The sequence below is a fragment of the Caballeronia sp. EK genome, from assembly GCF_014384845.1.
In the GTDB taxonomy this organism is placed as follows: domain Bacteria; phylum Pseudomonadota; class Gammaproteobacteria; order Burkholderiales; family Burkholderiaceae; genus Caballeronia; species Caballeronia jiangsuensis.
This window is the reverse complement of the sequence record NZ_JACSUE010000025.1, coordinates 1-57,671: the sequence shown is the minus strand read 5'-3', so window position 1 is coordinate 57,671 and position 57,671 is coordinate 1. Positions and strand designations below refer to the sequence as shown.

Here is a 57,671-nt window from a genome sequence, read left to right as displayed (position 1 = left end):
AGCCACCGCAAAGCGGGGGCGCCCCCCAGTTGCGCTCGCGCGTCCTTGAAACCGTCCTCGACAAGAAGCTGCAAGACGGCACCGTTGCCGCAATCGACTGAGTGGCCCGCTCCGATTCGTTCAAGAAGACCGATAACAAATCGTGGCATGAAAAAGGCGTCGGTTAAAATTCCCGCCCGATCACCACGCGAGACCTTCGCTAACGACATCTTGCGTGCAAGGTCGTATTGCGCATCACCGCTACCCTCGTCACCCCAAAGGATACCGAGTGGCAAGGCGTAGTAATGGTTCGTTCCATCCATTTCAACCCGAATCTGGGTCAGCAGTCCGGCACCGTCAATGGATGCGGCCGATGGTAGCAGCCGCACCTGCCCGATCTCGTGATCCTTTGCGGCAAACCATCGTCGCGATTTCAAGTAGGCGGGCAGGATTGTAGTTTCGATGACCGCGGCGTTCTCGGGGCTCAGCAGATCCGAAAGATTGTTGGACCCTGACAAGGTGACCGTCAACGCGGTCGTCGACGGTTCATCGGTATTCTGCCTCGCTCTCTCCCAATGCGCGTGCGCGCGCCCCGTGGGCCTGCCTTCCTGCTCCCATAGGTAATAAGCCGCCAGTTGCAGGCGCTCCGTGTCGTCCATGCTTCACCTCGCCTTTTGCTTAGCCCTTTTTGATGCATCTCGAAGCGCAATATGCACGCCACCGCTCGGCGCGACCCTGCGCACGCAGGGTACGCGAGTTGCTTGCAATGGCGGACCCCCAAACCGCATCGGCTTCAGTTGTCCAGCGTGATCGACGAGCGATTGGATTGACGTTGCATACAGACCAAGGCTATTGATCACATGAACACCGACCCTTCCGCGTTTTCCCAGCTTTCCGGCTGCGCGTCCGACGCTCCGTTGCACGCAAAGACTCTCAGCAAGTCGCCGCACGCGTCGTGCAGACGCTGGTGGACGTTTGTCGGCGCAGGTTCGCTGATCGCAGTCGGCTATATGGACCCGGGCAATTGGGCGACTGCGCTCGCAGGCGGCGCCCGCTATGGCTATGACTTGCTCTTCGTCGTACTGAGTGCCAGTCTCATGGGCATGCTGCTGCAATGGGTTGCATCCCGTGTGGGGGTCGTCACGGGCCGCGATTTGGCGCAGCTTTGCCGTGACCGCTTCAGTCGGCGCACAACGCTCTGGCTCTGGGTTGCGTGCGAAATCGCGATCATTGCGTGTGACGTCGCAGAGGTCGTGGGCAGTGCGGTCGCCTTGCAGATGTTGTTCGGCATTTCTCTCACTGCCGGCGTTCTGTGCTCTGCAGTGGCTACCTTTGTCATGCTCGCGCTGCAAAGCCGTGGCAGGCGCCCTTTGCAATGCGCAATCACGGCGATAATCCTCTTTGTCGGTGTGTGCTTCGTCGTGGAACTGGCGCTCGCCCATCCCGTTTGGGGCGCCGCGCTTCGGGGCTTTGCCCCGCCGCGGGCGTTGCTGCGAGATGCCGGCATGCTTTGGCTCGCGGCGGGGATCCTGGGGGCCACTGTAATGCCGCACAACCTCTATCTGCATTCAGCGCTCGTCAAAGACCACGCCCCCAATCGCGATGACGTCACCATCGGCCGCGCGCTTAAGGGCGTGAACATCGATACCTTTGCGTCGCTGGGGCTAGCGTTTGTGGTCAATGCCTCACTTCTCGTCATCTCCGCAGCAGTCTTCCACGCGAACGGCCATTTCGACGTTGATGATCTCGGCGACGCGCATCGGCTGATCGCGCCACTCGTGGGCAGTCATTGGGCAGGCATTGCTTTCGCCACCGCGCTGCTAGCCTGCGGCCTGAACGCGACGGTCACTGGCACGCTCGCCGGGCAGGCGGTGATGGAAGGTTTCCTGAATCTGCGAATCGCGCAGTGGGCGCGGGCGCTCCTGACGAGGTCGCTCGCGATTGGCCCTGCGCTCTTGGCGGTGGGGTTCTACGGTCAACATGGGTCGAACGTCCTGCTCGTTTCGACGCAGGTCGTGCTGAGTTTGCAGCTGCCGCTCGCGATCATCCCGCTAGTCCGCTTTGCTTCAGATGGCAACCTCATGGGCCGATGGAGAGTATCCCGTGCGCCACTGGTAGCGGCTTGGGCTTGCGCGGGCGTCATTCTCGGTTTGAACGCGGCGCTTCTATGGCAGGCCATGCCCTGACAGAAGGCCGGCTACATGGACCGACCTATCGCCTCTCGCGATTTGCTCAAATGCACATCCAAACCGGCGATTGGCTGCCTTCCCGCCCGCGGGCCGGCAGCCAATCTCGAGCAGCTGCTGCGACGCCGCGGAACGCCGTTTGCTTAGCCGAAGTCACCGGCCTGTTGTCGAACTTTCGTCGTGACAGGATTGGTCTGCCGTCGAACGATCGAACCCGCACAGTGAATCATGCAAACCGCCTTAGTCCCAGCAGGCGTTCAGGCCAGCCGGATCCTCGAACTGTGGCACCTAACGCTTGCGGTCTGTTGCGGGGTTTTTGCCGCGATCTTGCTGGCGTGCCTCATCGCGGTGGTGCGCGCGCCACGCGCCAACCGCGCCACGCCTGTGGATCTGTCGAGCATTGACCGCCCGCAGTCGCGTACGCGCTTCTGGGTTGTCGCCGCGACGTGCGTTTCGACGTTGCTACTGTTCGGACTCTTGCTCGCGGACGTTCTGACCGACCGGGCGCTGTCGCGCCTGCCTATCGACCACGCGTTGCGCATCGAGATGACCGGCTATCAGTGGTGGTGGCAAGCGAAATACTTGAGCGATGCGGGCGCGCCCGACTTCACGCTTGCCAACGAACTGCATGTACCCGTCGGTCGGCCAGTAATCATCTCACTTAAGGCCGCCGACGTGATCCACACCTTTTGGGTGCCCAATCTGCACGGCAAGAAAGACATGATTCCCGGTCGCGATGCGACGATCAAGTTCCGCGCGGATGTGGCGGGCGTCTATCGCGGGCAGTGCGCGGAATTCTGCGGCTACGAGCACGCGCTCATGGCGTTCTCCATCTCCGCCGATCCGCCCGCCCAATACGAGGTTTGGGCTGCGCAGCAGCGGCAGCCGGCGAACGCGCCTGCCGAGGAGGTTGCGTTGCACGGACGCGACGTCTTCCTGAGCCAGGACTGCGCGCGCTGCCATACCGTGCGTGGCACCGCTGCGAATGGCACCATCGGCCCGGACCTCACCCATCTGGCCAGCCGGCAGTTTATTGCCGCCGGCACGCTTTCCAATAATCGCGGCAATCTCGCCGGCTGGATCGTCGATCCGCGCACGCTCAAGCCCGGCACGGTCATGCCGGGCACTCGCCTGCCACCCGCGGAACTGCAGGCGCTGCTCCTCTGGCTGGAGACTCTCAAATGAGCGATCAGCACACCGACACCCGGCTCGTTGACGGCCCGCTGGCTGGGCCTCACGTGCGCGATGCGCTCGCACGGACCTGGAGCGACCCGCCCGGTCTCATAGGCGCGTTGAGCGCAATTAACCACAAGACGGTAGCCCGGCGTTTTATCGTGACGACCTTCGCTTTTTTCCTACTCGCGGGACTACTCGCACTCGCGATGCGCACACAGCTCGCGCGTGCGGACCAACGCCTCATCGGACCGAACCTTTACAACGAGCTTTTCACAATGCACGGCACGACGATGATGTTCCTGTTCGCCGTCCCGGTCATGCAGGCGGTTGCTGCGTTCCTCGTGCCCTTAATGATCGGTGCCAGAAGCATTGCGTTTCCACGCATGAATGCATACGCCTACTGGGTATTCCTGTTCGGTGGACTATTGCTGTTCGCGTCGCTGGTTGTCAATACCGCGCCGAACGCGGGTTGGTTCAGCTACGTGCCGCTCGCCGGCCCGGATTACTCGCCTAACAAGGGCGCCGACATCTGGGCGCAGATGATCACCTTCACCGAGCTCGCTGGCCTCATCGAAGCAGTGGTCCTCATCACGACGATTTTCAAAATGCGCGCACCCGGCATGTCACTCAACCGCATGCCGCTATTTGTGTGGGCCACGCTCGTCACACAATTCATGGTGATCTTCGCGATGCCATCCATCATGCTGTGCAGCACCGCCCTCATCCTGGATCGATTAGTCGGCACTCACTTCTACAATCCGGCGAAAGGCGGCGATGTGCTGCTGTGGCAACACCTATTTTGGTTTTTTGGGCATCCCGAGGTCTACCTGGTCTTCATCCCGCCGTTGGGGTTTATCTCGTCGATCATCCCGACCTTCGCGCGCCGACCCGTGTTCGGCTATTCGGCAATGGTGCTCTCGCTCATCGCGACGGCGTTTCTCGCCTTCGGACTGTGGGTGCATCACATGTTCGCGACCAACGTGCCGGAGCTGGGTAAAAGCTTCTTCACGGCCGCAAGCCTGATGATCGCGATTCCCTCGGCCATTCAGATCTTTTGCTGGATCAGCACGCTCTGGACGGGGCGCCTCAATCTGCGTACACCGCTTCTGTATGTCCTTGCGTTCTTCTTCATCCTGGTGATCGGCGGAATGACAGGCATCATGGTCGCCTCGGTGCCAATCGACCTGCAGGTTCACGACACATACTTTGTGGTCGCCCATCTGCATTACGTGTTGCTCGGCGGCGCCGTATTTCCGCTGTTCGGCGCGTTCTTCTACTGGTTTCCGAAATTCACGGGTCACACGTTGGACGAACGGCTCGGCAAATGGCAGTTTTGGCTGTTCTTTATCGGCTTTAACGTCACTTTCTTTCCCATGCACTTGCTCGGTCTTGAAGGCATGCCCCGGCGTGTGTGGACTTATCCGCACGGTATGGGCTGGGACGGCATGAATTTGGTGGCGACCATCGGCGCCTACATGATCGCGGCGAGCGTGCTGCTGTTCATCGTCAATGTCGCCAGGACGCTGCGTAGGAACGACCCCGCGCCCGCCGATCCGTGGGGCGCGGGCACGCTCGAATGGAGCGTGCCGTCGCCGCCGCCGCCGCAAAACTTCGATGCGATCCCCGTCGTCCACGGCCGCGACCCGCTGTGGGAGCCGTCCGCACAGCCGGCCTTCGTCGCGGGCCTCGCGGCCGATGCGCGCGAGGTGCTCGTTACGACCGTGCTTGATGCAAAGCCTGATCTTCGACCGCTATTTCCACAGCCGTCGATCTGGCCGTTTGTGAGCGCCGTGGCGACGACCGTTCTGTTCATCGGCTCGATCTACACGCCGTGGGCGATCGCGTGGGGATCCGTACCTGTGGCAGTAGCGATGATTGCGTGGTTCTGGCCGAGGCGCACGGATAATCGGCTGGCCGTCGCACGGGAGCGTCACCCATGACTATGGATACGCGCGAGGCACGCGCGCGCCCCGACGATCGTGACCGCACCCGGGTCGTGCTGGACGTCAGCGCGCTGCCGACCTTCGGCTTCAGCCATCGGAGCCTGATGTGGTGGAGCACCATGGGGCTAATGCTGATTGAAGGAACGGTGTTCGCCATTGCAGTGATGATGTACTTCTATCTGCGCAGCCGCGCTCCGAGTTGGCCGATGGCGGCCGACGCGCCGCGCCTGTTGTGGGGCACCCTCAACACGGCCGTGCTGGTAGCGAGCCTGTGGCCGAATCAGCTCGCCAAGAGCGCTGCCGAGCGCGGGGACCGGCGGCGAGCGTGTCTGTGGCTATGGGCGTGCCTGCTCGCATCCGCCGCGTTCCTCGTGATACGCGGTTTCGAATTCGCCTCGCTGAATGTAAGCTGGTACACCAATGCCTACGGCTCGGTCGTGTGGCTGCTGCTTGGCCTGCACACGACGCACCTGATCACCGACACGGTGGACACCGCCGTGCTCGCCGTGCTGCTCATCACGGGACCGTTCGAGGGCAAGCGTCTTGTCGATGTCAGCGAAAACGCAGTGTACTGGTACTTCGTCGTGTTGAGCTGGCTGCCGATCTATGCGGTCATTTACTGGGCGGCCCGACTCTGAGACAGATCATGAAAACCTGCCTCGCGCTTCTGGGCGCTCCGTCGATCGTGTTGGCCTGTCTCAGCATCAACTACGCGCTGCTAGCGCCAGCCTGTCGCCTGTCGAGCCACGCACTGCTTGACGGCGTGAGCGGCGCAAGTCTCGTCACGTGCGTACTGGCGACGCTGCTTGCCTGGCAGCGCTGGCGCGACGCCCGACATACCCATTCCAACCCGACGGACGATGCGTCCGCCCTGCCCGCACGGCCCGGCTTCGTCGCCGCGGTGGCGGCGGGCGTAGGTGCGTTGTCTGGATTGGCCGTCATCGCTCTTTCGATACCGCAATGGATACTTCCCGCCTGCTGAGAAGGGCCTTTGCGGCCGCCCTTGCCTGCATGGTCGTTTGGAGCAAGGCAGCGCGGGCGCATGCGCTATCGCCAGACGCATCACATACGGATGCATCGCCGCTCGCGTGGACCTTTGAGTGGTGGGTGGTGATCGCGCTGCTGGTAAGCCTTGCGCTGTATATCGCCGGATATACGCGGTTACGTCGACGCGGCACGCAGGGTCGCGCCAGCCGCTCGATGCGGCTCGGTGCTTTCAGCGCCGGATGGCTCGCGCTGGTACTCGCGCTGGTGTCGCCCCTGCACGCGTTGAGCGAGTGGCTGTTCTCGGCCCACATGCTCCAGCACGAGTTGCTGATGTTGTTGGCGGCGCCACTGCTTGTGATCGGGCGGCCATTCGGCATGTGGATGTGGGCGTTTCCAAGCGGCGCAAGAGCAGCCATTGGCGCGGCGGTGCGCTCGCCCTGGATCAAGGCGCCCTGGCAATGGCTGACCGCGCCCGCCGTCGCTTGGACGTTGCACGCGGCGGCGCTCTGGTGCTGGCATGCGCCGCGTTTCTTCGAGTCAGCGCTCGCGCGCCCCGGCATCCATACGTTGCAACATGCGAGTTTTCTGGGCAGCGCGTTGCTGTTCTGGTGGACGGTGTTCGGGCGGCCATCCAGTACGCAAGCCACTGGCAGCGCGCACGCGATGCTTTCGCTGTTCACGACGATGGTTCATACCGGCGCGCTCGGAGCGTTGCTGACGCTAGCGCCGGGCGTCTGGTATCCGTCGTGCATCGAGACGACGCTCGCCCTCGGCTTCGATCCGCTGCAGGACCAGCAGCTCGGGGGGCTCGTCATGTGGGTGCCGGGCGGCTTGGCTTATCTGATTGGCGGTCTCTGGGTGGGCGCCCGTTTGCTGATGCGGCGCGCGCAGCCTCACGTCGCAGCGAACATGTCGCATGAAGGCTAACGATATGCGCCGCCTCTCAACCGCCCTTCTGATATGCCTCGCGCTCGCCGCATGCGAAGGCCGACCGCCCGCGTCTGATGCCATCACCGGCGGCAATCCGCAAAGCGGCCTCAAAGCAATCCAGCGCTATGGCTGCGGCGCGTGCCATCGGATCGACGGGGTGCCCGGCGCATATGGCAGTGTCGGTCCCACGCTGGAGAAAATTGGCGAGCGCGCCTACGTAGCTGGCAAGCTGCCCAACTCGCCCGACAATCTGCAAACATGGATCCGCTTTCCGCAACGCGTCGTGCCGGGCAACGCGATGCCCGATCTCGATGTGAATGAAACCGATGCGCGCGACATCGCCGCCTATCTATACCACCAGTGAGCGCAATGCGTACCGCCCTTCCCGCCCTCCTTCTGCTCACTGCGTTGTTGCCCTGCCGGGTCGGTTTTGCGCAGGACGCACTTTCGCCGGAGTTGCTCGCGCGTGGCGAGTATGTCTCCAAGGCGGGGGACTGCGCAGGCTGTCATACCGCGCCGCTCAACGGCGCACCGTTTGCAGGCGGCCTTGGCCTCACTTCGCCATTTGGCACAATCGTCAGCAGCAACATTACGCCGGACAAGGAGACCGGGATCGGCAATTACAGCTACGAGGATTTCGCCCGGGCCCTGCGCGAGGGCGTAGCGCCGGGCGGCAAGGGATTGTATCCCGCGATGCCTTATCCGTCTTTCGTGAAGATGAATGACGAGGATATGCATGCGCTTTACGCCTACATGATGCACGGCGTACCGCCCGTGAAATACCACCCGCCGCCGACGAAGGTGCCGTTTCCGTTCAACCAACGCTGGGCGCTGCGGCTGTGGCGCGTGGCCTTCGCGCCGAAAAAGCAGTTCGAACCGCATGCGAGCCGCGATGCCACCTGGAACCGCGGTGCGTATCTGGTGCAGTCGCTGGGACATTGCGGCTCGTGCCATTCCCCGCGCGGAATGGTCTATCAGGAACAGGGGTACGACGATTCGTCGGCAAAATTTCTGGCCGGCAACATCAATGACAACTGGTTTGCACTCAGTCTTCGCGGTGACGCCGGCTCGGGGCTCGGACGCATCGCGCCCAACGACGTCGCGGCATTCCTCAGGACGGGTCACGGCGCGGGCATGGTTGCCTTTGGCAGCATGGTACAGACGGTTGAAGACAGCCTCCAGTACCTGAGCGACGACGACGTACGAGCGATCGCCGTGTATCTCAAGAGCCTGCCCGCTACCGGCGCGGCCGACGGCGTCTTCGATCCCGTGCTCGCACAGCGTGGGCAACTCAAGACGCGTGCGCCCGATGTCCCGCCTGCGCAAGGTGCGGCAGTGTACGCGGGATTCTGTACACAATGTCATCGTGACGACGGACGCGGCGTCGCGAAGGTGTTTCCGGCCCTCACAGGAAATCCATCAGTGATCAGTGAAGACACGACCTCGTTGATACGACTCGTCGTCGAAGGCGGTAACAGCCCGGCAACCGTGCACGGTCCCACGCGTCAGTCGATGCCCGCGTTCGCGGATCGGCTTAGCGACGTACAAATCGCGCAGGTGCTCACCTATGTCCGTGCATCCTGGGGCAACGACGCACGTCCGGTGACGGCGAACGACGTCGCGTCACTACGAAGTTCGCTGCACAAGTGACGTACACCCTTTATTGAGTGACGGGACTGTCTTTGAAGCACACAGCCGCGGCTTACTCCTCCCGCCGTGCGTCGTCGATCTCCGGCGCGATGGCCGCATGGTTTATGATTGCCACCATTGCGATTCCACCGAGCATGTTGCCGATGAGAGTCGGCAGCAAAAAGACGCTGAAGTAATCCCGAACCGTAACCGCACCGATCATCACCGCATAGGCGGCCTCGGCCGAACTTGCGATTACGTGCGCGAGTTTGCTCACGCCCACCGTGTAAGTGACGAGAAGAATCGTCGCGAGACGGGCCGAACGCGCACTCGGCAACAGCCAAACCATCAGCGCGATTAACCAACCTGCAAACACAGCCCGTATTAGCGTGACACCGAAGGGCGCACTGAACGGCGCACGTGCAACCTCCGCGAGCGCAGTTGTAACATCAGGCCCGAACACGTCTTTGAACTGCAGCAGCGCGGCGAAAACCGTAGTCCCTACCAGATTGAAGCAAAGAACGATCGCCCACAACCGAAGCGTCTTAACAAGCGTATGAAGGTTGCGACGCGTGAGGACGGGAAGTACTGCCGTCAAGGTGCTTTCCGTAAAGAGTTGTTGACGGCCAAGAATCACAAACACAAACCCGATGGTGTAGCCAAGGCTTGCAATCAAATGGCGCCAGCCAGTATTGGGCAACGCACCTTCGAGGATCGCCTGGACAAGAAATGAGAATCCCATCGAGAGACCCGCCGCAAGTGCCGACCACACGAGCGAGGCGCCGCTGCGCTCCATTGCAGCCTCGCCCTCTTCTCGGACAACTTCGTGGATAACGAGTGGATGCGGTGTCGAGTGGTCGGCCGCCTGTTCTCGCTCGCTGCGGTCAAGGTGTGGGGACCCAGCACCTGCGGTTTGATCGGACATGCCACTCCCCCGAAAGAACACGTTGCGCACGATCACATACCGAACAGCCGTCTTTTGGCGGTTGTTCGCACCGAGTCAGCCCGTGTCGCCCTGCTCAATGCGTGTCCTGAAGCGCATGACGCGTTCCTGGCTTGACCATCACCGCTCGGCGCCGCCAGTTCGCAGCAGCGCGGCTGACGTGCAACGGCGGTGGGACGACGAAGGTATAGCAACGGGGATGCGAACGACGGGGACGCGTGCTCTTTCAATCGAGGAATCGTGACCACCTTCATGGTGCGATGCCGATCTTACGGGGCCTCTTTATCGGCGAAGCGGTTGAATTTAGTCTATCGACCGGCCGAGCAGGGCCACGCAACACATGGCGGCCGTCGCGAACGATGTGAAAGCCTGTCCACTGCGCGCCCACTCATGACCCGACAACGCCGATCCACTTACAAACTGGCCCCTGTGCGCTCTATCTTGTTGATAGCGCGGGAACTATTGATCGAGCGCTTTTTCTGGCCGCAAGCCGTCAAGCGCTTCCTCTTGGCGCGCCCCGTCCCGCTTGCAGAACCACCCGCGCGAACAAGCCCAGTCCAAACGTGCTACGGGAATACCGTCTCCTGCTTTGCGCCCGGATCCTCGCAGGTTCATTCTTTATGCGACTGCCGGCTATGGCGCATGACCCGCAGCCAATTCGTCAACACGAAGGCACCGGTCGACACCATTGCGAGCGAGGCGGCCGGAAACGTCGCGATCGTGTTAGCGGCAACCGCTGAGAGGCAGCTCTGCGCGACAAGTTGCAGCCTGCGCGTGGTCATGCGCTGCCGAGCAGCGAGAGCCGGGACGCGAGCGCGCGCTCGGCAGTCGGTAACAACACTGTCTCCTCGTCGGCGACATGGTCGATTACTTCCTGCATCAGGTGCATGAAGCGTGCGTCGCAAGCGGCATCGTTAGGGCCGTTGCGCGCAATTGGGCGATGTCTTCGCGCATCTTGTCATGTCCGTGCTTGCTCTCAACGAGGGGCGTCGTCCGTTGGCATCGCGGCGCTCAGCGCCGGATAGAAGATCTCTTCTTCAAGTCGCGCATGAATCTCAGGAGCCGTACACGTGAATTCGACGTCGTGGTACAAGGGTTGCTCACCGTTGCTACCCGTGCGTCGACCACGGCGTAGCGTTTGGGCGATGCATTGCGTTACCGGAGCGAAGACGATGGACGCATACAGCAAGGATGATCGGATTCGCCGGCGGGCCTACGAGATTTGGGAGCATCAGGGTAGTCCAGAAGGCCTCGCGGAGGCCTTTTAGGAATAGGCAAAGGCATCGCTGCAAACAGAAGCGTCACGGGAAAAATCCACCCAAACGTCGGCGAACGGCAAATCACAAAAAATGTGCGAAGTGAGCGGGGAATGCGAGGCTCTGGGCGTGAAGCTGCGCGGTGTCACCGCTGTAACCGACGTGTAGAGGGATGCCTTGCATAGCTCGCCTGCACGCGACTCGGACGAATAAATTGAAAGCAACAATAATTGCCCACGAGTGCCCTCCTACGCAAGCGTCGGTGGAGGTTCACCGATTCAAATTTCTGTTGGACGACGGTGCTGCTCCTCCACTTGCGGAGACGATATCTCTGCGCACAGCTAGGGTGATTGTGGAAAACCTGGAGGACGGCAACGCTTTCATCAAGATGCTCCGAGCTATCGTGAAAGCACAGCCGACCGAGTATGACGATCTGGTCGGTCGGATCTTTCCCGACCACTACGATCATTCGTCCAACTGCCAAAATCCGACGCAGCGATGAAGGCGCGTCTCCACGCGGACCGCCGCAAGGCGTATACTTGATTGCGTTGCCCACCAAATTTGTCACGATTTGCTCGAGGCGCATCGCATCGCCCTCGACTATCACGTCCTGAGGAATCAGCGCGAGCGTCAACTCGTGCCGGCGAGCGTCGTTATCGGCGCGCAGCACGGCAACGCCTTGTTGCACGACCTGTGCGAAATCGATCGGTGCCAAAGTAAGCCTAATAATGCCGCGTGTAATTCGTGACACGTCCAGCAGATCATCAACCAATCCGACCTCATGATCCAGTTGGCGCTTGGCTGCCGTTCTCGCCAGTGCTTGGGTTTGCTCGTCGACATTTTCGCGTCCCCAAATTTCTAGTCCTGTGCGAATCGCCGCGAGCGGGTTGCGCAGTTCATGCGCGAGCATCGCGAGGAACTCGTCTTTCTGCCGATCGGCCAGTTCCATTCTCTCGACCGCGCGTTGATGCAGGGTAATGTCTTCGACGGTAAGCACGATCAAATCGAGCTCGCGGCCGATTACCCGGGCAGCGCTCAGCCGCATCGTACGCGGACCGATGGTGGGGAAACTGTGCGTAATTTCGAAATCGCGGACGACCGTCTGCTGCGGCAAAATCGTCTCGAGCAACTCACGTAGCCGCGGAATATTCCATTGCCCATTGCCCAACGCGTACAACAGGGTGCCGATCGTAACTTCCGGAGCGGTATGAAAAGTTTGATAAAAGGCGCGATTGGCGCGCGTCACGCGCAAGTCCGGCTTGAGCACAAGGAGCGGCTCGGACATCGTATCGATGATCCCGTCCGCATAATCGCGCGCGCGAACCATATCGTCGTGGAGCGTCTTAAGTTCCTGATTGCGGTAGCGCAGCTCGTCGTTGGTGGTCAACAGCTCCTCGTTCAGCGACTGGAGCTCTTCCTTGGCGGTCTCTAGCTCTTCATTGGTGCTTTGGAATTCCTCGTTACTCGAAAGCAGTTCTTCTTCGCTTGATTTGAGCTCCTCGCGAGCGCTTTCATGCTCTTCGAGCATGGTCCGAAGTTGCGTGCGCATGGCCCCTATCTCGGCATTCAGGCGGATAATCTCCTCGTCTCTGGGATCGGCGCCTTGGGCGGCAGCAATCCTGCGTCCCAGTCGTTGTCGTAAGGTCTGCGCGATCAAATCTTTAAATGTGTCCTGCCGTGGCGCTCCGAGCCCGTCCGATGGTCCCGCGCTTTCAAAGAAGATCAGCAGCCAGCGTCCGTCGATGCCGGCGGGCCGGAGCGGATGCACTTCCACACTGGTGGCCTGCAGCCCCCCTAGGCCGCCTGTGCGCAACCCGGTCTTGCGCACCGCCACGCCGTCCTGCCGAGCCTGCCTGATGGCTTCGTTTAAGGGCAAAAACACTTCGGGTCGTGCAAGTCGCTGAAGGTTGGTAATCGGCGGTCCGCTAGGATTGACCGTATAGGCTGAGGTATCGCCGCGATACTCGATGACGTTGAGGTCGTCGTCACATAGCACGGCAGGGGGGCGTACCGCAAAAGCGTTACGCGATCAACCTCGGCGCGCAGCGTTGAAGCGGCGCGAGGTTCGGATAGGCTCTCGGTTACTGTTGCGGACCCAACGGGCGATAACGCGACCTGTGACGACGCGCGGACGAATTCAGTCGGCGGCCCGAGACGGGGCTTCTTACTGAACAGCTTGCTACGGCGGTTTTCGATGACGCCGAAGAGTTCCGAGAAAGCGCCCACCGTCTCAGAGGGACCCAGCATCAGGACCCCGTCGGGCTTCAGCGCGTAGTGAAAGAGTGGCATCACAGTTCGCTGCGCGGGCGCACTCAGGTAGATCAGCAAATTACGGCAACTTACCAGGTCCATCCGCGAAAATGGTGGATCGCTCAGGACATCGTGACGGGAAAAGGTGCAGAGATCTCTTATCGACTTGTCGACGCAATAATAGTCGCCGTCGCGCGCGAAAAAGCGCTCCAGACGCTCGGGCGACACGTCTCGCGCGATATTCTCAATGTATCGGCCGGCCCGCGCGGCCTCGAGCGCGTCCGCGCTGATATCGGTGCCGAATATCTGCACCTGAACCGTCCCCGCCCGTTCACCTAGAAACTCGATTAGGCAGATTGCAATCGAATACACTTCCTCGCCTGTCGCGCAGCCGGGCACCCAGATTCTAAGTGGCAACTTGGACTCGATTTTCTCGACAAAACGGGGAAAGGCTGTCTGATTCAACGCGTCGAATGACTCCGGGTCGCGAAAGAAACTGGTCACCTGAATCAGTAGATCGCGCCCCAACGCCAGGACTTCCACGGGATCGGATTCCAGCACGGCGACGTACTCGGGCAGCGACAGCATTTGTCGCAATGCCATCCGACGGGACAGTCGGCGTTGGATCGTGCCGTGTTTGTAGCGGCTGAAATCGATGTTGCAGGCATTTCGAAGCAGGCGGAAGACGGAGCGCAGATTCGTCTCGGCGGCTTCCGGAGTGTTCGCGTCCTCGATCGGCACTCGCCGCAGATGGGGGTGTCTTCCCACCCCCATCATTTCCTTGGCGATCTCGCGGGGCGGCAGCACGCGATCGACGCAGCCCAGGCTAATCGCTGCATGCGGCATGCAGTTGAAATGCGCCGACGCCTCATCCTGCGCGAAGGTAATGCCACCTGCGCGTTGGATCGCCTGTAGCCCTAGCGCGCCATCGGAGCCACTGCCGGAAAGCACGATGCCGATGGCGTTGACACCTTGATCTCTTGCGAGTGAATCCAGCAGGTCGTCGATTGGCATTGGCGGCCCAAGGGTCTCGCCACGCGGGCGTAACCAGATACGGCGCTGGTCAACCAACATGCTCCGATTGGAAGGACGCATTGAGATTTCGCTTGTCCGCGAAGGCGACGAGGCGGTGCTGACGGTCACCGATAACGGTATCGGCATGACCGCAGAGTTCCTGCCAACCATCTTTACCATTTTTGTGCAGGCTGAGCGCTCGCTCGACCGCAAGTCTGCAGGGCTTGGACTCGGGCTTGCCCTTGTCCACCAGTTGGTTGAACTGCATCACGGGACTGTCCGGGCTGTGAGCGATGGTCCGGGCCAAGGGAGCACGTTTGTGGTTCGGCTTCCTGCACTGTCGCAGGCGTGCCCCCTCGCAGCGCCCGTGGATGACGCAGTCGGTGGCGACAGTGTGGTCGCGCAGCGCAGAATTCTTGTTGTGGATGACAATACGGATGCGGCCGAAAGCTTGGCGATGCTTTTGACCCTCGACGGCTACGTTGTAGAGACCGCATGCGATGGTCCATCCGCCCTGCAGCTCGCAACGGATTTCCATCCGGAAGTCGTCCTTCTCGACATTGGGCTGCCGGGCATGGACGGCTTCGAGATTGGCCGCCGGCTTCGTGCAATGCCAAGGTTAGCCAATGCCCTGCTAATTGCGCTCAGTGGCTACGCGGGAGAGATGCATCGCGACCGAGCCAGACAGGCGGGTTTCGATCATTATCTTGTTAAGCCAGCCGGCGTCACCCTTTTGAAGCAGCTCATCACGTCCTTTCAGTTCCCTCGGAGGCCTTAGGAGTCGACAAGTCCTCTCTCTCAAAGATTTGGAGGAAGGAGCGCGGGTGGAACCGGCGAGACCCCCGATCGCGCCGCGTACCACGACTAAGTGAGAAACCGGCCCGATGGCTACTCGGCTTTATGCACGTAGCAGCGCGCCGCGGCGGCACCGAGCTTGCGCCGGCACCCCGCTCGCACATGAATCGATGTCGCCTCGATAGACGTACCTAGAATGCCGCAAAGCGTAGGCCAAGGGGTTTGCCCAGCGGTACGCGATCTGCCACGCCGAACACATTGAGTGCTGCTGCGGCCTGCGCCCGCGCAGCACTGCTAGGGGTGCTCGACTCGTCAGTCACAAGTACGCTCGCCGGACGGACGGTACGGCTTCCTCATTCGCAAGCCGCACAATCAGCGCATGTCGCTCTCGGCTGCGCCGCTTCCCTCGGTGCAGTCGGTTGCATGGCCCGGGGCAGGCCGGAAACCGCGCTGGCGGCCGGCTTACGCACGATCGCGCCTTTAGGCGGGTTCCGTAAATGTCTGCCCTCGTTAGTCCTAACCCCTCTACCGCCTCGACCGCGCTCGATGCGTCGAATGTCGTTGGCGAAAGTGGCACACGAATTGCGGGATGTCAGCGTATACAGCCAAATAGACTTGGGAGACATCATGAGACTGCTAACGACCAAAGACGGCCTGCCGCGGCTGTCGTGGGGTTCCGTCATCGCTGGGGTGATTCTTTCCATGATTGTCTACCTGATTATGAGTGTGCTTGGTACAGCGATTGGTGCGTCGTTGCTCTCTCCGCTTTCCAAACCAGACACTCTGCACGGGTTCGGTTTCGGCTCGGGCGTTTGGGTAATTGTGACGACAGTGCTCGCCGTGTTTGTCGGCTCGTACTTCGCGGGACGCTGTGCGCCTGTTCTGGGATGGCTACATGGCTTGTTGTCATGGGCCGTCATGACGCTTCTGATCGTCTACGGGATGACGTCGCTGATCACGGGTGCGGTGACCACGGCGGGTAGCATCGCGGCAACAAGTGCGCAGGTTGGCGCGACCGCAGCAAATCAAACCGGCGGCGGCAACCAACTGGTTGACTCGGCCAAGCAGCAGGTCCAAGCCGCTGTGGCGTCAGCTGCGTCGGCCGCATCCGGGCCGGACGCCGAACAGAACGCTCGTGAGGCCGCGGATACGGCCGCGCGCGGCATCGCGCGTGCGAGTTGGTTCTCGTTTGCTGCGCTGATCGTTGGAGCGATCATTGCAATCGTTTCGGGCGGCACAGGCTTTCGGCATCAGCCGCCTTTCGAGGAAAGCGGCGGCGCATCGATAGACCGGGATGAAGCGTTGGCTCGCACCCGTTCAGGCGATCGCGGTGCCCGGCCTTAAGTGGCATCGCGGAATTCCGCGCGCTCAAGGTCGACCCACGGAGGCGCATCGCTCCCGATTCCAAGGTGCTTGACGTGGGCCGCGTTGTCTGCCCGCTCGCGAGCCCGCATCCAAAGCAGCAGTCCAAGCATCTTGAATCCGCGCGATGGTGAGGTGCCGACGCGCACCGGTGACCGTCGTCATATCGCAGACACCGTGCGTGGAGACCAAGGAGGACGCATTTCCCTCAGATATCACAGAATCAGTCCGACGATGGATAGCTCGGTTTTTCACATTGACGTTGCCCCAATAGATCAAGTATTTGGCCGCTTACAACTTCGCTTAATACCTCGCGCAACTTGTGGTAGGCGCCCGACATTGCAACTGCGTTATCCCGACGGACCTAGTTCTCACTTTTACTTAGGCCTCTGCATCATTGACTGACGCGATGCAGCTCTTTGCGCCGATCGATCACCTGGGATCGCAGCACGGAGATGGCAAGTCAAGGCGTTTTTTTCGATCGCCACCGATGTCCAGGGATATTTCTGCGATCCTCGCAGCCCTTGGCAAAGAGGAAGCAATGAGAACACGATCGAACTGCTGCGTCAGTACTTTCCCAATGGAGTCCCGATTGACGGCTACTCGCAAGCCGAATTGAACAAGATTGCTAAACGTTTGAACGTTCAACGACGGCTTTCGCTGTCGTTTCATCGCCTTTTTCCTCTGATCCTTATTGGAACAGAGGTGTGGCATCGACTGGTTAAACCCGCACGGGCACGGTCGCTATACTTATCGCGGGCAGAGGCAGATTGATGCAACGGCGTCAGGACGGGCCAAGCAGATGATGGCAACGCCCGGTGGCCGGCGCCATCTCCAGCACGCGATGCAACATCTGCTCGATGGGCGTGATGACTTGCGCTGAGGACGCGTAACCGCAAATCCACGTACACAGTGCCCTCGTGCACGACGAAAAGCGCGATCATTGCACTGTTGGGCAAGTCCGCCCATCGGTGTCAGAGGGCATTGGCGATGCTAGCGGCGAGCCAAGTGGCAGGACGCAAAAATGAGGAACTGTCGTGTGACTTCCTGGTTTTGTCGTGCCATTTCTTGATTTATCTGAGTTCCCCAGCCGTCCTCTTTCTCAGAGTAGCAAGAACCGGGCTTCGATAAAAGATGTCGAACAGGCGAAGTGTCGCCAATTTGAGTTGATTTGGCGAAGCCGAACTCACCCATTTTCGAAATTTAGTCCGCGCTTTTTCGCCGGGTAACTCCTTTTTGACGTGCGTCGCCCGATGAACTTATCGGTTCAGCAGGCTGAACTGGATTCGTTGTGTTCATTCTAAAGCTCAGGCTGCGCGAGATCGCCATCGACAATCGCAAGGCCGCGCTGCTGCGCCGCGGCTAGGGCGCCCGTACTCGTACTGAACGGGCCGATGTCTGAGGCGCCATCAAACGGATACAGCAGTCGGCCGTCAGTCTTGCGCACCACCTTCAAGGTTCCGTAGAACCCAGCCGAAGGCGATCCACGATAAGAGGCATATATTTGGAAGTCGCCTTGAGAGTGACCAGGCATCGCAGGCACAGATTTCGACGGGAACAAAACGAGTCTAGGACGTCTACCGATTCCACTCATCATGACACCTCGCGCTTCAGACTGTTCAACCATGTCCAGCAAATGCCGGTCCCCATAAGCTATCAGCGGGCCGGCTGGGAAGACTGACCCAACGAATTCCGTCCCGGAAGGCATCGATCCGGTGCGATATGGCACACCGGTCTCCGCCTATCTACGGCTGCGTCTACGCAACCACGCTTCCAATCGGCGACCTCATTGAGTCCGTCATGCAGGTTGCTGTGGTTAGGGACGTCGAACTGAAAGCCCACATCGAGCCCTACTGTCCGTTACACGCGCTTTTGAACTGCCCTAACAACATCGACCGGGGCAACCTCTGCCGCGAGCGCTGTAGCCGGCGCATGACCCCCCTTTGTGGGTGGCGTGCGAACTAGCAATTATTGCGTGCGATGTGGCGGGGGTAGTCGGCAGCGCCGTCGCCCTGCAAATGCTGTTCGGCGTCTCGCCTACGACAGGCGTGCTCTAGTCGGCGTCTGGCACTTTTGCCATGCCCGCGCTCCAGGGCCGTGGCAGACGGCCTCCGCAATGCACGGTCGCGGCGCTCATCGCATTCGTGGGTTTCTGCTTGGTCGTGGAGTTGGCGCCCTGCGCATCTCGTCTGGGCCGATGCGTTGCGCGGCCTCGCTCCGTAGCCGGCCTTGCTTCGAGATGCAGGCATGCTGTGGCTTGCCGCCGGCATCCTTGGCGCGACGGTAATGCTGCACCACCTTTGTCTGCACTCAGCGCCGGTCAAGGAGCACGCGCCCAGTCTTGATGACACCATGATCGGCCGCGCGCTCAGGGGCGAGAATATCGATACCTTCGCGCCGATGGGGCTCGCGTTTATTGTCAACGCGTCGCTGCTTGTGATCGCGGCGGCGCTATTTCACGTGAGCCGCCATCACGACATCGACGATCTCGCCGAAGCGCATTGTAGGCTCAGCACAACCTGTGTCGCGACGAGCAGCTTGGTCGATCCATGCTGACCGTAGAAGCTAACCGTCACGAGCTCCGGTTCAATTGCGAGCCCACGACTGAGCAGCGCGCGCCCATTGCGCTATTTTGAAGTTCAAAAGCCTTCCATCACCGCTTGTCCGCAAGCGTGCCGGTGCCGGTCGCGTTCAGGCTACGGGCACAGGGCTGATGCTACGCTTCGCCTCAGACGTACGTCTCATGGGCCGCTGGCGCCTTTCCCGCGCGCCGTGGTGGACTGCTTGCTTTGCACGAGCATGATCGTTGGCTTGAGCGGTGCGCGCTTGTGCAGGCAAGAGTGACGGAGCCATTTTGAGCCGATTCGAGAATCGATTCTTTGGTCGTCTCTCCACGGCAAGTACTTGATGCGCGCTATCGAATCGCTTTTCGACGCAGCTTGCGAGAACTACGCACGGGCTAACGCCCGGCATGGAGATACCGGAAAGCGCGGCATCGGCAATGCCTCGATACGGGTTTCGGCGACCGCGATGGCGATCTTCTCCCCTCTTCAATAGATCTGCGCGACGATGAACGCATTGATGTCGAGCTCATGCATCTTCATTCGTCTTTCCGGTTGTCGTTAGCTCGCGCTCCCATCGCGCCCACAGACTACTGCTCTCGCCGTTCGTGTCGTTAAGATAAACGGCGAGTGCCGCGCCAAGGAGCAACAGAACTACCGTCGTCGTTATCATTTGCGCCGCCTTCTAGAAATGGTTCACACAACATGGCACCGCCACCATGCGCGCAGCGACGTGCGCGCGGTCGTAGGGCAGGACGAGCCGCTTCCGGGTCTCTCCTGACCGCCGCGGTCATCGTTTCTTAGTATGGCGACGTGACTTCCTCGCGTCGATGCGATTCTCACGTAGTAATAGCAAATGTCAGTACATTGGCATCCTTGCCAGGTGTGCGTCCAGCACCGCAAAAGCAATCGAATAGCGACCTTTGATGGGCACAACGCTTGCGCTTCGTGGAAAGGTACGACTGAAGCGCTTTGCGCGTTCGATTACTACCTCGATGATCCTATGAAACTTCTCCGTACCGAGCGCTCATGGTGCGGTAGCCGATCATCGAAAGGATGACGCCAGCGATGATCGGGGCCCCATGACAAACGGGGCAGCCCATCTGAGTGGTTTTCTCCTTTGCCGCGACTGTGGTAGGCGCGATCATCGACGTCTTCTCGACTCGGCGCCGGCTTGCGCCTTCAGCCGCTGTTTGAAGGAAGCCCAAGCACCGCAACTGGCGTTGATACGTCACCGGTGCAACCGTTCAGTGCCGGAGATGGTCGTGTATGAGGGAACGGTTTTGCGGCAGCCCGCCCCAGAGCCAGGAGAGGTGCCGATGAGGAGGAGTTATGCGTGAAGAGGAGCCATCCGGCGCGATACCAGGGCCTGATTCTTCCGAACCAGTGCGCGTGTCGGCAGTGAGGGAAGAGATAGCGGTCGGTGTTGCAACGGTGGAAACGGGCGCGGTGCGAGTGCGCAAAGACGTGCGTGAAAACATGCACCCTGTCTCGTTGCAACTGCGTCGTCAGCAGGTCGACGTTCGGCGGGTGCCGATAAACCGTCCCGTCGAACAGCGAGATGAGCCCCGGCGCGACGGCGACACGCTCATCATCCCGGTTTCCGAATACGTCCCGATTGTCCGGATGCAACTTACTTTGAAGGAGGAGGTGCACGTCAGGACTACCGACACGCAAGAAAATGTGACGCGGCGCGCGCTGACGAACAAAGAAGAACTTGTCGTCGAACGCCGAGACTGCGAGGCGGGTCCATGGAAAAAGAGAGCACGGTCGACTGAAAGCGGCGGGAAAAGCAGTGCGTGTAATGCAAGATACTGCGCGCACAGACCTGTTGGTCCTTTATTTTGGAGAACTCGAAATGACACAGAGGATAATCGGTGTTTTTGCTTCGTTCGAAGACGTCAAGCATTCTCCGTCGGCGCGTGCCGAGGACAGATCTTCTGTCCCACCGGTGCAGAAGCCGCCCCGCTGATTGAGCGGCTGGGGCGAGCGCTGAGCTTCGGCGCAGTCCCCTTTTTTCCGTTTTCTTCTGCCTCACACTGTCCACTGCCCCGCCCCGTTGCCGCAACTACGGCCCTCGCGTGGGCCGATGAAACCAGCCATATCCGCGGGGTTAGTTTCCCCGCCATGCCATTAGGAGGCACTTATGCCGAACACCAATCACGATCCGGTCGACTCCCTCAATACGGAGAAGGCCGACAGTTCCTTTAAATTTCCGACCAGCGCAAACGACGACCCGCCGGAAGGTCCTACTCAGCCGTCCGCGACCGCTAGGAACGGCGATTTTCGTGAGGCTTCCCAGTCGTGGGACACAAAGTCATCAGGTAACGACGCACGTGCAGGAGTGAAAGACAAGCTGTCCGACATGCAAGATGCGCTGGTTAGAAACTACAGGGTGGCGACGGATACAACTGACGATTTTGTGCATGACAATCCGTGGAAGGCGATCATCATGGCCGCGCTAGGGGGCGTGATTGTTGGGATGCTGGTTTCGCGTTAGGCCGATCCGAAGTAATACGCGGGCCCCGACGGAACGTTGAGAAAACCCCCGGGGGGGCCTGCGTACCGTGTAGCCGTATCGTCTAGTTCGTCCACATGTCGACCTCAAAGTCCGCCAAGGCCGCCGCGACGGTCGTCAAGCGACATTAGCTCGTTCTTTTAAGGCTTCGCCGGTGACCGCGCGCTTCCACGACTTTCACACGGCGAAGCGAGACGACGTTGCGAGGTGACGCGCTATTGTCCCCCGCAGTTGATCGCCCCTCTAGCCGCTGACGTCACTGGCAATCACTGTCCGCGCGAAGTCTACTGTTTTATTTTTCCGGTTGCCTTCCCGCTTGACTTGGTCCCCGAAGCACCATCCGGCGACATCCCTTTTTCGCGTTGCTGCATGAGCGTCGCGCCGCTCGAACTACTTGACCCGCTGGAGGCGCTATTTGCCGCCTGGCCTGCGGTGGCACCGCGCTGAGTTCCTGAAGAAGGTGCGATCTGCGTATTTTGCGCGAATGCGCCGGCGCTCGTAGCCATAAGCAAGACGACTAGCAGAGTAGGGGTACGATCCATGGCGGTCTCCGGAGTTGGTAGCAGCATTTTCAGCATCGATCGTGCCTCATATGACAGCATTTTGCCGTGGCTGCCGCTCATCGTTAGACGCAGCAGCTGAGTGACAAGGTGAAGGCAACGTGCGCACGTTGGCACGGCGCTGAGCTCTGCGCCCTCCGACGCTCGGCGAGGAAAAAGGAGCCAACTTTTGACGGCCGTTTGATCCCGCTAAGTTCAGTTTGCTGCGCTGTCCCTCGCAGCACCGCGCGGGACCGTCTAGCATCTCGTCGACACCCTCCTTGAAGTCTGCCCCCGCATCGCCCTACTTTACGGCTCCTGACCTGTAGAAATTAGAATCGTCTGTAGCGCGAACGAGGGCCGAGAAAACGCCACGCCTTTCATGGCTAAGCAGTCTTCGACAGCGTTCCCCAAAAAAGACGGCACGTCTCGACGCAGAGCGTTGACGTCAAAACCTACGACGGATCAATTGCGGACGGGCGACATGACTGGGAGCATATGCCTTGCTGGGTTCCGCGTCTCGACCATTGAAGAGCGCATTACGGATGTCAACGTTGCCACTATAAAGTCGTTATCCGGGAACAACCCGATACGCAAGGATTGCGGATGGTGGACGGAAGCCCGGATTCGTCCAGGAACATAGCGATCTCCGCGGGGGTGGGCGTCGGGTGAAAGTGGAACTAGATCATGTAGAAAGGGGTCACCGGCAGTGGTCGATGGCGGGTCCTGTTAAATCGAACGCTGTTAAGAGCACAAGCGAACGAGAAGAGCGTTGATGGTTTCCACCTAGTCTCACTAGGCCCGAACGCTGCTGACAGAAGGAAGCACGAACGCCGTCGAGCTCGATCTAATGTCAGCCGGAGCACTCAAATGAGCCGCATCTCTTCAACCTTCGACATCGATGCCACTCCGCGCCGCGCCGACGGCGAGTTCATGGCGCACGCGAAAATTACCGCGGGAAGCGGAAGCGAGACGCAGATCTTCATGAGCGGCGACCTCGCAGGATTCGACGCGCGCGATGACGCGATCGCGTACGCGCGGAGCTGGGCTGGTGACTGGATCGAAGCTTTCGTGCGATTGAGTGCCCGTTGATGTCCGCATGGACGCATCCCCGATTCGAAAAGAGATCCAATCACCCTCACAGAGACTAGACCACGAATCCGCAGGAAACCAACTCAGCAAATCAACTAACAAGCGCGAGAAAGACTCTAGCTCTGCTCCTCGCCAAGCGCTCGACCGAGGCGACAAGAAAAATGGACAGGAAGCTCGACGAACTGGACGTATCGACGACGGAATCGGGCAAGGATCAGTCGTCGAAGCCGGACACGAAAGGATCGAACTCTTCGAGCAAAAAGCTCGACCAACAAAGCGACTAGTTGGGACCCTACATCGCACTCACGTCGAGCCCGCCCCACGCGGCGGCGGCGGGCTCGACGATCCGCCGCCAATGCTTGTCCGGCACTGCGCCCGCGATGACCTAGTCGCCGAGCTTCGTCAGGAACGAGCCGTGGCCGCCCGCCGCGATCAGCGCGTATTGCTTGCAGTTCGCCCAACGCAAGGGTTTCCGCCTGCAGTGGCAACGGCCGACCGCTGCGCTCCGAAAAGGCACGGATGTATGCGCTGAGTTCGTCGAGCTCTTCGTGCTGAATGGGCGTATATGCGCTTCTTAGTTACGGGTTCTCGCCGAGCGAGTAGCTTAGCCTCAACCCAAAGTGGAAAGCAATCGTGTTCGAGGACATGTGGCTCCAGTACGCAATAGCGCGCTTCTTCATTGCCTCTGGCGTGCTTCTTTCCTCCATGGTGGCCCGTAGATCTGAACTTGCCATGTCGTCGTCGCGGCGCAGCAACTCTATCAGTAGTTCCTGCTTTCCATTGAAACTGAAATAGAATGCGCCGCGCGTGTAGCCAGCGGCCTCTGAGATGTCTTCCACAGTTGTGGCCGCTATACCTTTTTTCACGAAGATCGTCCGTGCAGCCTTAAGCAGACGCTCCCGCGTCAGCTCTCGCCGCTGTGCCCGTGTCAAGCGTTTCTGTTTCATGACATAACGTATAGGTCAGGTTGCCACGCGCGAGCGGGAAAGTCGACGCCCGTCTCAAATGACTGGTCTTACAGATTATCTGCCGGCAATGATTTCGCTACTCCGCGCAGCGCTTAATTGTGATGTTAAACTCATTATTGATATATGTGTCAATTGTAAAAATCGCGGGTAGTGTCCGAGCGGAGCACAATGCCGCAACGACCGAGCTTGTTCGGTGAACGCTCGACCAGGGAATCCCTCGTGCCAAGAGCTACCATCGGCGCGAATGAAGTTCGGATCGGCCGGGAGATGGTCAGAGTAGATGGCGAGGTTGACGCCGAACGCTGGGTATGGTGCTGAAGATGTGCGATCGTAATCGGCCCTGCCAACGGTACACACGAGTGGATCGTGGCGGACGTGACCCACATGCGCCGTGATCTCCGGCCTCGTGCGTACGTACCGCGTGTGCAACGTCGAGTCGGTACCTGTACCTGCGTCATGTCCCTTCGGAACTGCCTCAGGGACCGCCGGACGTCGGCATCGGCGATTTGCTACCACCGCAGGCCTCAAGATCGTCCCCTGACGACAGCAACATCCAAGCGGGCTCATCGCGACGCGCTTCGTCCGCACTAGAAACATCCGTGACGCTACGCAATGCTCACACCTCGGCTTGTGCGCTCAAATCAGCAGTTGTCATTGACGGCTATGGCGGCGCACGGCGCTTGATAGCGTCTCCGTGACATTGAAGCTAGGTCGCTGAAAGCAGTCAACGAGAATCAATTGCAATTTTTTCGACGTCGGCCTTCTCGACTCGATGCAGGACACCTCGAGTAAGACTTAGCTCGATCAAGGATGCGCAACGGCGACGGTTCGATTTCGCATAAGTCGGCGGTCATCTCACCGCCGCGTGATCGAGCAGCACCCGCGCGGGAGGGACCAGACGCCGACGGCAAACTCAGGGCGTCGGTCCCGCACGGATCCCGGTGGTTGCTGCGCCTGCCATGCCGCAAGCGCCAGATCCAGATTGAAGAACATCCGGTCGCGCCCGAGCGTCTCGCCCAGCGGTGAATGCTGCACCATTGCCAGTACGCCCGGATTGAGACCCACGAGCCAGAGCGCTATACCTTGCCTGCGAAGCTCCTTTTCAGCATCCGTGAGCATCTTGAGCGCCGTGTACTCAAGATCGATTACGGCGCGCAAATGGAGCACAACGATCCGCGGATGAGTTTGCTCGATCAGCGTGCGGATCTTTTGGCCGACGCGCTCGGCATTGGCAAAGAAAATTGGCCCTTCCGGCCTTAATAACAGGAGGTCTGGAAAAGCCTCGTCGTCAGGGTGCTCTGCGGATACCGGGCGAAAGACGTTCGTGCCAAGCTTGCGGTGCAGCACATATACCGGGGGATCGGACGTCTGGTAAGCAAGCGCCAGGAGGGACACGACGATAGCGATCAAGATGCCCAGCAAGGTCCCGAAGAGCACGACTCCGCCGGCCGCAACGAGCGCCCACACGAACTCCGTGCGGCGTACGACGATAATCGCGCGAAATTCCGATGGCTTGATCAGGCCGATCGAATAGACGATAACAACCGCTGCCAGCGTGGCGTGCGGCATCATTCCGATAAAGGGCGCAAGCACCAGCATCGTACCGAGCGTGAGGGCTGCCGTGACCAGTTCGGCAAGCTGACTGCGAGCGCCCACAAGACGGTTCACGGCCGTCTGGGACGTGCCTCCGCCCGCGGGCATGGAGCCTAGAAGTGCGCCGCCCACATTGGCAAGTCCGATCGCCAGCAACTCTCGATCCGCCTGTGGCGCAGGTTCTTCGCTCGCAACGAATGCTCGCCCGGACGCGATCGTTTCGGTAAAGCTCATCAGTGCAATGCCGGCTGCAGCGGGCACAAGCGACGCGACAAGCGACAGGTCCGGCACGGTGACGGAAGGGAAGCCCGTCGGCACATGGCCGACAATGTCGACCCCGTGAAGCTGCAAGTCGAGCAGGCTCAAGCTGCCGATTCCACCTGCTACCGCAATTAGCGGCGCGGGCGCTCGTGGAAAGACACGCTCCATGGCGACGAGAATGCCCACCGTCATCGCCCCAACAGCGACCGTAGCCGCTGACGCGTGCGGGATACCCATGACGGTAGCCAGCAGGTTGTGTAAAAACGCCCCCTTGGGAAAGTGAATGCCAAGCAGCTTCGGCAACTGATCCAGCACGATTACGACCGCGACACCAGCCTTGAATCCAGTCAGCACAGGATCAGAAATGAAGTTGGCAATGAATCCGAGCCGCAGAAGTGCGGCGAGCGTGAGGATGGCCCCGACCAGTAGCGTCAGGGTTGCAGAGGCCGTCAGGAGTTCTGCCGTCGCTCCATCCGGAACCACACGGGCGAGGGCCGCTGCGGAGAGGATGGCGATGGTTGCGCTTGTGCTCACGCTGAGCGGCCGCGACGATCCCAAGATCGCGTAGATCACCATCGGAAGGAACGCGGTATACAGCCCGACCTGCACTGGCAGCCCGGCGACTGTCACGTACGCCAAGGCCTTCGGAAGTACGACCGCCGCAGCCGTCACGCCGGCAATGATATCCGGCTTGATCCACTCCTTCCGATAATCGCGGACCCACTCAAGGACCGCAATACGAAACCCGCTAGACGAATGTGTTGATGAATCTTTTCCCATAGTCACGCGGACTCCCGATCATCGTCCGGATGCTTCGTCTGCCAGCGTTAGGGTGTTTTCCACCAGTTAGTGCTGCATTTCCCAGTTCTCCCAGAAGATCATCACGTCGTCGCCCGACAGCATCCCATCGAGGAGCAACGCGCAGAAAGCAAACACCATCGTTGCAAGTATGGCACCAGGCGTCGACGCGTCATAGGGCGCATCCAAGCGCACGTTATCGGCATTTCAGGCGACTTAACCGATCCCGGTTCCCCGCCGGAGGCAATGCGGAATTCCTCAAAATTTATCAGGCGCCGGCGTGCAACAACGCTTAAGAAATGCCGGCGCATCCCCCGCATCGCGTATGGGTTCGCTTGCAAGCCGATGGTCGAAGGCGAGCGTCGGGAGGCGGCTAGTGGGCCGATTTGGCCTTTTTCCTCACAGGCGATTTTTGTGTGCGTTCCTCGGTTCCGTGCGCGGCGACGGGCACGAACCTGTAGGGGTAGTCCGGTTCGAGAAAGTCTCCCGCGCTCCGCCGCTGCGGCAACTTCACGTGTTCCCGCGGCACGCTCTCGTAAGGTACCTTGCTGAGCAGATGGCGGATGATAGTCAGGCGGGCCCGCTTCTTGTCGTCGGAGCGGGCTACATACCACGGTGAAAATTCAGTGTCAGTCTTCGCGAACATTTCGTCGCGTGCCTTCGAATAGTCGTACCATCGCCGATACGATTCGAGGTCCATCGGCGAGAGCTTCCAAACCTTACGCTCATCGTATATGCGCGCTTCGAGGCGCCGTGTCTGCTCCGCAGGACTGACCTCCAGCCAGTACTTGATCAGGATAACCCCCGAATCAATGATGGCGCGCTCGACGAGCGGCGTCGCAAACAGGAACTCCTGCACCTCACACTCCGTGCAGAAACCCATCACGCGCTCAACGCCCGCGCGGTTGTACCAGCTGCGGTCGAAAATCACGACCTCGCCAGCCGCCGGCAGGTGCGGAACATAGCGTTGCATGTACATCTGGCTCTTTTCGCGAGCGGTGGGCGCGGGCAGCGCGATGACCCGGAAAATGCGTGGGCTAACGCGCTCGGTGATCGCTTTGATTGTTCCGCCCTTGCCCGCACCGTCGCGTCCCTCGAACAAGACGCAGATTTTCGCGCCGCTATGCACGACCCATTCCTGCATCTTGACCAATTCGCCATGGAGCCGGCGCAGGTCCTTCAAATACGCGTGCGTGCTGAGCTTCGCCGAATCGCCGTTTTTAGCTTCTTTCGGAGTGTCATCCATGGCTTCTCTCCCTGAAAATGCGGCGATCCCGCCCATCTGTGTACCCTAATGCAATCGCGGCGTCCTCGCGCCTCGGGGCAACGTGACAGGCCACGGCGAAGCTGGACCAGATGAACGCGAGTACATCCTACGAGATGGGCGCAACGCGCGTGCTGAACGCAGGTATGCGCTCTCTCTCTCCAACACTCCTGGTTTGATTTGCAGACTGTCACACGACCCAACCGAATCGATTGATATAAATCAAACGTTTTGCGATATTTAGATATCCTTTAAAGAAACCCGTCATAGATGATCTTCGCTCATGGTGCAAACTCGTTTGGCTAGAGCGGCGGTCTGGACCAAAATGCAACAGGTTAGTGAAGCGCTGAAGGTGACCGTGTTGAGGCCTCGAGCACGCGCGCAGTCCGTTAAAACCAGGCATTCGCCCGCATTCCTTAGCCACCCCGCCAAAAGCCTCGCCGCGCGGGTAGCGTTCCCATTGGGCAAGCGATCCGGATCTTCCGCACCCGTCCTATGCACTGGCGGCGTATCGTCCATGATCGCCTATTCGTTGGAAGCCATTCCTTGCTGCGTACCGTTTTGGTTCAAGCCTGTCAGCACGTTTGGCTCGTTGGGCGTTACAACGCGTTTCGGTCGTTCATATGTGTTTACCACCCCTCTTCGACAGACCGTCGCTCACTCCGTTCGGCACAGAGCAAATAGTGCGAGCTAGGAGCGCCTGGTGGCATGGCGCACGCATCTGTGCAATCTTGATCTGGCACATGCCGGCTTGAGACGTCGCAGAGAACGACTTTCCTTGATTTGAGTCAACGGTGTCCGGGTCTCAGACGTCGATACTGGCAACGTCGTGCATCCCACCGGAGAAGTCCATGGCGAAGTCGATGAAAGCCGCTGTCGTGCATGCTTTTGGCGAACCCCTTCGCATCGAGGAGGTGCCTGTTCCGACCCCCGCGCGAGGCCAGATTCTCGTTAAGATCGCCGCGTCAGGCGTGTGTCACACCGACCTGCACGCAGCCGAGGGCGACTGGCCGGTCAAGCCCGCGTTGCCGTTCATTCCCGGGCACGAGGGCGTTGGCTATGTCTCGGCCGTCGGCGCCGACGTCAAGAGCGTCAAGGAAGGAGATCGCGTCGGCGTGCCGTGGCTGTACTCCGCGTGCGGTCGCTGCGAGCATTGTCTGAGCGGCTGGGAGACGCTCTGTCACGATCAGCAGAACACGGGCTATTCTGTGAACGGCGGATACGCCGAGTACGTGCTCGCTGATCCGAACTATGTCGGCCATCTGCCGTCGAAAGTCGGCTTCGAGGAGATCGCGCCAATCCTGTGCGCTGGCGTCACCGTGTACAAGGGCATTCGCATGACCGACACGCGGCCCGGACAATGGCTTGCGATCTCGGGTATCGGCGGCCTTGGTCACGTCGCGGTTCAATACGCCATTGCGATGGGCCTGCATGTCGCCGCCATCGACGTGGAGCCCGCGAAGCTCGCGCTCGCACGCGATCTGGGAGCGACGCTCGTCATCGACGGCTCGACCGATGACCCCGCGGCCGTGATCCAAAAGGAGATCGGCGGCGCACACGGCGTACTGGTCACGGCAGTCTCGCGCAGCGCATTCGCGCAGGCGCTCGGCATGGTGCGCCGCGGCGGAACCATATCGCTGAACAGGCTGCCTCCCGGAGATTTCCCGCTCCCGATCTTCTCGACGGTGCTCAACGGAATTACCGTCCGGGGCTCGATCGTCGGGACGCGGCGGGACTTGCAGGAGTCGCTGGAATTCGCTGCTGAGGGCAAAGTCCGCGCCCGGATTCATCCCGACCGGCTCGAAAACATCAATTCGGTATTCACCGATCTCAGAAACGGCAAGGTGGACGGCCGTGTGGTGCTGACGATCGATTGAACGGCGATGTCCCATCGAGGCGCGGTCGTCGACATCGGATTTGACGACCCACCCGTACCGCTCGTCGAAGATTCGCCTGCAATCCAAAGCTCGGTATCCGCACAGGTCACCGGCACATCGATCGAGCACCGGGCCGTGGATGAAAGCTCCGGCGCAGCATTGCACCTGACGCATCCTTATTTGCATCCGAGGAATTTGAACGCTGGAGCAAAGCGTCTGCGCAGGCTTCAATGGAATGAGGCGAAGACTGTCCCAAAGTCGGTGCGCCGATCGCGCGGTTACGCAGCCAGGTCACTGCACCGAGCCGTCTTTCGCCGCCGCTCCCCGGTGGCGCGGTGTCAGCGGCGGTAGCGCGCCGAAGTGTCCCTGTCGTTCTTCATGCCAAGCCGAAATCGCTTCGGCAATATCTTGAGTGTCGAATATGGCGCTCTGCAGTAAGGCCATATGTCGCAACGAGTCAGACGTACTATGATCGCGCGCGAAGTTCATCGCAGTCTTGCACCCGGCAACGGCTAGCGGGGACTGGGACGCGATGGTCCGGGCCAGTTCCATCGCGTGTCGGAGGAGCGCCTCGGCATCGGGCAACACGGCGTTCACCAAGCCGACGGCCAATGCACGCTCGGCGCTCAACCGTTCACTGGTGTAAGCCATCTGACGAGCCACGCCGGCGGGAATGATCTTAGGCAGGCGTTGGAGCACGCCAAGGTCGGCCGTCATGCCGATCTGCGTTTCCTGAAGAGCAAAGAATGCATCCGTTGTGCACGCGCGAATGTCGCACGCGACGGCGAGATCGAGGCCCCCGCCGATGCACCCGCCCTGGATTGCACAGATGACGGGAAACCGGACCTGATCGAGCGTGTCGAAGCAATCTATCAGGTTTCTCAACGCGTGCTGGAAGCCCAACCGCGCCCGTGGACTGCTGTTGTCAAACGCATCCGTTGTGGCGGTGAACACCTCGAGCGCCATGCCGGCCGAAAAATGTTTTCCGGTGGAACTGATGACGAGGGCACGGGTGTCGCCCGCGTCATCGAGCGTCAGCACGGCGTCGCGCAGCCCAGTGAAGAAGCTGGGACCCATCGCATTGAGTCGCTCGGGGCGGTTCAGCCGTAGATGTGCGATGCCGGATTCGGTGCTGATCTGAAAGTATTCGTTATCCATTGATAGCTTGAGAAATTCAATTTAATTCGTCTGTCTGTCGCATCTCAACGCAGCAGCATCGCACATACCGCCAGACCGGCCACATAGGTCCCAAATGCTCCAACGAACCGGAAGGGATTGGGTTTAGCCATCGTGGGCCAAGCGATAAGGCCAATGACGAGCACGCAGCGGTACGCGGTTGCCGCGACGATCAGCGACTCTACCGCCATCGAAGGCGATCGCGCGCCAAGGTAGAGAAACAGCATTGCGAGGAATGGCGCGTATTCGGCTGTGTTGGCATGAGCTCGAATGAGCTTGTGTAGTCGGTTCGCGGGGTCCGCCTCGCAGCCAATATAGGTACCTTCGCGAAAACGCATCACTGAGATGGACAACCCGAGGCCGAAGAGTAGTAGCCCAAGAACCATCACGCATGAGAGAGCAACAGTGTTCATTTGACCAAGCCTCCTCGGCGGGAAACAACGAACGCCTGTTGGCAAGCAGCGTTCGCGTGTCGTTCATTCGATTACGATGATTACGCGAGCTCCACGTCGATGGTCGACTGGGCGAGGCTGATCTCGCCCAAATACACGCTTTCCCCCAACTCGCATTTCCGCCACGCTTTGCCGAGCGCATGACGGATTTCGACACGGTAAATTCCACTTCCCTTGGCCAGGCCGCCGAACCGGAAATCACCGAAATCGTCCGAAACGGTTTCAGCCAGCTTTTGATCGCCGACATACAGGGCGACCGCGGCACCCGGTACGCACTCGACCACGTCGCCTATACGAGTGCTGACGCTTGCGCCGATGAAACAGGTTTCCCAACGCTCCAGGCCGCTGTACCACACACGGGGCTGCGTGCTCAAGTTCGGCCGTAGTACTTTGAGGCCCTCACGTCGGGCCCTTTCGGCCATCGCTGCGTCATCGATCTTGACCGTCTCGAAAACGTCGGTAGGGCATGACTGCTGGCAGCGCGGCTGAGGCCAGCCCTGGTCGAGCAGATGAGCATCAAAAATCCACGTCTGCGGCAGTTGCAGTTCTTCGTTCCAGACGATGGCTTGGTACGGGCACGACTTCACGATGTCTCTGCGGCCCCGCGCCTTCTCCGGATCGATGATGACGATGCCGTCGGCGCGCTTGCGAATGGCGTCGCCGCCTACCCGCATGCATGGCGCTTCGTCGCAGTGGTTGCACATCACCGGCAGATAGGTGGTCTCTACCATATGCGAGTCGCCCTGAACACGGCGCAATATGCGCAGGGGGCTGACGGCATCTGCCGCGGCGGGCGCGGCATACCCGGGGAAGTCATTGCCGACATGCTCATCCCGCCCGGCGATAACGCAGTTCTGGCAGTTTTCGCACCGCCCAACTTTGATAATTAGGTTCCACTTGTTCACTCTATGTTCCTCACGCTGCGCGACCGAGCAAGAACGCCTCGGCACTTCTCCACTTTTCGACCTGTACGAGGCAGGAGTTGGGGCTCATGCTGCTTGTGCCGGCGGTTTGCGGCCGGTCAGGGGTAAGCATATTCATGCAACCGCCGATTTCGACGCGCTCGCCATCGATCTCAATCAGCTTGAATTCGGCGCTCGCCTCGTACGACTTGACCACTCCCGCATTGACCAGGGGCGAGACGTCGGCCGCGCAAATCACGGCGCCCCGGTCGTTATGAACCTTGACGAGGTCGCGATGCGAAATGCCCCGGATGGCCGCGTCTACCCGACTCAGTCTCAGCAGCCAGAAGCGGTGGCCGCCGAGCAGTGCGCGATGGTCTTCGACGCTGTTGACGGAGGAATTCTTTCCGTCGCAATGGGTATGGAAGCTGTAACGGCTGTGGGTGGCGATCAACTGCAGCGGATAGCGCTGAGCCTGTTCCGAGCGCAATCCTTCCCAAGAAGGGATGTATCGGTTGAGCGCGGGCCGCTCGGGGTTGTCTGCCGTGTGCCGCTTAAGGAGCTCGGGTACGAATTCCAGCTTGCCACTCGGCGTCTGCAGACCCATGCCGAATTTTTCGGCGAACTGAGACGGTAGCGGATGAGGTTCTTGCAGGTCCTTGCGCCGCCCCTCCGCGAACCAACGCATGTCCACCGGATGGCGTAGCTCGGGCTTCTCGGGTGGCACGACAAAATAGCCCTTGCGGCAGAATTCGCGCCACGAAAGATGATCGGGCAAATCCGACGAGTCGAAAACCCGCTTGACCCAGTCCAGTTCGCGGCATCCCTCGGTGAACACGCCGCCCAAGCCAAGCCGCGTCATGATGGCGGTGAAAATGTCGTAGTCCGAACGGGATTCACCCAGAGGCTCAATGCACTTGTGCTGCAGCGTCACCATGCGATGATTCACCGTGCCGTGTCCATGGTGCGCATAGCCACCGGAATTCGACCATTCACCGATGTCCCAGCGCTCCAGCGGAGTACACGCTGGCAGGATGATGTCGGCAAACTGCGCCTCGCCCTCCATCCAGATCGACTGGTTGATTACGCACTCAATGCTTGGGTGCCGGTAAGCCTCGGCCCAGCGTCCGGAATTCGTCACTGTGCTAAACGCGGACCCGCCGTAACGATAAATCATGTGGATCAGCGAATACCCGGGCATGGGGTAGCTGAACGGTGCGAACTGGGCTTCCTGGGAAATGCCGTCCCAAAGATAGCCAATCGCATGGCCGTTGATGATGGCATCGGGCAGTTGCTGCCGCGGCACCATTTGCTTGACCGGGTTCATGGTCAGGATGTGCGGCATGCGCTGGTAATTGTTGACCGCATTAGCGGTCCAGGCGAGGTCGCCGGAAATGCCGCCATCCGCATAGCCAGGAAAATAGAAATGGAGGTCGTGTGGTGCACCGACTTCAAGACAGCCGAAATTGACCCCCGGCTTACCCCAACCCCGCATCGCCATCATCATGATCATGCAGCGCGCCCACTGCGCTCCGGTCGCGCCACGGCCCGCGCCACCGAATCCCGCGCCCGTCATTCCGACGGCGAGATGGACCTTCTTGTTTCCCCATAGGCGCGCCAGCGCCCGGACGTCCTTGGCGGGCACGCCGGTCTCGCTCTCCTGCCACTCGGGCGTCTTGGGAACGCCGTCCGTATCGCCCAGCAGATAGGCCTTCCACTCGTCGAACCCGGTTGTACGGGTGGCGATGTAATCTTTGTCGTACAAGCCCTCCACGGCCCACACATACATGATGGCCGTGGCCAACGCAGCATCAGTTTGCGGTCGAACAGGAATCCAGCGCCCGCCCAGCAATTGGGCTGTGGGATTGCAGTGCGGGTCGATATGAACGAACTCGATGCCAAGTTCCTTGGCCCATAACCGACGCGGTGTCCCTTCGAAACCCGCATAGGCCCCGTTGGTGCTTTCGGGATCGCAGGACCAGAAGACGATCATGTCGGCTTCCTGAAGACAATCCTCGATGCCGCCATAGCCGGACGGCACGCCGATGCGCATCGAATTGCCGAAATGATGCATGGCGCCCCAGTACCATCCCTCCCAACTGTCGGGATTGGCGGCAACGCGGGTAAAGCCAATCAGGTTAGCAAAGCGCGTCAGCGCGCTGAGGTAGTAGCCCACATTGCCCCATTGGTGGTGGGACGACATCGGGAACGTGATGGAACCAGGACCGTGAACACGCTTCTGCCGGTTGATTTCCTTGGTAACCATGTCCAGCGCCTCGTCCCAACTGATGCGGACATAGCCGGACTTCCCCCGGTTCCCGGGATTGCGTTCGCCGTCAGGGTCGAAGTCGACCCGTTTCATGGGATGAAGGATGCGTTTGTCCGAGTAGACGAGCGATTTGAGCGTCAAGGCATGGGGCGCGACCAAGCCACGCCGTGGCGGGCTAAAGCGGCGTCCGCGCGCCTCGATGACCCAACTCGACGCATCTTTGCTGTCCAGATCGATGGGCGTCACCCGAACGACTCGGCCGTCCTTCACGTATACGAACAGCGGCCCGCCGTTGGTGCAGGTCGTGTAGCGGTGGGTGCCGTCACGCATGGGCATGCCCATTGGCAGGCCGACGGTCTGTATCATGCTTAGGGTTTGCAACAGCCAAACCAACAGTTCGTCCTCGCCTTCGGTGACCACCTTGAAGTTTTTCGCGGCGTGGATGATTTCGCCTTGGTCCGGGTTCGGCGAGAGGAACTTAAGTGCCGTGGCGACATCCTTGAACACCATGCGCACGTCGGGCCGAAGATGCTTGCCGGCGCGTGACCGAACACGCCCGCTCTTGAACGTGATGACGCGGCCGATGCTTTCATCCGCGAGTCCGATCCACGCCACGAGATCACGCTCCTTCAGGCGATCACGATAGACTGGAAAGCGGCGGGCCGTCAGGTCGAGGACCTTGGGCAACGCAAAAAGAATGGTCTTCAGAGCCTGTCGTTTCATTATTCGATCCAAATGGAGGCTCGCTGCGCTAGCGCTGGCATGACGGCACGACTGACCGCTTCACCAATCATGCGAGCAGCCCGGGCAAGCGTCGTCATGCTGCGTTGTGGGTTGTAGACCCGGCAAGAGCGAGCCTTATTGCGGCAGCATGCCTTGCGATAGGTCGTAGTCGGCCTTGGAAATCGCGGACCACAGGCGGGTCCGGTGGCGCGAAACATGACGTATTCCATGTGTTTGATGAGCATTCAACCCTCTCGATTGGCGCACTGATGACCTGTACGCGCTAGAACGTATAGGCGACGTTCACGAAGACGTTCAGCGGATTGAGTCGAAGCGTCGATGTGGAAACGATCTGCGTTCCCGTTGCGGTCTGCCCGTACAACGTAAGGTGGGTCTTCACGGGAATGTAGCCGACCGAGGTTCCGACCGACCAATGTTTGGTGATCGCGTAATTTGCCCCGATCTCAAACACGGGATTCCAGGATGAACTGAGTTCCGCGTGCGCCGAACCTCCGGGTCCCAAGTTATCAGTCACAAATTGGCTATTGGAAATCCGAACCTGAGTGAACCACGTGTAGTTCACGCCAAGTCCTATGAATGGACGGAATTTCGATTCGGCTGAAAACAGGTGGTATCGAAGTTCAATGGCGGGCGGCATCGGCTTGGTCGAGCCGAGGTTGCCATACTTCTGTAGCGTCCCCTCTCCAACCAGATTGACTTTGAGCGGCAGCCCCACAAGCATGGCGACACCAATGTTGTCCGTAACGTAGTACTCTGCAGTAATCCCCACCGTGTCCGTCGAGGTCGGATGTGCCCCGCTCCCAGCCAGCTGCTGATTCACGGCTACGCCACCAACGCTCTCTACGGTGAGTGGCGTTGCGTTGCCCTGGGGCGCGACGTGGAGCCAACCTGTCGACAGTGTGATGCTCCCGGCTGACTGCGCATGGGCATTGTCGGTCAGCGCAGCCGAGCAGATGCAAGCCGCCATGCCGGCGGAGCTGATGGTTCGCCTGTAATTCCTCAAGTGTCTTCTCCTGTCTCGTTGCCTGATATTCTTATGAGCCCCCGGTACATCATTTGATACAAGTCCGCGCTCCGTCCTGCGTGACTGGATCGCTCTTCACGGTCTTCTTCCGACCACGAACACTAAACGTGACGCGTTTAAGTAGTTATACTAATTACCATATCCAGCTTCTTGCTTTTACGCGGTATGTACTCTGCCCTCCGTACGTCTCCTGATATATGCCTCAATCTCCAAACTAAGATGGGCGCATCGCCAAGCGTTCAGCCTCAGGCGGGAACACACACCAAGCACCGTCGCGGTGGCGAAAGAAAAATAGTCCAACCGGCCCTGTTGGTAACAGTAGCTCGATACGCACACCGTGTTTCTGGTTCGAGGATGCATGACCAAATCGCGTAACCCGAACCGGTACCGCAGAGATTGGCCCGAGCCATTTTTCAACGAGCGACCGCAAGGACCTTTCCGATGCAATATTCATTCTCTTCCCCACCTAACCGTTGCGAGCTTGTAACTCATGACGCTCGCGTTTGAAGCTCGCCACCGGGGCCCGTAGGCGTGACCGAACGCGCCCACCGATGTCGTGGTTCGTGTACCTTAGGCTGCCCACGCGTCTCTGAAGGAGTTCGTCTGTCAGCGGTGCCCTTCCGGTGACGGCTTCGCGGCGGACGAGACCGTAAAGGCGAACGGAAAGCGCCCAAGCGCGGCTATCGCCCATGCTTCACGCGCGGGGTTAGGAAGTTCGACGTGGAGTGCCATCCCGCGAGCGGTGTCTTCAATGATGCTCACGGTTGCGTCCTCGACGCCCGCCTCCACCAATGCCGTCCGTAGGGCGTCTTCCGTTTCCCGGCGTCTTAGCGCGGGCTTGAAGATCTTGCCGACGCCCGTCAGCGGCATCGCATCCACGATGCGTATTCCCTTGGGAACCGCGGCGCGTTCGTTGATCTCGTGACGCAGAAACTCGGCCAATTCCGCCTCGGTTGCCGTGGTGCCTGGCTTTAGCTGGACATACGCGACCGGCAACTCGCCCGCGTGCATATCGGGACGCCCCACGGCTGCAGCAATCTGGACCGCGGGATGGCGATGCAGTGGCTCTTCAATTGCCGCAGGGTCGATGTTGTGTCCGCCCCGGATAATCAGCTCCTTCTTCCGGCCGGTGAGCCAGAAATAGCCGTCGGCGTCGCGGCGCCCGAGGTCGCCAGTGTTAAGCCAGTTCATGCCGTCACCCAACTCCATCCAGATGTCGGTGGTCTGCTCCGGACGGGTGTAACCGACGAACACGTTGGCGCCGGAGATCACCAGTTGGCCGACCTCATCCGCCTCGCAATCCCGTATATATCGGCCGGCTTCATCGACCACCACTGCTTTCATCGCCTGCCCGGGAAGACGAATTCCAATTGAACCGACCTTGCGTTCGCCAAACGGCGGGTTGACGCTGCTCACGCAGGTACCTTCCGTTAGGCCGTAGCCCTCGAGGATTCTTATTCCGGTACGATTTTGGAAAGTGCGCAGTAACTCCACCGGCATAGGGGCGGCGCCGCACAGGCCATACTCGAGCGAGCTGATGTCGTGATCGCCGACTGGAACGTCCAGCAGCGACCCGTAAAGTGTCGGGACACCGCTAAAGAAGTTGATGCGATAGTGCTCGACAATCTCCCAGAAGTGCTTTACAACGCCCTCGCCTCGATAACCTTGCGGTGTGCCGAGCACGATGTGGGCACCTCGCGAGAACCCCAGCAGCCCTGTCACCGTGACGGCGTTGACATGGAACAGCGGCAATCCGCAAAAAATCACTTTTCCCGGGCCGATGCTTTCGCCGAAAAACTGACCTGCACTCCACGCATTCGCCACCTCGTTGCCGTGCCGGCGCATCGCAAGCTTCGGCAGTCCCGTGGTGCCGCCCGTGCAGAAATAGGACGATATGTCATCGAGGCTGACTCGAAGCGTGCTGCTGAGCGCAACGCCCGACTCCCGTTCGATTGCGGTGCTGTAGTCGTGGATGTCAATCTGCGCAGGAACCGCGCTACGCACACCGCCCTCGCCATACAACCGCGAACACTCGCCACGTTGGAGCATCCGCGCCACGAATCGCTTTTCAGTCGACATTCGGTCGACCAGATTGACAAGCACCAGATGCCGTAGTGCGGGAACCTTGTGCAATACCGACTGCACCTTCTGCCAAAGGTCAATCCCGGCAAACGGCGCCAGTGTGACAAGCACGCTAGCCCCTGAGGCGACCAGCAGCTCGCCGATGGCCTCCCCTTCAAGCAGCGGATTGATGGCGCAGACAATCCCAGCCGCCTCGCCGCCCCAGATCACGAAGTGCGTCTCGGGGAGGTTGGGTAGTACATAGGCAACAACCGAGTTGCGTTGAACGCCCAGTCGCGAGAACAGGTTCGCGGTGCGCGTGACATCGCGCATCAGTTCACGATACGTCCAGCTTTCGGGGTTTCTATAGTCGTCGGCCGTTGCGAAGAACGAAAGGGCCGGTGCCGATGGATTGATGGCGGCGCCCCGGCAGATCATGTCGTAAGTGCTCGACGGGAGATCGGCCACCTGCCCCTGCGCTTCGATGGCAAGGACATCCTGTACGTGTGCGACGCCTTTCATGCTGCCTCTTCGACGACAACGTTATGCTGCACGCCCAGATTGATCGAGCGGTCGTAGCTGGCAATGTGCGCTTCCACGACGTCCCCGACCTGCAGGTATTGCGGCCTCTCTTCCTGCATCTTCAAGAAAAGCCGCCATTTTTCGGCCTCAGGCAGTTGCGCCGCGGCGCGCTGCTTTTCGGGTGACGGAATGCTGAGTGCACAACCGGAAGGGGTGCCTGTCGCGAGCAGGTCCCCGGCGTGCAAGTCGTGTATGCGGGAAAGCTCCGTCAACGTCTCTGCCGGGCCATAGACAAGTCCCGCCGTGGTGTCATTCTGGCGGACCGTTCCGTTGACCGTCAGCGTCAGCACGAGCTCCTTTAACTTCGGACTGTCCTGTTCTTCCAGGAGGCAAAGATAAGGACCGACTGGGCCAAAGGTGCGATAACTCTTGCCTTTGTAGAACTGCATTTGCGGAATCTGGATATCGCGCGCGGAATAGTCGTTGACGATCACGGCGCCGGCGATGTAGTCGTGCAGGTTCGCATCGGTGACCGTTTCGCCGGACGTGATGTTTCGTTTGAGGACGAGACCGAGTTCGATTTCATAGTCGAGAAACTGGACCTCTTTTGGCTTCACTACAGGCGAGTCGGCCGAAACGATGCAGCTCGTCGCCTTCGTGAAGATCATGTTGAATTTCTTCACATCCGGGTCCATGCCGGACTCAATCATGTGCTGGCGATAATTCGCACCCTGGCAGATGAACTGTTGATTGGCCGTCACGGGCGATAGCCATTGCACTTTCGATTCAGGAATCGTCGGAGCGCTTAGCAACAATAGTCGCTCAACCGGGTTGGCCGCGATAAACTCAGCGGTCGACTTGAACTCGCCGGGGATCGGCGTGATAGCGCCGTGTGCAACCACGCCCCACTGGGCGCGGCCATCATGCAAGTAATGCAGAACGTGAAGTGCCATTTATCGATCTCCGGATGCTATAGAAGGGTTTGTTCAGGCGAAAATCTTCGCCAATGTCCGCAGCTTGCTCAGCGTCAGGTCGGGGCTACGGCGCAGGTTCCTGACGAGCGCCACGATAGTCGCCGGGGTGAAGCTCGGCTTCGTGAAGCTGCGCGGCATCGTCGGCCCCCACTGGGCCATCGCCTCGCGGCTCACCGCGTGCACACCCGCCGGCACATCGGCGGTAAAGAGATCGCCGTCGCAATAGTGTTCGTGCTTGTTGCCCCACGGGTCCTGCCAGTAGTCAAAGATCTGGCTGCCCAGGATATGCCGGCCAATCCCCCACGCGTGCGTCCATCCCTTCTCGCGCAGGACGCGCTGACCCATGCCGACCGCGTCGGCATCAACAAGTTCGTACGCACTATGGCTGTAGGTGGGCAGAAAGCCTTGTGCGAATGCAAGCGTATGGTGATCGGCCGGCTTGTCACCCAGGTCGAGCCGCATAAACGCAACGACGGGCGAGCCATCGGGAAGCACCTGTACATCGCTCGGGATGAAGCCGAAGCACTGCGTGTACCATGCGCAAGTTTCCTGATAGTCGGCGAGTTCCAGCACGACATGTCCGAGCCGGATAATTTCCGGGGCGTGCTCGGGCGGCCGTTGCGTCCCATTGATGCGGACGGTCGCATCCACGGAGTTGAACGGCAATGCTGGCCGATGGGGCAAGGGCGCAGTGCGCGCCTGGCCCCATATCGCGTCGACGCGAAAACCTGACGGGTCCGTCAGTCGTACCATATAGCCGCCGCCTGGCAGGGGGGACCGTTCGACATCCGAAGCGCCAGGCAGTTTTGCAAGTGCATCAAGATCGGCCCGGTTATCGACCTGCAACCCGAAGCCAACGAAACGGGCTTTTGAAGCCTTCCGAACGACGTAGCAGAAAGGCGAAGCACCCGTTCCTCGCAAGAGGAGGAGCGCTTCACTTCGCGACACGGTTCGAAGACCGAAGTCATTGAGAAACTTCTCGGCTTTCTCAAGGTTTGGCCGATCGAATATCAGATAGGCCAATGCCGACGCTTTCGTCGTGGGATTGGGGTGGCGGGCCGGATGTGCAGTGGTCAGTTTCATGGCGAATAGTCACGCGGTGTGGATAGCGGTTTTGAGACCCCAGGCGGTGTCGTGCTCACTGGCTAACCAGCAGTGCTGACCTAGCAAGGAAAGACTCTCGCGCACGAGCCGCTGCGCGTCGGTCGCCGGTCCGTCGTGAACCACGGTCTTGTCGGGCCGTACGACGGCGGCCCATCCGACCGGTACAAGATGCGGAAGGAACACAGCGTCGAGGTCCTCCCAGCTGTCACTCCGCCGTCCGCAGCGCGCGATCTGCACGATGCTTCCGCCAGCACGAGCGAGCGCCGCGGCAGTAGCAGAATCGAGCGAAGCTCGGGCATCCGTGCCAAATCCAATCAGCACCAGTCCCTGCCCGAACACCTCGTCGCTCAGGCACGTTTTCTCGTCCGCACCTCGTATCCGCCCCTGCGCGATGACAGCGCCCCGGACCAGTTTCGTCGGTGAGCGGCCTTTGACGAACAGACCTCTTGTAGATGCAGTATTTGACTTGCTCTGCCATTCCGCGATTTGCAGGTGCAGCCGGGGCACCCGGCACAACAAGCGCGTCAGCCCATGAGCCCACGGGGCGACGACGCCATGGCGCGGAATGACGAGCTTTTCCATGAATCTTGCGAGCTTGATCATCGGCTTCGAGCGGGGCTGCCTCTCCTGGTCGTAGGTGTCGAGAATGCGTGCGTCGGCTCGCCCCTGAACCACCCATGCAAGCTTCCAGCTCAAGTTGGCTGCGTCGCGCAGTCCCTCGACCAACCCGCGGCGGACGAATGGCGGCGTGATGCAGGCCGCGTCCCCCGCGAGGAACACACGCCCTTTGCTGAAAGCATTAACGGTTAGACCGCTTGAATGGAGAGCACGCCGCGCATCCGGCAGGCGTCGTTCCTCGGCAAAGGTCTTGCGCTCGAATTCCTTTCCGATGAACTGTCTCACCAGCGAGTTCACCCCGTCCGAGCCGACCAGGTAGCGTGCGCGAATCACATGCGTGCGCCTATGCCCCAAGTCCAGCCGTGCGAGCACATGATCCCGTTCCAGCGCAAAGCCGATTAGCCCGACACCCAGCGCAACTCGAGCGCACTCATAGCGCCGCAGCCGAGCAAGGAGGCAACGCTCGAGTTCCGACTGATAGAACTTGAACTTCGGGTGACCATCGAGGCTGTCAAGCGAATCGACCTCGGCGAACTGGTGACGCGAGGGGGGACGCACGTGGACGACTGGAATGGCTATCGTCTCAAGATCGCGCTTTTCAACGCCTGCAAGCCGAAGGACGCGCAGCGCGTCCTCATCGAGTTCGATCACACCGGGCGGCTCGAACACTTTTGTCGACTTGTCGACAACCATCACGTTCACGCCATGGCGCGCCAGAAGATTGGCAATGGTTGCGCCTACCGGTCCGCAACCCACCAACAGAACATCCACCATTGGCGCAAGCGTGTCGATCCGCCGACCAGCCGGGCCGTGCGAGGCGAACGGCCCGGCACCTTCTTTTGCTGTTGTCTCCACAGTCACTCCGTCTCCATTTACAAGGCCGGCTCTTCGTGGCCGTTTGTGACATTAAACTCATAGCTGATCGTTTTGTCAATATAGAGGTTTGCATCTATACTGCGGATATGACCAGACTTGGGATCATCATGACGAACGCGACACATCGCCGGCCAGCCAAACGTTCCAGCGCTGCTGCACCCGTCAATCCGCCTGCCGTAGTAGAAGAGCGGGAGCCACGCGGCGCGCGCCGCAAACGCGAGACGCGTGCACGTCTGCTCGACGCCGCCCTCAGGTTGATGGCCGAAAAGGGTATGGAGGGCGTGGCGATCAACGAAATCACCGAGGCCGCCGACGTAGGCTTTGGTTCGTTCTACAACCACTTCGAATCGAAGGAAGCGATCTACGCGACGCTCGTCGATAACGTGTTTGAAGAATTCGCGAACATGCTCGATCGCCTTGCAGGGGGCATTACCGATCCCGCAGAGGTAGTCGCCGTCTCTGTGCGCCACACTGTCCTGCGTGCGCGGCACGATGCGGTGTGGGGACGTTTCCTAATACGTGAAGGATTTTCTGCGCGCGCGATGAGCCGCGGGCTGGGCCAGCGGCTACTGCGCGACATCGGCAACGGCATTGCCGCGAAACGGTTCGTCGTTGCCGACCCGTTTATCGGATTTCTCGCAGTGGGCGGCACGGTCCTCTGTGCGATCGCCGCCGAGCTGAACTTCGTCGCGCCGGGCGCGAGCTCGCCGGGCGTACTGAAAGAACTCGGCTTCAGCGGCGAGCACTTCCCGGAGCGCACGGCAGCGATGTTGCTGCAAACACTCGGGCTAAAGCGCGCTGAGGCGGAAAAGATCGCAGCACGGCCATTGCCCATCGTCGATGAAGCCGTCGAGGAAAATTGAGGATCGCGAAGCACGCAACTTGTGTGGTCACCCTCTGGTTGGACGGACCATGTGATTACCGCGTCCTTTCGTGGCTGCCGCTTGCCAAGCGCGCGAACTGATTGTCATCGGATGGCGGCGGGGAAACATTGCCACGCGTGGCCATTCGACCCGTGCCCGCATACTCGATCATCTCAAGCGCAAAGACGCTCGCGATCATCTGCTGGTCTTCAGTGTCCAGTGCTTTGCAGTGGAACTTCGAGAGATCTAGCGCTAAACAGTCCGACCGGACCGGACGCGGTGTCCACGGCTGAAGCGGCAAGGCAAGCAGCAGATAGAGTAACGGAGTGGTCTCGCGCCGATCGCACCATTAAACTGACCCGCGGCGGCAGTTTGCCCAGGCGAAGCGGCACCAGCAGATATAACATTGCGAGCAGTTCAATTAGCGGAAAGCACCGGGCAGCGTTGTCAGGCTCGCACCGCAGCGTGAACAGGCAGTGCAGCGCCCTCTGACAATTCGAAGGCTTGCGAAACAGCAGATCGCATTCGTGGCAAGCAATCAGTCTCTGATATTCCATACGGGATAAAGCAAAAAACCGGGCGCCATTCACTCGGGGACCAAACACCGCATGACGCGTTTTCCGCAGCGAGCGTCTATCGTTGTATGTTCCAAACGCCTATCGTCTGGTTCGGGCTGAACGGCGAAGGCGATCCGATCCGGACAGATCGCCCTCGCACGTTCAACAACACCGTCATTGCGTTGAAGTCTTCGTTGACGCAGCCGTCTGCTGAGGCGCGGGAAGCTCGCCCATCGCCTGGAACAATGCCGCTGTGTCGCTCATGCGCTGGCCGGTTGCGCGCACTGCGCCGATCTTTGAATTGAGGTACCGCGACTCGCTGACGTGCGTGGCCGCCGAAGATACCGAGCCCATGCGGTACCGCGAGGCGGTATCGTCGAATGCCGCGCGCGCGGCGTCCGCAGCCACTTCCGTCGAAGCAAGCGTCTGCGCGTCGTTATCCAGCGCGGCGAGTGAATTCGCCACGTCCTGGAACGCAGAGAGCACCGCCGAGCGGTAGTGAAGCACGGCGGCGTCGTAGGCATCGATCGACGCACGGCGCTGCGCGAATAGCGCACCGCCATGGAAGATCGGCTGCGACAGTCCCGCGCCGATAGCCCACAGGCCACCTGCGCCTGAGAGCACGGTCGGCCAACTAAAGCCGCCGCGACCCATCGAGCCTGTGAGCGACAGGCTCGGAAAGAGTTGCGCCGTTGCAGCGCCTACGTCTGCGGCCGCAGCCTTGACGGCCGCGTCGGCCGCCTGGATGTCCGGACGCGAGCGCAGCAGGTCCGAGGGCACGGCAACCGGCACGTGCTCGGGCAGCGACAGGCTGTCGAGGTCTGGGACGCTCGGGGCGTTGTCCGGCGTGCGGCCCATCAGCACCGCCAGCGCATGCACGGCCGACGCGCGTTGCTGACGCAGCCCCGGCAACGTCGCCGCGATGGCAGCGGCGTCCTGTTTCGACGCGAGCGCCTGTGCGCGCGAGACCGAGCCCAACGTGTAGCGCTGCTGGTCCTCGTTTGCGACATCGCCGGACACCGCAACGAGACGTTCGGTGAGCGCGATCTGCCGGTCGAGCGCCGCCACATTGATCGCGCTGCCGACGATGTTCGCGGCAAGCGCACGACGCGATGCCTCCAGTTCAAACATCTGCACGTTAAAACGGGCCGCGCTCGCCGAATTCATATACCGCGTCTGGCCGAACAGGTCGAACGTGTAATGCGCGAGCAGTTGCCCGGCAAAGAAGTTGTATTGCACCTGCTCAGGGCCAAGCCCCGGAACGACGGGCGAACGCGCGCGCTCGACCTGCACGGCGCCGTCGATGGACGGCAGCGTCGATGCGCCCACCTGCGCGCGAAGTTCCTCTTGTGCTGCCGCAAGCGTGCGCTGCGTCGCCGCGAGCGTCGGACTGTTGCGCAAGCCTTCGTCGACGAGGGCATCGAGGCCGTCAGAACGGTAAAGATGCCACCATTGCGGAGCGGCAGTTGCGCCGACATCGAATGTTTGCGCGACGCCACCCGCACCCACGGTCTTCGACGGCTGCGCCTGGGCGCCATAGTGCGGGGGCGACGGCGTGGCCGGAGGCTCACCGCTCGGCCCGAACGAGCAAGCCGTCACAGCGAGTGCCGCGACCACAGCCGCCACGGATGTTTTGTACGTGAAACTCATGGTCAAACCTCCGTATGCTCGACGACGACCGGTTGCGCACTGCGCTCGTCACAACGCACCCTGAAGCACGTCGCGTAGAGCGCTGGCAAAAAGAACACCGTCAGCATTGTGGCGATGGTGATGCCACCCATCAGTGCAGTCGCCATGGGTCCAAAGAAGCCCGAGCGAAGCAGCGGGATCAGCGCGAGCACGGCAGCGGCGGCCGTCAGCATGATGGGCCTGAAGCGTCGCACCGTTGCGCCAATAATGGCGTCGTAGCGCGCGTGCCCCGCCGCGATGTCCTGATCGATCTGGTCGACCAGAATCACGGAGTTGCGCATGATGATGCCGAACATTGCAATCACACCGAGCAGCGCAACAAACCCAAACGGTTTACCAAATAGCAGCAGTGCAGCCACCACCCCGATAAGCCCCAGCGGCGCCGTCAGCACGACGATAAACGTGCGCGCAAAGTTCTTCAGCTGGATCATCAGCAGCGTCAGCACGGCAATGATCATCAGCGGCATTTCCGCGTTGATCGACGTCTGGCCCTTCACGCTCTCTTCGACGGCACCGCCCACCTCGATCCGATATCCAACAGGCAGCTTCGAGCGCACAGCGGTAAGTGCGTGTTCGATGTCGCGCGTGACGTCGATGCCCTGTGCGTCGCCGCGCACGTCCGCCTGCACGGTGATGGTCGGCTGGCGATCGCGCTCCCAGATCACGCCGTATTCCAACGTGTTGCGCACGTGCCCGAGCGAGCCGAGCGGCACCGCGCCGTTCGGTGTCGGGATGGCGAGGCTCGTCAGCTTCGCGGGGTCGACGCGCTCGCTCTTGGGCGCACGTAGGTCAACATTGATGAGCTTGTCGCGCTCGCGATACTGCGTAACCGTATAGCCGGACAACGTCATGGCGAGGAAGCTGGACACGTCCTCCGATGTGACGCCAAGCTGGCGGGCCCTGTTCTGATCGATCTCGAACGAGACTGACCGCTCGGCTGGCTCGTCCCAGTCGAACTGGACGTTGCGCGTCCGTGAGTCGGCACGGACCTTCTGCGCAACGGTGTCCGCGAGCGAGCGCACCGTTGCGATATCATCGCCGCTCACGCGGAACTTAATCGGGAAACCCACAGGCGGCCCGTTTTCAAGGCGCGCGACGCGTGTGCGCACGCCAGAAAAGTCCTTTTCCAGTTTCGCGTCGAGCCAGTGCATCAACGCCTCGCGCGTCTCCACGTCTTTGGCCGTGACGATGAACTGCGCGAAATTAGGCTGCTGAAGCTGCTGGTCGAGCGGGAGATAGAAGCGCGGCGCGCCCGTGCCGACGAAGTCGACGAAGTGGTCGATCCCGGGCTTACCATCGAGAATTTTCTCGAAACGCTTTGATTCACGTAATGTCGCCTCGAACGAAGCACCTTCCGGCAGCCTGAGGTCGACGAGCAGTTCCGGGCGCTCGGAGTTCGGGAAGAATTGCTGCGGGACCCGCGTGAACGCTCCCATAGCGATGACGAAGAGCACGGCGGTGACCCCGAGCACGAGCCAGCGTCGGTCAATACACGACGCGACCCAGCCCGACAGGCGCCGATAGAAGCCTGTGTTGTAGACGTCGTGTTCATGGTCGTGGCCACCGCTTGCATGATCCTTGCGCTCCGGGAGCAGGTGAAACCCCAGCAACGGCACCAGCACGACGGCTGCGAACCACGAGACGACGAGCGAAATGGCCGACACTTCGAAGATCGAGCGCGTGTACTCGCCCGTGCTCGATTTCGCGAGCGCGATCGGGAGGAAGCCAGAGACGGTCACAAGCGTGCCGGTCAGCATCGGGAATGCCGTACTCGTGTACGCGAAGGCCGCCGCACGCACGCGGCTCCAACCCTGCTCGAGCTTCACGGCCATCATTTCGACGGCAATGATCGCGTCGTCGACGAGCAGCCCCAATGCGAGCACGAGCGTGCCAAGCGACACCTTGTCCAATCCGATGCCGAGCAAGTGCATGCATAGCGCCGTCACGGCCAGGACGATCGGGATCGTGATGACGACGACCATGCCCGTTCGCAGCCCCAGCGAAATGAGGCTGACAACCAGCACGATCGCCACTGCTTCGCCAACCGCCTCGACGAAGTCGTCTACCGAATGCTTGACCGCGTGCGGCATGCTCGAGACGGGCGCGAGTTTCAGACCCGCCGGCAACGAGGCCTGCAATTCGACCGTCCTCGCGTCGAGTGCCTTGCCGAGATCGATTACGTCGCCGCCCTTTTGCATCGTCACACCAATGCCGAGTACCGCCTGACCGCCCACGCGCATCTGCGTGACGGGCGGATCGTCGTAACCACGTTTGATCGTCGCGATGTCGCCGAGGCGGAACGCACGCTTGTTGACCGTGATTAACATGTCCGCGAGCGCTCGTTCGTCCTTGAACGCGCCGGTCGGCCGCACAAACACACGGTCATCCGCCGTCGTGATGGTGCCCACGGGTGCAACCGTGTTCTGTGCATCGATGGCCTGGGCGAGCTGCTGCGGCGTGATCGACAGTCGCGTCAGCTGAGCATTCGAAATCTCGACAAAGATGTGCTGATCGGGATCGCCGAAGTATTCAACCTTTGCCACACCAGGCACGCGCAGCAGGACGGTACGCAGCTTGTCTGCATAGTCATGCAGTTGCGCGGGCGCAAAGCCGTCGCCTTCGAGCGCGTAGATGTTCGTGTAGACGTCGCCGAACTCGTCGTTAAAGAATGGCCCCACCGCGCCTTTCGGAAGCGTTGCCCGGATGTCGCCCACCTTCTTTCGAACCTGATACCAGGTTTCGGGGACTTCCTTGACAGGCGCCGAGTCCTTCATCGCGAAGAAGATCATCGACTCGCCCGGGCGCGAGTAGCTCTTGATGTTGTCCACATAGGGCGCCGCCTGCAGTTGGCGGCCGATCCGGTCCGTGATCTGTTCCTGCACATCGCGGGAGGTCGCACCTGGCCAGTAGGTCTTGATCACCATCGTCCGAAAGGTGAACGGCGGATCTTCCGATTGTGCTAGCTGGGTATAACCGATCACACCAAAGAGCGTCATCAGACCGATCAGAAAGATCACAAGCTGCTGATGCCGCAACGCCCAGGCAGACAGATTGAAACCGGTTCCGCCAGCGGTGGCATTATCAGAAGCATTCACGGGCGCGCTTGCGCGCGCGCTTTCATGGTCGCGCGCGTTCATGTCGGGAAGTTTTCCTGATGAAGCGGGGGCACCACCTGCACCTGTTGCCCTGAACTCACGGCATGCACGCCTTGCAGAATGACCCGGTCGCCGTCATGCAGGCCCGAACTCACCGAGACCGTGCGCTCGTCATATCGCTCGATCGTGACCGAGCGCAGCTCGAGCGTATTGCTGCCGTTACGCACGACCCAGACGGCCGGATTCTCGTCCTTGTGAAAGAGCGCAGTCACCGGCAGTGTGAACGGCTCGCCCGTAGCACCATCGGCTGCCACGTCGAACGCAATATTGGCCGTCATGCCAAGACGCACTTCGGGACTCGGTGCAGCCAACGTCAACCTCACCCGCCATGTGCGGCTTTCGGGATCGGCCGCGGGCGACACCTCACGCACCCGCGCTTCGAGCGTTCTGCCAGGCAGCGCCGGCAATGTGACACGCGCGCGGGCCCCGATCGTCAACGAGTTCAATGCCCTTTCCGGCGCGTCGCAGACGATGTCGACGTCGCCGGTCCAATCAACGTGATACACCGCCTGCGTGGCCTGCATGTTCTGTCCGGTATCGGCATCCTCCGATGTGACTACACCGTCATGGTCAGCTGTCAGCGTCGCGTAGCGCAGTTGATCGATTGCGAGCGCCATCTGGGCTCGCGCCGAATCGCGCTGCGCTAGAGCCGTCGCATAGGCATCCTGAGTCTGCTCTTGTTGCGCAGCGGCGATCAGGTTCGCGTGCGCCTGCGCCTGATCACGGTCAAGCTGCTGCTTGGCGAAGCCGAGCCGATGCTCTGCGGCATCCAGCTGCGCTCTTGCGTTGGCAAGGTTGTTACGCAGATCGGTTGGATCAAGTAACGCAACCGTCTGCCCGGCCTTGACCGAATCGCCGATCCGCACTCGTCGCTCGATGATTTTGCCGCCCACGCGAAACGACAGGGGTGTGGAGTAACGGGCCTGTACTTGCGCTGGCAACGAGGCGCTCGCCTTGTTCGCATCCGGATGAACCGCAAGGGCAACAACCGGTTTGGCTTCCGCCACGACGGCTTCACGCTGGTGGCATGCCGAAAGAAGGATTGCGCTGCACGCCGCGATGACAACGGGTAACCGGTGCGTCGACCGGAACAAGACGGGTAATAGAGAGCGCGCCCGTTTTAGCGCGACGGGTCCGGAAAGTTTCACGATGTTCACAAGGCAGGTGATGAGTCCAGGTAGAAATGCCAACAGCGCTGACGGGAGTTGCCGTGGCTGCGAGAGCAGGCCTCGCCAGCAGCACGAAAACAGGAAAGCCTCTGATGCGTCGCTGACTCGCTACCACAACTCGAACTCAGCGAAGCCCCGCGTTGGGGGAGAGATCGCATGCGGAACGCTGGGATCGGCGGCATCTGATCGGCGGGTTTGCCGATGTCCATGCGCTCTTTGGACGGTTTCCGCGTGAGGTCCAGTGTCTACAGCGCCTCAAAGACGTTTGCGCCGCATCCGCCCACTTTCAGTCCTGCTGGCGCCTGTGTTCCGCAGATCCTCCGCATAGGTGACATTAGACCCATTTATGATATTCTTGTCAACCATGACGCTTAAATCTAAAATCTAACAAAATTAGGAGGCAACATGTCCGACTTGCCAATAGCCCGCAGGCGCCGCCGACCGGTAGCCGAGGCGCCGGCTCAAGGCCCTGCCGTAATCCCGGCAGGGTCGCCACGCCTTGCCAGACGCAAACGCGAAACTCGCATCCGGTTGCTCGACGCTGCGTTCGTACTGGTGGCAAAAAAAGGAATGGAAAGCGTGACGATCAACGACATCACCAATGCCGCCGACGTGGGATTCGGGTCTTTCTATAACTACTTCAAGTCGAAGGAAGGCATTTTCACCGCGCTCGTTGAATGGCTATTCGAGGAATTCGCGACCGCGCTAGATCATCTGGCAAGCGGGTTGTCTGACCCTGCCGAAGTGATCGCCATGTCAGTACGCCATACGCTTTTGCGCGCCTATCGCGAACCGGTTTGGGGACAACCGCTGATACGCAAAGGTCTCTCTACGTGTGCGTTAAGCATGGGGCTGGGTCAAAGGCTGCTGCGAGATACCTTAAGAGGGATTTCCGAAAGACGCTTCATAGTCGCAGACGTATTGATTTGCGTGATTTCCGTGATCGGGACTATTCTCGCGGGAATAGTCGCTGAGCTTTACCCTTCTGCGTCTTCCACACGCACAGTTCGCACGAGAAAGGTGTTGCGATCCAGGCAGGAAAAATTCGCCGAGAGTACGGCGGCCATCGTCTTGCAGGCGTTCGGCCTTCCATGTATCGAAGCGGAGAAGATCGCCCGGCGTCCCTTGCCGCAATCACACCGGGAGGCGACCGCGTGAGTAGATGCGGCGCGAGCCACAAAGCGTGCCGCGATGTTTGCGTTGGCTGTGAAGCGGATGCGGCTCCCCCCGTCGATCTCGATGGTGAGCGCTTTGCCGGGGAATAGCGTCGCCCGGGCCATTGCAGAATTTCTGCGCTACCGTCCCTGATCTTCGTATGTTCGGGTCCGGTAAAATGCGCTCATCAGATAACGGCGTCGCAGTTCCCGCAAAGCAGAAGCGAACACCGCGCTGGCAGGCAATGCGAGCAGAACGCCAAAGAAGCCAAACAGCTCGCCAAAAGCAAGTAACGAGAAGATGACGGCAAGCGGATGCAGGCCGATGCGCTCACCGACGAGCCTGGGCGTAAGAACGACGCTCTCCAAGATTTGACCGACTCCATACACGACAATCACCGTTCCGAACCCATACCAGTTTCCGAATTGCAGAAACGCAGCCAGAAGCGCCAATGCCAGCGCGGTCGCAAACCCGATGTAAGGGATGAACACGGCAAGCCCCGTAAGAAGACCGACGGGTAGTGCGACGTCCAACCCCGCGATCTTTAGCGCAAGGGGATAAAACAGCGCGAGTATTCCGACGACGAGCAGTTGCCCGCGCAGATACTGCGACATCATCTGATCGATCTCAGCAGTGAAATCCCGTGTTTTCGTGAGCCAGCGTCGCGGCACAAAGCTCTCTATGCGCTCGAACGCCTCATGCCTGTCGTAGAGCAGGTAGAAAAGCACGAGAGGCACGAGCACCACGTTCCCCGCGACCCTGACCATCAGGCTACCGCTTGTGCGTAGATACTGCCAAGCCGAAGCGGAAGCGCCTTGCTCGCTTGCTGATAAACGTGCGGTCAATGCCTCGCGGATATTCGCCGGATTGACCGAGTAGTCAATCCCTAGGAAAGCCATCCGCGGTCGCAGCACGGCGTCGAGTTTCTGCATCATTAAAGGAAGCTGGCTCGCAAGCTCGGGTCCTTCCTTTTGAAGGACAGAAAATATCAACAATGCGAACAGCGCGATAAGCATTACCATCAGAGAGATCATGAGCAGGGCGGCGAGGCCCCTGGCCATGCGGTGTCGAACCAGCCACTCCACGCCCGGCTGTAAAACGTACGCGATGATTGCACCGAGGAGAAACGGTGTTAGAACAGGACGCAATGCCCACAGCAAAACACCGCCCGACAAGGCTACGGCGCCCCAAAATATCGACTGGCGATGGTAGGTAATCAAAGGTACTCTCATCCGGGTGCTAGATAGTTGCGTTTCTTCGCTCTCGAATGCTGAGGTCAACGGCTGTGTACTCCCATCCCAGTGCGCGACAAACCACGACATCGAACGGCGAAACTTTCCATTGGGGCGTGAAGGCATGCTAAATGCGCTTCCGCATCCCCTGATTGGCTTTGAGATGCTTGGATGAATCAGCGAACCGCCCAGAGGAATTCCAACCCAGCCCACTCTTAGCCGCAAGCAAGTGATCGAGTTCTACTAACGTCTCGCCGAGCAGCTCAATGGCACCGTTCGTAGTGGCCGCCGTAGCAGCGTTCCCAAGACGCTCGGACGACAGATCTTCGAGCGTTGCGACGGTCACGCTCCAGGCATCCGCGGCGTATCTCATAGGCGAGTTTCCTAGCGTATGGCCGAGCACTCAATTCGCTCGGTCAACTTAAATTTGAAGAACTAAGACCTCTTCGTTTAAGTCGACTGACTAGGTGGGTCACCGGTAGCCAACTGAATGCTCGCGCACTTTCTTAACCAATATTAAGTGGCGTAGCCCTCGTTAGGCGATAGTCTAAACGGCCGAATTCGCGCAACTAGAAAGACTGCTCGTGAACAAGGGGTGTGGCGCCCATCCCGTAATATGAATCGATGGGTTGTGACCAGGCCCATTTGAATGCCGATGCAGGATGCACAGTATCGATAGGATCTCGTTCTGATCGCCCTGACATTGAGACTGTCGTGTCGTTGTCGTCGTCAAAGACACCAGCCGGTGCATCGCTTCTTTCATTACACATCTCCCCTCCCTCGGCATGGCCTGCATGTTTGCGCGCGGATCCGCACCGGGTCATTACGACCCGGATTAAAATGGATGCCGGTCGAAAGAATGCGGTTTGCCGGCCGTTACTTCGTTCATGGATATCACGTTTTGCAGCGGTCAAACTGTTTCAATGGCGCTCCCTGTTTCTGCAGTCGGCGTTTAGTCATTTAGTCACCGCATTCAGGGTCATGCTCAATGACCCACGATAGAAAGGCAACAGCAACAGTCATCAAGCCCTCGTCGCTCATGTTCTGCCCGGCAGTCATTCTGAAGGATGTAATGCCATCGCTAATACTCGTCATCCCAAGCGCCAGCGTTTCTGCCTGTCCGCGCGACAATTTCGCTTGATCGGCTGTCCGTATGCTTCGAATGTACTCACCCGTAGCGGCTAGTCTCTGGTTTCGCAATGCATTGATGGCAACTCGATACGCGACATCCCTCGATGCTAGAAGCGAAGCTTCTGCCCAAAGGCTGAACGAATCGGGCCTGAGGGAATCGGTGAAGTAGGCAATGGCACGTTGCTTCATTTCATCGGACGTGCCGCCCTCCTTCATGATCGCCTGCATATTCGTACAGGTCCGCTCAACGTCATGCCGCAACAACTCGATTAATACTTCAGCCTTGCTGTCAAAGTTAGAGTAGAACGCACCTCGCGTGTATCCGGCCTCCTCCGAGATGTCGTCCACGCTCGTTGCAGCCAATCCCTTACGAACGAACATTGTCTCGGCAGCCTCAAGCAGCCGTTCTCGCGTTCGCTCTTTGCGCTCCGCGCGTGTTAGGAGTTTCCGCTTCATAGCACCGGTTACCGATTACACACACTTGCTGCTACCTCCTCCTTACTGCACCTCTCAGTACGGAGGGTGAAACGTTTCTCTCCGGGGATCGGTCGCGCCTCGGTTTCCAGAGATTAAATCGCATGTTGATGCAAATGTCAATCATGGCGTAAATATCAATATTGATTTTGCGACGTGTACGACTCGCTTGTCCGAACGGAGATTTGGAAAATCTGGCGAGCGGGACGACTGCGTAGGTGGCAAGCTCGATGCAGCGTCCAATACCTGGCTCTCTTGCAGCGAGCGTAGAAGGAAGCATCACATTGGAGCGGTGTTGACGAGCACAACGCGCTGAGACAGCACGGGCTACCTTGAGATCGGACGTTCCGCGCGCGCCTGCGTTGATGCAACGGGATCACAATCACAGGACGCCAGCAAGCACGTCACCACAAGTCCGGGAACGGCGAGCACCCAGTGCCAGCTAGGCAGATCCCGAGCAAAACAGTAGCGATCAGCAAACCGAGGAAGGAGCCAACCTGCGAAGCCATCTGCTGCAGACGGACGTTGAGTCCGATCGGGAAGGGTTTCGACGCCTCGACCATCGCAACGATGTTGGCTGGTTCGTTAAGCTCTCAGCAAGCCCCGTAAGTCCGCGATTCAACGACAGGCTCATCAGTGTGCCGTACTTATAAGTGCGTCTCGGTTGATCGACCACATGATCCGACAGACTACGTCGAGCGAAATTGCCCTGTCCCGACATGGTTGACACGCCATTTGATCCGCATGTCGCATTCGGTGTAATTCGCCGCTGAATGTCGAATTGTTGTTGCGGAGACGCTACGAAGGAGTTAACCATCTACGGAAGGCGCCCGCTAAGGACTTCATGTAACTTGAACATCGCTATCTTGAGGGCACCCTGCTCGACCAAGGTTCTGGCCGTGAGAAGGAGATCGCGCTCAAACGGATCAAAACTAGTTAGCCGCTCGGCTCCGCGGACAAAGGCGCGCAGGTCTGTGCAGAGCGGGTCCGGGTAGCTCTCGGGCTCATACCGATTTATCTCGTTCATCAGCAACGCCCAGCGGTCGAGCATTTGAATGAAAGTCTTAGAGGACGGTGGCATCTGGACATCCGTGAATAAAACACGTCATGCTGTCCTCTACAGACCGTGCGGCACCATTAGGGACATCCTTGCTCGAGCCGACGTTTCCAGGTTGTTTTGGTTCTTATGTTCCTCGCACTTAAATAATTTCAGCAATCGCCCGTTCGACTGCGCCTTCGGTCGGTCGCCTCGTTTTTATCTGGAGATCCTCCAGGATCGCTTGCATCACGGCGGGCGAGGGTCATCGCGTGACAATGAGACGGTGCCAGCCGTTTCCAGTCGAGAGTGCGGGTATCCTGTGCATTGGATATCCACAGGCTTGCGCACAATATGTGTGGACAAGTCTTCGCGCGCCAGACTGCTGTGAAGGCTTGCGGCACCTTCTTCTTTAGGGAGCGCTCCATCACTGGAAAGCAGAGTCGGGACCCGGCGGACGCTCAGGTTCTTCTGGGACGAACTTTTCAAATACGTCCGCCTCCTTCCTCGCCGTTGGGCCATGTTGTTGCCGCTTCGCTCTCAGACCCGTACCAAGAGCTCGCTGGCCATCCGTTCTGCGCTTGCTACCGACCACAAGGAGCGGGAACGTGTACCGCAACGGTCGCTGTACGGTTACCAGACGAATTCCTGCAAGAGTCAGGTCTTGCCGGTGGCATTGCTTCCTGGCGTCTCATCTGGAAGTCCCTAGGATCCGGTTGGCTCTCTATAGGCTACCTTTAACTTTTCCCGGTATCACGCCAAAGAGCCATGGACCAATCTTATCAACCCATCGTCTTGCGAATCTATCAAGCGCGAAGCGGCAGGTGGGCAGGACGGCTCATGATGGGCGGCGAGGAGTTGGGCGACATCGCCTGGTTTGCCTCCCCCTCAGAGGTTGAGAACGCAATCCATGAAACTGGTCTCTATCCAGAGCATATTGTGATCGATGTATCATCCAAAGCGCGGGCACACCTTAGGTTGGTTCGATAGTCGCTCGTGCGCAGTGGGCGAACCTTCAATTTGACGACAATCGTGGTTAGTTTCGGCAATCTCTCAATGACCTAGGCCTCGGGCCTGTCAGCTGTGCGGTTGCGGTCTTTTGTTAAGATGAAAAAAACCCGCTGACAGGAGCGGGCAGACTGGGTTGCAACTTCTTCTACGCCCACTACAGCCAGCAGGCGCACTTGCAGTTCAGTACCTTCACCTATGCCTGCAAGCTACTAAGAATCAATGCTACGACCTCCGAGTCAGGCCACTGCCATCCTCATCCTCGGCATAGTGCGCGGCGGCTCACGCATGCGCTGTCGCTCGGCCCGCACGTAGATCGACGTCCTTTGCAATGACGGGTGGCTAAAATTGCATGCTCCACATCGGTCGGCATCTAGTTCGCGACCGCGAGCAGCGACAACGCGCGTCAATCATGTCAGTCACCGCGTCACGCCGGCAGTGCAAACACGCAAAGCGGCCGCTCCTTCGCGTGTGCCTCGCTGTTCCTCTCTACCTTGTCGGAAGACCATTTCGAGCCGGTCATCGCTCAACCCCGGTAGGCCGTCCACGTTCCCGTGCATAGCTAGATCCTGAGCGTCGTGCTAGAAGAGCTAGAAAGTAAACCACCAAGATAAGGAGCGTTGCCGTGACGACCGACGACACTAACCCCGCAGTGCAGCGCGAATCAGTCGCAGAAGCAAATTTCGCAACGTATGCTGACCCGCTCGTGAGCGAAGCCATCGAGGAAGCCTCGGCTCTCAAAGACACGGCCGATGCCGAGAAACTACACAAGTTACGCGTCGCGTTGCGCCGGCTCCGAACTCTGTTGTGGGCATACCGACCGATACTTGATAAGGAGTTCGACAACGAACAGCGTGCACTCTTGAAATTTCTCGCGAGCGCGGCCGGAAACACACGCGATTGGGACATCTTGATTGGTCTTGTCGAGGAAAAGAGCGATGAAAAACTATTAAGCGCATGCAAACAAAATAGAGATGACACCGCTGACAAGAGTCGACAGACACTGATGAACACGGACCTACGCAAACTGCTGCGCGAGGCCATTCGCGAAGCGAATCGTGAGTTGAACACTTCATCTGAACGCACGCCTTTGAGCAAGTTTGCGCGGAAGCGGGTGTCAGCGGCGCAAAAGCAACTAAAGAAGCGTATGCAGCATGCTTCGAAAGTAGGCAGCTCGGATTACAACTCGTATCACAATGTACGCAAAGCAGGGAAGAAGGTCCGCTACCTCATCGAATTCTTCGAACCGCTTTTGCAGAAGCGCCAGCGCAAGAGTCTGAAGGAGTTAAAGCAACTGCAGAAGCGCTTCGGTGGATTAAATGACGTTGTTGCCAGCCGGGACCTGCTTACTGCAAATCAAGGTTCGCTGCCCGAGGGAGCGAGCGTTGATGCAGCACTTCGGCTGCTCAAGAAGAAACAGAAGCGTCGCCTTAAGGGTAAGCGGCTCGCCTAGGCCGTGTGTAGAGGCGTGCGCGCCTGGGCGCAGGATTGCCTCAGGTGGAGCGGCTAGATATCTTGATGTGGTGAACTTGCCGCTGCGTGCAGCTTCTCGGCCACAC

The 57,671-nt window shown here is 59.9% G+C and carries 45 protein-coding genes and 2 pseudogenes (1 of these 47 running past the window's edge); 22 read left to right on the top strand and 25 right to left on the bottom strand.

All coding sequences use genetic code 11. The features are described from left to right. Window positions 1–638 carry the start of a putative maltokinase gene (locus tag IAG25_RS37940; RefSeq protein WP_187609428.1) on the bottom strand. It extends 1,168 nt beyond the left edge of the window, so the window shows 638 of its 1,806 coding nt (coding positions 1–638); it begins with the start codon at window positions 636–638; the stop codon falls past the left edge of the window. A gap of 201 nt (window positions 639–839) precedes the next feature. Between IAG25_RS37940 and IAG25_RS37935 the strand changes: the two genes are divergently transcribed. The 8 genes from IAG25_RS37935 to IAG25_RS37900 all read left to right on the top strand — a co-directional run bounded on the left by IAG25_RS37935 (window position 840) and on the right by IAG25_RS37900 (window position 8,851). Continuing rightward, the gene (locus IAG25_RS37935) at window positions 840–2,165 is read left to right on the top strand and encodes an Nramp family divalent metal transporter (protein ID WP_187609427.1); all 1,326 of its coding nucleotides are present in this window, start codon (window positions 840–842) and stop codon (window positions 2,163–2,165) included. A gap of 228 nt (window positions 2,166–2,393) precedes the next feature. Further along, on the top strand, window positions 2,394–3,350 hold the full coding sequence (locus IAG25_RS37930) for a cytochrome c oxidase subunit II (protein ID WP_187609426.1): 957 nt from the start codon (window positions 2,394–2,396) through the stop codon (window positions 3,348–3,350). Then, window positions 3,347–5,281 carry a cytochrome c oxidase subunit I gene (ctaD, locus tag IAG25_RS37925; protein ID WP_187609425.1) on the top strand — a complete coding sequence of 645 codons (1,935 nt, stop codon included), beginning with the start codon at window positions 3,347–3,349 and terminating at the stop codon, window positions 5,279–5,281. The genes IAG25_RS37930 and ctaD overlap by 4 nt, the downstream gene beginning before the upstream one ends. Further along, on the top strand, window positions 5,278–5,922 hold the full coding sequence (locus tag IAG25_RS37920; protein WP_187609424.1) for a cytochrome c oxidase subunit 3: 645 nt from the start codon (window positions 5,278–5,280) through the stop codon (window positions 5,920–5,922). The genes ctaD and IAG25_RS37920 overlap by 4 nt, the downstream gene beginning before the upstream one ends. An 8-nt stretch (window positions 5,923–5,930) precedes the next feature. After that, the gene (locus IAG25_RS37915) at window positions 5,931–6,266 is read left to right on the top strand and encodes a hypothetical protein (RefSeq protein WP_187609423.1); all 336 of its coding nucleotides are present in this window, start codon (window positions 5,931–5,933) and stop codon (window positions 6,264–6,266) included. After that, window positions 6,245–7,198 carry a cytochrome c oxidase assembly protein gene (locus IAG25_RS37910; RefSeq protein WP_187609422.1) on the top strand — a complete coding sequence of 318 codons (954 nt, stop codon included), beginning with the start codon at window positions 6,245–6,247 and terminating at the stop codon, window positions 7,196–7,198. Before IAG25_RS37915 ends, IAG25_RS37910 begins: the two co-directional genes overlap by 22 nt. Next, on the top strand, window positions 7,188–7,565 hold the full coding sequence (locus IAG25_RS37905) for a c-type cytochrome (RefSeq protein WP_255504276.1): 378 nt from the start codon (window positions 7,188–7,190) through the stop codon (window positions 7,563–7,565). Before IAG25_RS37910 ends, IAG25_RS37905 begins: the two co-directional genes overlap by 11 nt. Before the next feature lie 5 nt (window positions 7,566–7,570). Further along, the gene (locus tag IAG25_RS37900; RefSeq protein ID WP_187609421.1) at window positions 7,571–8,851 is read left to right on the top strand and encodes a cytochrome c; all 1,281 of its coding nucleotides are present in this window, start codon (window positions 7,571–7,573) and stop codon (window positions 8,849–8,851) included. A gap of 52 nt (window positions 8,852–8,903) precedes the next feature. Here IAG25_RS37900 and IAG25_RS37895 read toward each other — a convergent pair whose 3' ends face one another. Beyond that, entirely contained in the window at window positions 8,904–9,755 is an 852-nt protein-coding gene (locus IAG25_RS37895) for a formate/nitrite transporter family protein (protein WP_187609420.1), read from the bottom strand. Between the two features lie 1,163 nt (window positions 9,756–10,918). On the opposite strand from IAG25_RS37895, the gene IAG25_RS42355 reads away from it, so the two are divergent. Further along, complete coding sequence (locus tag IAG25_RS42355) at window positions 10,919–11,041, top strand: DUF2934 domain-containing protein (RefSeq protein WP_375336572.1); 123 nt, start codon at window positions 10,919–10,921, stop codon at window positions 11,039–11,041. 133 nt (window positions 11,042–11,174) lie between these two features. Here the strand turns inward: IAG25_RS42355 and IAG25_RS37885 are convergent, their stop codons facing one another. After that, entirely contained in the window at window positions 11,175–12,911 is a 1,737-nt protein-coding gene (locus tag IAG25_RS37885; RefSeq protein WP_187609418.1) for a histidine kinase dimerization/phospho-acceptor domain-containing protein, read from the bottom strand. Next, a complete protein-coding gene (locus tag IAG25_RS37880) occupies window positions 12,896–14,374 on the bottom strand; it encodes a CheR family methyltransferase (protein ID WP_255504275.1) in 1,479 nt (492 codons plus the stop codon). The genes IAG25_RS37885 and IAG25_RS37880 overlap by 16 nt, the downstream gene beginning before the upstream one ends. Here IAG25_RS37880 and IAG25_RS37875 point away from each other — a divergent pair. From IAG25_RS37875 to IAG25_RS41825, 3 genes and pseudogenes are all read left to right on the top strand, one after another. Next, on the top strand, window positions 14,352–15,071 hold the full coding sequence (locus IAG25_RS37875) for a hybrid sensor histidine kinase/response regulator (protein ID WP_222946837.1): 720 nt from the start codon (window positions 14,352–14,354) through the stop codon (window positions 15,069–15,071). The two genes, IAG25_RS37880 and IAG25_RS37875, sit on opposite strands and share 23 nt — an antisense overlap. A gap of 644 nt (window positions 15,072–15,715) precedes the next feature. Beyond that, on the top strand, window positions 15,716–16,432 hold the full coding sequence (locus IAG25_RS37870; RefSeq protein ID WP_187609415.1) for a YrzE family protein: 717 nt from the start codon (window positions 15,716–15,718) through the stop codon (window positions 16,430–16,432). A 437-nt stretch (window positions 16,433–16,869) separates the two neighbouring features. After that, window positions 16,870–17,224 (top strand): annotated as a pseudogene (locus tag IAG25_RS41825) (IS30 family transposase); the annotation flags it as partial. A 526-nt stretch (window positions 17,225–17,750) separates the two neighbouring features. On the opposite strand, the gene IAG25_RS41820 reads toward IAG25_RS41825, so the two are convergent. Beyond that, on the bottom strand, window positions 17,751–17,984 hold the full coding sequence (locus IAG25_RS41820; RefSeq protein WP_309244013.1) for a DUF6723 family protein: 234 nt from the start codon (window positions 17,982–17,984) through the stop codon (window positions 17,751–17,753). A gap of 415 nt (window positions 17,985–18,399) precedes the next feature. On the opposite strand from IAG25_RS41820, the gene IAG25_RS42350 reads away from it, so the two are divergent. Continuing rightward, window positions 18,400–18,507 carry a hypothetical protein gene (locus IAG25_RS42350; protein WP_375336570.1) on the top strand — a complete coding sequence of 36 codons (108 nt, stop codon included), beginning with the start codon at window positions 18,400–18,402 and terminating at the stop codon, window positions 18,505–18,507. 190 nt (window positions 18,508–18,697) lie between these two features. Further along, complete coding sequence (locus IAG25_RS42345; RefSeq protein WP_375336569.1) at window positions 18,698–19,006, top strand: divalent metal cation transporter; 309 nt, start codon at window positions 18,698–18,700, stop codon at window positions 19,004–19,006. Here the strand turns inward: IAG25_RS42345 and IAG25_RS41815 are convergent. After that, a pseudogene (locus tag IAG25_RS41815) lies at window positions 18,952–19,154 on the bottom strand (divalent metal cation transporter); the annotation flags it as partial. The gene IAG25_RS42345 and the pseudogene IAG25_RS41815 overlap by 55 nt on opposite strands. A 1,189-nt stretch (window positions 19,155–20,343) precedes the next feature. On the opposite strand from IAG25_RS41815, the gene IAG25_RS37860 reads away from it, so the two are divergent. The 4 genes from IAG25_RS37860 (at window position 20,344) to IAG25_RS41810 (ending at window position 23,444) form a co-directional block, all read left to right on the top strand. Then, a complete protein-coding gene (locus tag IAG25_RS37860) occupies window positions 20,344–21,222 on the top strand; it encodes a YsnF/AvaK domain-containing protein (RefSeq protein ID WP_187609414.1) in 879 nt (292 codons plus the stop codon). Beyond that, window positions 21,158–21,511: a DUF883 family protein gene (locus IAG25_RS37855; protein ID WP_187609413.1), complete on the top strand. Its 354-nt coding sequence runs from the start codon at window positions 21,158–21,160 to the stop codon at window positions 21,509–21,511. The genes IAG25_RS37860 and IAG25_RS37855 overlap by 65 nt, the downstream gene beginning before the upstream one ends. 1,427 nt (window positions 21,512–22,938) lie before the next feature. Then, window positions 22,939–23,160, top strand: coding sequence for a hypothetical protein (locus IAG25_RS37850; protein ID WP_187609412.1), 222 nt, complete (start codon window positions 22,939–22,941; stop codon window positions 23,158–23,160). Window positions 23,161–23,321: 161 nt separating this feature from the next. After that, the gene (locus IAG25_RS41810) at window positions 23,322–23,444 is read left to right on the top strand and encodes a hypothetical protein (RefSeq protein ID WP_255504274.1); all 123 of its coding nucleotides are present in this window, start codon (window positions 23,322–23,324) and stop codon (window positions 23,442–23,444) included. Window positions 23,445–23,738: 294 nt separating this feature from the next. Here IAG25_RS41810 and IAG25_RS37840 read toward each other — a convergent pair whose 3' ends face one another. The 4 genes from IAG25_RS37840 to ppk2 form a co-directional block, all read right to left on the bottom strand. After that, window positions 23,739–24,107, bottom strand: coding sequence for a TetR/AcrR family transcriptional regulator (locus tag IAG25_RS37840; protein ID WP_255504273.1), 369 nt, complete (start codon window positions 24,105–24,107; stop codon window positions 23,739–23,741). Window positions 24,108–24,983: 876 nt separating this feature from the next. After that, complete coding sequence (locus IAG25_RS37835) at window positions 24,984–26,762, bottom strand: SulP family inorganic anion transporter (RefSeq protein ID WP_187609411.1); 1,779 nt, start codon at window positions 26,760–26,762, stop codon at window positions 24,984–24,986. Window positions 26,763–26,828: 66 nt separating this feature from the next. Next, on the bottom strand, window positions 26,829–26,969 hold the full coding sequence (locus tag IAG25_RS37830; protein ID WP_255504271.1) for a hypothetical protein: 141 nt from the start codon (window positions 26,967–26,969) through the stop codon (window positions 26,829–26,831). 184 nt (window positions 26,970–27,153) lie between these two features. Next, a complete protein-coding gene (gene ppk2, locus IAG25_RS37825) occupies window positions 27,154–28,026 on the bottom strand; it encodes a polyphosphate kinase 2 (RefSeq protein WP_187609410.1) in 873 nt (290 codons plus the stop codon). Between the two features lie 869 nt (window positions 28,027–28,895). Here ppk2 and adhP point away from each other — a divergent pair. Continuing rightward, window positions 28,896–29,921 (top strand): alcohol dehydrogenase AdhP, encoded by a 1,026-nt coding sequence (gene adhP, locus IAG25_RS37820; RefSeq protein WP_187609409.1) that lies wholly within the window; start codon window positions 28,896–28,898, stop codon window positions 29,919–29,921. A 291-nt stretch (window positions 29,922–30,212) separates the two neighbouring features. Here adhP and IAG25_RS37815 read toward each other — a convergent pair whose 3' ends face one another. The 9 genes from IAG25_RS37815 to IAG25_RS37775 form a co-directional block, all read right to left on the bottom strand. Continuing rightward, complete coding sequence (locus IAG25_RS37815; RefSeq protein WP_187609408.1) at window positions 30,213–31,079, bottom strand: enoyl-CoA hydratase-related protein; 867 nt, start codon at window positions 31,077–31,079, stop codon at window positions 30,213–30,215. A 44-nt stretch (window positions 31,080–31,123) separates the two neighbouring features. Continuing rightward, a complete protein-coding gene (locus IAG25_RS37810) occupies window positions 31,124–31,510 on the bottom strand; it encodes an MAPEG family protein (RefSeq protein ID WP_187609407.1) in 387 nt (128 codons plus the stop codon). Window positions 31,511–31,590: 80 nt separating this feature from the next. Continuing rightward, window positions 31,591–32,454 carry a 4Fe-4S dicluster domain-containing protein gene (locus IAG25_RS37805; protein ID WP_187609406.1) on the bottom strand — a complete coding sequence of 288 codons (864 nt, stop codon included), beginning with the start codon at window positions 32,452–32,454 and terminating at the stop codon, window positions 31,591–31,593. Window positions 32,455–32,464: 10 nt separating this feature from the next. Next, window positions 32,465–35,443: a molybdopterin-dependent oxidoreductase gene (locus IAG25_RS37800; protein WP_187609405.1), complete on the bottom strand. Its 2,979-nt coding sequence runs from the start codon at window positions 35,441–35,443 to the stop codon at window positions 32,465–32,467. Window positions 35,444–35,726: 283 nt separating this feature from the next. Next, window positions 35,727–36,431 carry an OmpW/AlkL family protein gene (locus IAG25_RS37795; RefSeq protein WP_062258583.1) on the bottom strand — a complete coding sequence of 235 codons (705 nt, stop codon included), beginning with the start codon at window positions 36,429–36,431 and terminating at the stop codon, window positions 35,727–35,729. A gap of 663 nt (window positions 36,432–37,094) precedes the next feature. Then, a complete protein-coding gene (locus tag IAG25_RS37790; protein ID WP_187609404.1) occupies window positions 37,095–39,071 on the bottom strand; it encodes an acyl-CoA synthetase in 1,977 nt (658 codons plus the stop codon). Then, window positions 39,068–40,024, bottom strand: coding sequence for a fumarylacetoacetate hydrolase family protein (locus IAG25_RS37785; protein WP_187609403.1), 957 nt, complete (start codon window positions 40,022–40,024; stop codon window positions 39,068–39,070). The genes IAG25_RS37790 and IAG25_RS37785 overlap by 4 nt, the downstream gene beginning before the upstream one ends. Before the next feature lie 33 nt (window positions 40,025–40,057). Beyond that, window positions 40,058–41,128, bottom strand: coding sequence for a VOC family protein (locus tag IAG25_RS37780; RefSeq protein ID WP_187609402.1), 1,071 nt, complete (start codon window positions 41,126–41,128; stop codon window positions 40,058–40,060). A gap of 9 nt (window positions 41,129–41,137) precedes the next feature. After that, complete coding sequence (locus IAG25_RS37775; RefSeq protein WP_309244012.1) at window positions 41,138–42,628, bottom strand: FAD-dependent monooxygenase; 1,491 nt, start codon at window positions 42,626–42,628, stop codon at window positions 41,138–41,140. A 122-nt stretch (window positions 42,629–42,750) separates the two neighbouring features. Between IAG25_RS37775 and IAG25_RS37770 the strand changes: the two genes are divergently transcribed. After that, on the top strand, window positions 42,751–43,506 hold the full coding sequence (locus tag IAG25_RS37770) for a TetR/AcrR family transcriptional regulator (RefSeq protein ID WP_187609401.1): 756 nt from the start codon (window positions 42,751–42,753) through the stop codon (window positions 43,504–43,506). Between the two features lie 731 nt (window positions 43,507–44,237). Here IAG25_RS37770 and IAG25_RS37765 read toward each other — a convergent pair. From IAG25_RS37765 to IAG25_RS37755, 3 genes are read right to left on the bottom strand one after another with little or no spacing between them, the layout of a single operon-like run. Beyond that, window positions 44,238–45,713 carry an efflux transporter outer membrane subunit gene (locus tag IAG25_RS37765; RefSeq protein WP_187609400.1) on the bottom strand — a complete coding sequence of 492 codons (1,476 nt, stop codon included), beginning with the start codon at window positions 45,711–45,713 and terminating at the stop codon, window positions 44,238–44,240. Window positions 45,714–45,715: 2 nt separating this feature from the next. Beyond that, window positions 45,716–48,889, bottom strand: coding sequence for an efflux RND transporter permease subunit (locus IAG25_RS37760; protein WP_187609399.1), 3,174 nt, complete (start codon window positions 48,887–48,889; stop codon window positions 45,716–45,718). After that, window positions 48,886–50,064 carry an efflux RND transporter periplasmic adaptor subunit gene (locus IAG25_RS37755; RefSeq protein WP_187609398.1) on the bottom strand — a complete coding sequence of 393 codons (1,179 nt, stop codon included), beginning with the start codon at window positions 50,062–50,064 and terminating at the stop codon, window positions 48,886–48,888. The genes IAG25_RS37760 and IAG25_RS37755 overlap by 4 nt, the downstream gene beginning before the upstream one ends. 417 nt (window positions 50,065–50,481) lie before the next feature. Here IAG25_RS37755 and IAG25_RS37750 point away from each other — a divergent pair, with 417 nt between their 5' ends. After that, entirely contained in the window at window positions 50,482–51,234 is a 753-nt protein-coding gene (locus IAG25_RS37750) for a TetR/AcrR family transcriptional regulator (protein WP_187609397.1), read from the top strand. Between the two features lie 137 nt (window positions 51,235–51,371). On the opposite strand, the gene IAG25_RS37745 is transcribed toward IAG25_RS37750, so the two are convergent. The 3 genes from IAG25_RS37745 to IAG25_RS37740 form a co-directional block, all read right to left on the bottom strand. Further along, the gene (locus IAG25_RS37745; RefSeq protein WP_187609434.1) at window positions 51,372–52,463 is read right to left on the bottom strand and encodes an AI-2E family transporter; all 1,092 of its coding nucleotides are present in this window, start codon (window positions 52,461–52,463) and stop codon (window positions 51,372–51,374) included. Between the two features lie 127 nt (window positions 52,464–52,590). Continuing rightward, window positions 52,591–52,836 (bottom strand): hypothetical protein, encoded by a 246-nt coding sequence (locus IAG25_RS41260; RefSeq protein ID WP_222946835.1) that lies wholly within the window; start codon window positions 52,834–52,836, stop codon window positions 52,591–52,593. A gap of 587 nt (window positions 52,837–53,423) precedes the next feature. Then, window positions 53,424–54,050, bottom strand: coding sequence for a TetR/AcrR family transcriptional regulator (locus tag IAG25_RS37740; protein WP_187609396.1), 627 nt, complete (start codon window positions 54,048–54,050; stop codon window positions 53,424–53,426). 2,687 nt (window positions 54,051–56,737) lie between these two features. Here IAG25_RS37740 and IAG25_RS37735 point away from each other — a divergent pair. Continuing rightward, a complete protein-coding gene (locus IAG25_RS37735) occupies window positions 56,738–57,565 on the top strand; it encodes a CHAD domain-containing protein (RefSeq protein WP_187609395.1) in 828 nt (275 codons plus the stop codon). Window positions 57,566–57,671: the final 106 nt, after the last annotated feature.

Excerpts from the sequence above, each read along its gene's own strand:
- IAG25_RS37935 (WP_187609427.1), top strand. The coding sequence starts at position 840 with ATGAACACCGACCCTTCCGCGTTTTCCCAGCTTTCCGGCTGCGCGTCC.
- IAG25_RS37930 (WP_187609426.1), top strand. The coding sequence starts at position 2,394 with ATGCAAACCGCCTTAGTCCCAGCAGGCGTTCAGGCCAGCCGGATCCTC.
- ctaD (WP_187609425.1), top strand. The coding sequence starts at position 3,347 with ATGAGCGATCAGCACACCGACACCCGGCTCGTTGACGGCCCGCTGGCT.
- IAG25_RS37920 (WP_187609424.1), top strand. The coding sequence starts at position 5,278 with ATGACTATGGATACGCGCGAGGCACGCGCGCGCCCCGACGATCGTGAC.
- IAG25_RS37915 (WP_187609423.1), top strand. The coding sequence starts at position 5,931 with ATGAAAACCTGCCTCGCGCTTCTGGGCGCTCCGTCGATCGTGTTGGCC.
- IAG25_RS37910 (WP_187609422.1), top strand. The coding sequence starts at position 6,245 with ATGGATACTTCCCGCCTGCTGAGAAGGGCCTTTGCGGCCGCCCTTGCC.
- IAG25_RS37905 (WP_255504276.1), top strand. The coding sequence starts at position 7,188 with ATGAAGGCTAACGATATGCGCCGCCTCTCAACCGCCCTTCTGATATGC.
- IAG25_RS37900 (WP_187609421.1), top strand. The coding sequence starts at position 7,571 with ATGCGTACCGCCCTTCCCGCCCTCCTTCTGCTCACTGCGTTGTTGCCC.
- IAG25_RS37895 (WP_187609420.1), bottom strand. The coding sequence starts at position 9,755 with ATGTCCGATCAAACCGCAGGTGCTGGGTCCCCACACCTTGACCGCAGC.
- IAG25_RS42355 (WP_375336572.1), top strand. The coding sequence starts at position 10,919 with ATGCATTGCGTTACCGGAGCGAAGACGATGGACGCATACAGCAAGGAT.
- IAG25_RS37875 (WP_222946837.1), top strand. The coding sequence starts at position 14,352 with ATGCTCCGATTGGAAGGACGCATTGAGATTTCGCTTGTCCGCGAAGGC.
- IAG25_RS37880 (WP_255504275.1), bottom strand. The coding sequence starts at position 14,374 with ATGCGTCCTTCCAATCGGAGCATGTTGGTTGACCAGCGCCGTATCTGG.
- IAG25_RS37870 (WP_187609415.1), top strand. The coding sequence starts at position 15,716 with ATGAGACTGCTAACGACCAAAGACGGCCTGCCGCGGCTGTCGTGGGGT.
- IAG25_RS41820 (WP_309244013.1), bottom strand. The coding sequence starts at position 17,984 with ATGCCTGGTCACTCTCAAGGCGACTTCCAAATATATGCCTCTTATCGT.
- IAG25_RS42345 (WP_375336569.1), top strand. The coding sequence starts at position 18,698 with ATGCTGTGGCTTGCCGCCGGCATCCTTGGCGCGACGGTAATGCTGCAC.
- IAG25_RS37860 (WP_187609414.1), top strand. The coding sequence starts at position 20,344 with ATGCGTGAAGAGGAGCCATCCGGCGCGATACCAGGGCCTGATTCTTCC.
- IAG25_RS37855 (WP_187609413.1), top strand. The coding sequence starts at position 21,158 with ATGCCGAACACCAATCACGATCCGGTCGACTCCCTCAATACGGAGAAG.
- IAG25_RS37850 (WP_187609412.1), top strand. The coding sequence starts at position 22,939 with ATGAGCCGCATCTCTTCAACCTTCGACATCGATGCCACTCCGCGCCGC.
- IAG25_RS41810 (WP_255504274.1), top strand. The coding sequence starts at position 23,322 with ATGGACAGGAAGCTCGACGAACTGGACGTATCGACGACGGAATCGGGC.
- IAG25_RS37840 (WP_255504273.1), bottom strand. The coding sequence starts at position 24,107 with ATGAAACAGAAACGCTTGACACGGGCACAGCGGCGAGAGCTGACGCGG.
- IAG25_RS37835 (WP_187609411.1), bottom strand. The coding sequence starts at position 26,762 with ATGGGAAAAGATTCATCAACACATTCGTCTAGCGGGTTTCGTATTGCG.
- ppk2 (WP_187609410.1), bottom strand. The coding sequence starts at position 28,026 with ATGGATGACACTCCGAAAGAAGCTAAAAACGGCGATTCGGCGAAGCTC.
- adhP (WP_187609409.1), top strand. The coding sequence starts at position 28,896 with ATGGCGAAGTCGATGAAAGCCGCTGTCGTGCATGCTTTTGGCGAACCC.
- IAG25_RS37815 (WP_187609408.1), bottom strand. The coding sequence starts at position 31,079 with ATGGATAACGAATACTTTCAGATCAGCACCGAATCCGGCATCGCACAT.
- IAG25_RS37810 (WP_187609407.1), bottom strand. The coding sequence starts at position 31,510 with ATGAACACTGTTGCTCTCTCATGCGTGATGGTTCTTGGGCTACTACTC.
- IAG25_RS37800 (WP_187609405.1), bottom strand. The coding sequence starts at position 35,443 with ATGAAACGACAGGCTCTGAAGACCATTCTTTTTGCGTTGCCCAAGGTC.
- IAG25_RS37795 (WP_062258583.1), bottom strand. The coding sequence starts at position 36,431 with ATGGCGGCTTGCATCTGCTCGGCTGCGCTGACCGACAATGCCCATGCG.
- IAG25_RS37790 (WP_187609404.1), bottom strand. The coding sequence starts at position 39,071 with ATGAAAGGCGTCGCACACGTACAGGATGTCCTTGCCATCGAAGCGCAG.
- IAG25_RS37785 (WP_187609403.1), bottom strand. The coding sequence starts at position 40,024 with ATGGCACTTCACGTTCTGCATTACTTGCATGATGGCCGCGCCCAGTGG.
- IAG25_RS37780 (WP_187609402.1), bottom strand. The coding sequence starts at position 41,128 with ATGAAACTGACCACTGCACATCCGGCCCGCCACCCCAATCCCACGACG.
- IAG25_RS37770 (WP_187609401.1), top strand. The coding sequence starts at position 42,751 with ATGACGAACGCGACACATCGCCGGCCAGCCAAACGTTCCAGCGCTGCT.
- IAG25_RS37765 (WP_187609400.1), bottom strand. The coding sequence starts at position 45,713 with ATGAGTTTCACGTACAAAACATCCGTGGCGGCTGTGGTCGCGGCACTC.
- IAG25_RS37760 (WP_187609399.1), bottom strand. The coding sequence starts at position 48,889 with ATGAACGCGCGCGACCATGAAAGCGCGCGCGCAAGCGCGCCCGTGAAT.
- IAG25_RS37750 (WP_187609397.1), top strand. The coding sequence starts at position 50,482 with ATGTCCGACTTGCCAATAGCCCGCAGGCGCCGCCGACCGGTAGCCGAG.
- IAG25_RS37745 (WP_187609434.1), bottom strand. The coding sequence starts at position 52,463 with ATGAGAGTACCTTTGATTACCTACCATCGCCAGTCGATATTTTGGGGC.
- IAG25_RS41260 (WP_222946835.1), bottom strand. The coding sequence starts at position 52,836 with ATGAGATACGCCGCGGATGCCTGGAGCGTGACCGTCGCAACGCTCGAA.
- IAG25_RS37740 (WP_187609396.1), bottom strand. The coding sequence starts at position 54,050 with ATGAAGCGGAAACTCCTAACACGCGCGGAGCGCAAAGAGCGAACGCGA.